The sequence below is a fragment of the Schaedlerella sp. genome, assembly GCF_056796775.1.
Window position 1 is genome coordinate 1 of sequence record NZ_JBQIKP010000023.1, and the last position, 57,671, is coordinate 57,671.

Consider the following 57,671-nt stretch of genomic DNA (forward strand, 5'->3'; position numbering starts at 1 on the left):
ACAGATTGCAGTAAAAGACTTTCCCCGCATACTGTATATAAATTTTTCCAGGCCCTGAATAAATTCTTTATTATCTACCAACTCCTTATCTTGCTTATAATCGGCAATACACGTAACACTTGATATACAACCCGCATTAAGTTTATTCAGGTCTTCCTGCATTTCTTCGTTGAAATAATCCGCAGTATCACTGCCTGGAAACAATCCCAGAAGACTTTGTTCAAGCTGCTGTCTCATGGTTCCCGTTGAGTATCGTATATCTCTGGATCTTACCCCCAGATAAAAATTATTATCCTGTCCATCACTCCGAATCATCAATACCAATGTGCAGGGTTTATTTGATAATGCATTAAAAATCGTTGCTAATTTATGTACAGAAAATTCATTTTCCTGATAAACCAGTTCAGAAATTCTAAAAAATTGAATCTGCTGCAGTTTTTCAAGTTCCGTATCATCCAATAGCATAACATCACAATTCTGAAGTGAAGGTACATAGTTTTTCATCACTTCATTATCTACAATAGCCAGGCAATTCTGAAGATTTTGCTGCAAGGTTCTAAAATTAAATTCACCGGGTGAATCAGCATAAACTGTACTTACTGTACGTGGCAGCTCCATATTATCAAATTCTGTATTCTTTGCTGGCTGTATTTCTATCTTTGATTCATTCGCTTTCCACTTCAAATCTAAGTTAACCGCCCTTCTCTTTCATAGACAAAGTACATCGGCTCTGTATTTCTTCCTTTTTCTACAAGCTTATAAATACGTAATGACTTATCCTCAGGCTTATATATATTATATTTTATACGGCCACGCGTCTTTCCTTCCTCTTTAAGTGTACTTCTCTCATCCCATTCCTTCAATTTGTCATCATCATGCTCTACCCTTTTATAAATATCAATCTTTTTATTATCTGAATTTTTCTTATCTACCGCATTATGCCTTTTTTCTCGATGAAGGCATTCGCATGGTTTCACTATATAGAAATGAAACAAAGCTGATGAAAAAATCCACCTCCGCGTATTGCCTTTACGTTTAGCTCCAGGTTTAGCTATTACTTTCGGTTTTTCTGACTTATTTTCTGTTACCGTCAAACCATCATGCGGCGTAACTCCATTAATACCTCCGTCTCCAGGGGATTGCGCAAGTTCAATACCAGAATTATTACGAGCACGATTACTGCTATTGCCGCCGCAATCGCAATCCCCAACGCTTTTTTTGAAGAATCTTTTGTATCTTTTACTTTATGATCACTTTTCTTCTCCCCTACCAGTTCTTCCCGCTTCTTTTCAATATGATTTATTTGCCCTTCTGCTTCTATCCTTTTATTATGCTCTTCTATCTCCTTCTTTTTTTCACGTATATGTTGCTCCTGCTCTTCTCTGGATTGTCTGGGCATTTGATTCTGAGTATTCCTCAGTATTTCTGCTTTTGGCTGACGAACTATTTTCTGCGGTTCTTCTGATTTTCTCCTTTCCATCCTTTCTCTGTGAATCCGTTGATATTTTTCCGCCAAAAAAACCTTGGCCACTTCTCTCATATGATCCATTCTATCTTCCGAAAAATTTTTTATCAGATCCACCTTTAATCCCGTCCAATAGTTTTCATCCCATTTGGAGCTATCCTTAACAAAAGGAGTCAGCTCAACATGCGGCTCCAGAAGCCCTGGCGTAGATTTACAGTAATTATACTCTTCCTCGTACCTCTCAAATGTAGGATCCACATCTAATGAATCAACAAAAACATATTTTAGGGATTTCAAATCTCCGGTATCTGCATAATTTTTAATCCTGGTATCCATAATTGTCCCTTCCGTTATATTTCAAGAATTCCATTTATTTCTTCAATACTGTTTTCAAGCCATTTAAGAATTTCCTGATTTTCTTTCAGCGTTGCTTCCTTTTCAGTCTGATCATTTGCACAACGCTCAAGCTCACCATATTTTGCGGCAATAATTTCATCTAACTTAGCAAAAAGGCCTGAAAATTGACTTTTCATCTTCTCTATCTGTTCACAAGCAAATTCCAATGCTTTTTCTGTGCCTTCATCCAAAGTGCGGCGCATTTTTGCAATCAGAGTCTGTTGGATTGCGGCAGTAGAGACACTAAATTTCTCAATCTTTTCTCTCTTCTCGTCAAATACATCACGTATAATAGTCTTATAGTCAAGTACAGTCTCGAATACATCTTCATCCTTATAGTCATTAACGGTCACATATACATCTTCACTAACATATTTGGGTGTGAATATTTTCCACCAACGTTTTTCTGAATTATATACCTGACGTGTTCCGGTTTTTTCTTTATGGGATCCTACTTTGACTTTTTTTGTTCCTATCTTTTCTTCATGAGATCCGACGATAATCTCTTCTTCCTCCTCTCCGACTTTTTCATAATAAACTCTTTCTTCATAGGTTGTTTCGCCAATATCTTCAACTGTCTCTGTCGCAAAAGCATCTGATGTCCAAGACTCTGCATTTTTACGCATTGTACTCAATTCTCCTCTAATAAGATCAACAGTCTGAAAATCCAACTGCGCATCAGAAGTGGACTTATCAAATTTTGAAAGCTTTTCCTGATACTCAAAAAGCAGCCGCTTACCGGTCTTAACAATCTCCTCATTAATAATGCTCTCCAATCCAGCAGTCAACTCTGCCATTTCATCAGAACTAGATGTACTGAACTGATTCACAAGTCTCTTTGCTTCCTCTTGGCTTGTCAGAATTTCCCCATAAGGCCTGAAGATCTTGCTTGATTTTGCGGTTGCCTTTTCTTTTAGCTGTTCTACTTTTTCCTCTATTTTAGGTATGGGATCAAGGGCAGCAATTTTCTGTTTAAACGACTCCGCTTCTTTACCATCTGCTATCTTTTTTCTAACAGCATTTGCACGCTCCACGCATTCTTTAGCAGCCTCTGCATCTGTAGCGACTTTTGTTTTTGCTTTTACCAGAATCTCGCTGCTTTCTAAGACCTCCTGAAAAGTCTCAACCAAATCCTTAATTTTCTTTGTCTTGGCATATTTCTTAACATAAGCAGTAATCGCCGCTTCAATCGAATAAATTCCGCAGTGAATCAACGCCTGTTCCTTTGTGTCATTGTTCTCAATAGCCTTGTTTAACCGATAGTTCAAATCCTGCTGCGCGCTGGGAGACAATGTGGAATATTGCTCAAGGTGCATAGAATCATAGTAGACAAACTTATCAATCTTTGATAAGGTCTCCTGTGCGGCTAATGGAAGTTTTCTTTGCTCTATTCTTGTAAGATTGTCAATATTAATATCAGAAAAATATGTTCTGATATTAAGCGCAGTAAATGCCGAACACGGAAATAATTGCGGATCTTCGATTCCATACGAGGCCAAATATCTCTTAGCTGAAAGAATAGATTTTTTTATATCCTCTTCCTCTGGATTGAATTGATCCATTTTGTTGATCACAAACAGGAAACGGTCTCGAACCTGCTTTCCTCCCTTTTTAATCTGATCAGCGACGTATTGAAGCAGTGCCGCGTCATCATTTGTACTTAACTGAGTACCATTTAAAACATATAAGATCAAATTGTTAGAATCATTGTTAATGGCTTTATATGTTGTATTTTTATGAGCCTGGTTTTGCGAATTATTCGGTCCGGGAGTATCAACAAGCATCAACGACGTACTATTGGAATCTAAAAAAGGAATATCCCCTTCTGCCGAAATACGATGTACATTTTCATTCTCATTCAGATTGTTCATCATATCATATGTAAGATCCGAGACTTTCTGAATGGCTTCATGGTTTTCATTATATACAACTGCTGTAAACTGTGGACTATCCACATCTAAAATCTCAGTAATCGTAGCTGTGCAAGCTTCGTTCTTAGAAGGCATAAGCTTTTTTCCCAATAATGCATTGATGAGCGTAGACTTACCAGAGCTCATAGTTGCTATCACATTGATTGGAAATACAGAATTATTAATATTTTCAAATGCTTTCAGCAATTTTGCATCACGGAAGTCCTCTATCGGGCCCTCCTGCAAATCCTGGAATGCGTTTACAATCTTTTCGTTAATATCATCATCACTTTGACCTGAAACATATTTTATGTCAGAAACTTTTACAATCCCCTCTTTTTGCGCCTGCTCAAAAGCATCTTCAAAATCATCCCAATCAAGCGCCATGCCGCAATATTCTAATGAAAAATCTACTGTATTCAATTCTTCACGCAGCATTTCAGGGAAATTTCCAACCCACTCCTGCAGGCGTTTCCCCTTCGTTATTTTGTGGAGTATACTGTCTGTAGATACCTCCCTTCCATTTACTCTTAACGTAGTCTCCAGCCGGTACGGATTGTACTTAACGTATACCTGTGCCATCTGTCTTTCCTCCTTTGTTAAAATATTTTTTATTAGATTTTCCACATACGCAAGACCAGAATTTCTATACAGCTTTTGCGCTTCATCATGAGAAAATGCTATATGTGGGCATTTCAGCTGCTTTTCAAAATAATCTGATAAACTTATCTGTTCAAACTTATATATATAATCATCAAATTCACGCTGTTCTATTCTGCTTAATATCTCCTGTTGGCTCTTTTTTGCCAGATATGCTGCGCGGGCCGATACAGGGCAAACAATTGGATTGTCAAATCCCTTTGATGCCAAAAACTTTTGCTGCCTGTAAATCACATCAGGAATATCGTCATCTTCTGAAATAAGGTGGTCTATTTTATTCAGCACAAACAACACCTTTGTTCTTCCGATTTGTTTTGCTACCATTTCAAGATGCTGCTCTTCGTCCGTTGTCCCAAGCTGAGTAGCATTTAGTACGTATAGCATAAGTCTGTATTTTCTGGCTTTAATCATTCTCTGAGTTATTTCCATATGTTCTATATTTTCACTGGAATTGACACCTGGTGAATCATAGAGAATGATTCTTTCTCCGCCTAGAAATCCATTAAAATATGTCCCAACCGTAATTTTAGACGATTTGTTATTTTCATTGTCTGAAAGCAGTTCCTCTCGTGTCGCATCAATTGACATATCATGATCATGCTCACTCGTAATTCCATCCTCAAATGGTTTAGAAATTATAGTATGAATTTTGCTGGTACATGCCATGTTTTGCATTAAACTTATATTTTTCCCAACAAGCGCATTAATCAAAGTTGATTTACCCGAACTCATAGTTGCAGTAATCAAAATGGAATATGGCTTTTTCTTGATAAAAAATGTATTGATTTTGACTTGTTCAAGATATTTTGTGTATCCTTTCAGCTTTTTGCTGCACATCAGTTCTTCCCATGCTTTTTCATCCCCCAATGCTGCACAAAATTCCACATTTAGAATTTGCTCATCCTTTTTTGCTAAATGGAAATCCGAAACAATTTTATTTAAGATGCATGCAATCTTATGCATATCTTCATTTTGTAATACAAGTGCAAGCATCAGCGTAAGATCAAATGGAAGCAAATAAAGGAACTTTGACTTTAATACAGCCTTTTGTGCGTTTCTTATATTTTTCTTTTCCTGTCCCTCGCATAACTTATCTTTGTAAAACTTAATCTGTGCCTTTGTATACTTCCGTCTATTCCCGTTTACAAGACGAATCATTTTTTTTAGATATCTAAAATATTCTATTCGAGTATCAATTGATTCCTTCATAATTGGATTAAAAATAATAATTTGCGTACTTGAAAAAATATCCTGTTCCTTCAAATTTTTGTATCCTTTCTTTACAGTACTTCTTATTTTTCTGCCATGACTACTATTCTTATACATATAACTGATTATATCATAGCTAAATAAATATTACAATTAAATAAAGTTTATTATAATGAGGTTTTTCTATGAAAGAAATCAATTTTCCCCGAATCGGCACAAAAATCCGAGAAATCCGCCTATCCAAAGGCCTTACCCAGGAATACGTCGCCAACATCGCTGACGTAAACACCAGCCACATCAGCAACATTGAAAACAATCACGTTAAAATCTCTCTCCCCACCCTGGTCCATGTCTGCAATGCCCTGGATACGACCATCGACTACATCCTTGCCGATGAGTACGACCAGACCTCTTCTGTATTGGAGCAGGAGATCTTACATGAGCTTCACTCCTGTACCGACCGCACTAAAAAGCAGATTCTGGAGATTGTCAGGATTCTCCGGGATCGTCCTTCTGAATGAAGCATTCCGCAGTCAATCTGACTCCATACCGAAACCCTTCGGCAAATCCTTTCTCTTTTCCTGCAAATGCCGCCTGATACATCTTGTTCCTGCACTTTTCATACTCTTTGGGCGGCAGATGCTCCTCTTCATGCTGCAGCAGATCCCGGATTTCCTCTTCAATCTCATGATCTGTTCGATTCCATTTACTTTTTTCCATCTTGTTATCGTATATCTCTTTGATCAAATCTTCCATAATTCTACTGTGGGCTTTCCCGCCCTGCGTCCTCCTATTGTATTTAAAACGAAATACGATGCAGAAACTATTCCGATTATACGATTGCAATCTACCAACTCAATTATTTTCTTGCACCGTACCTTCTCCTATTTCGATTTCATATAACCTGCAGATTTTTTACATTGTCCCCCTGCCCTTTTAGCCATCTCTCAATCCTCGGCCCGAACGCTTCCGCTTCGATCAGATATCCGTCCTGATCCTTCTGTATCACAGCTGCCGAAGGCAGACGGTCCAGCACAGACTCCAATGCTTTTCCAACATACTGGAACTCCACCTTTCTCAAAGCCCCGCTCTGCACGAACGGGATCCGTTTTCTGAACTCACTCTCCTCATATCTGCCCGCATACGGAACACGGAAATATTCTTCCATTACCGTATATTCCTGAATCTTGTCCACCCGATAAAATACAGGAAACGCATTTTTCGGATCACTGTTTTTTTCACTGTCTTCCTCTGCGCCGTAAGCTGCCAGATAAAAGTAGAAATCCCGCAGCACAATTCCCACAGGTTTTATTTTCTCTGTCGCTTCCCCGTGATTCTGCTGAGCCTTGTACGTGACTTCTGTATATTTATGCGCTTTCACAGCCCGTTCCAGATCCCAGATCCGATCAAGGAGCTTTTGTCCATGCCGCAATTCCGTATAATTCTGAATTTCATTGCTGAGCATATCCTTTACATCCGCCGCCCCCGAATCGGTATCGCATAACGCAGTCAGACTATATAGGATCGGGAGCATTTCCGTTTTTGCCAGCGCCCTGCTTTCCAGAAGGATCTTGCAGGCCGTCAGAACCGCTTTCCCATTCAGTTCATTGGTCCGCTTAATCTGGAGCCGATATCCGCCCGCCCTTTTATCAAATATAACCTCCTGGATATTTCCCTCTTCCATGAATTGGCTCTGCAGGAATTCCTGAATATCAGTAATATCCCTTTGAATCGTTCTGGCGCTGACTCCATATTTTTCACTCAATGTATCCTTATAAATGATTTTCCCCTGCTTTAACTTCGTGTAAATCATCAAGATCCGTTCTGCCTTATCCTCCGTACCGTTTCCCATCGTATTGCCTCCTCGTATTCTTTTATCAATCTTTGCCATGCAGAAGGTATGCAGCTTGCAGCTTTTTTGCATACTATGGTATACAAGGAACCCTGCCGCCTGCAATCTTTCTGCAGATTATCGTATTCTGGACCGCCGGCACAGGCCGTCTGCTGTGCGGATGTTCCGCCGCAAACCTGCTATTCCGAACAGTCACTATCAATGATTATAAAGGAACACATGGACACATTCTGTCACAGTTGAAATAATTTTCAATTCCATTGTTAATGACATATTACGTCATCCGATTCCATATAATGTCTTTTAACAGGACAATTTTTATTTCCAAATAGTATAGCATTGAAGGTGTCCTATTGCAAGCAAGAAAGGAGTTTTTATGCCGCGAATCATTGACACCAAACAGAAGAATTTAGTTGGAAAAAAAGTGAAGATGCTCCGGAAAGAACGACGTATGAGCCAGCAGCAATTGTCAGACAAACTGGAGACGCTGGCAATCTATGTCTGCCGCGGTTCTGTCTCCCGAATAGAGGACGGGAGCAGGACCGTAACGGATATCGAATTGTATGGACTTTCTCAGGTGTTGTCCGTGCCGATTGAGGAATTTTTTAAGTAGGCCTTCCAGCCACTCTTATAAGATTAAATTTTTATATAATTGGAAAATGAAGAAATGTGATTCCTGCCGACAGGCAAGCTATTTTTTAAGCGCCTGTCGGCAGAGAAAAATTGTATGCTTTATTCGAAATGAATCAGCCAGCTTCCGCGTCTCCTGGATCCTTTCCGGCTTAGCACTCCTTTTGCTTTTAAATTTTTTACCGCATATCGAACCCCATCAACTGACAGGCCTATATGTTTTGCCAGTTCTAATTGTGTAATATTCGGATTATCCTGCACAGCAAAAATAATTTTTTCTTCCGTTTGTGTCAATTTTTTCGGTGGTTTTACGGTAGTTTTTAAATCAGTTTTATAGGTAGTTTCAGTGATTACGCCAGTTTTTCCGGTAGTCTTTAAGTCAATTTTATCGGTAGTCTCACCTTTAACATCAACTTTATGGGTAGTTTTTACAGCAATTTTATCGGTAGTTTCATCTTTAATATCGGCTTTATCGGTAGTTTTACCGTCAGTCTTTACAGCAGTCCCACCGCCAATCATTTCCCCAGCCTCATGATCCAGACCATAATCAAAAGAGTACTCTTCATCCAGCGGAACAATGATCCGAAATACGTCCCCTTCCTGAAACTCTGGATCCTGCCCCGAATAATACTTACTGTATTTGAACAGATTTCTCACGCCGGATCCCAGTCTGTCAGCTCTGCCTATATTCCTGAAAAAGGATGCTATGATCGGATTCTTCGGATCCGGCTCCAGATTATCCGGAGTGATAACGCCTTCCCTGAGAGCCCGGTTCGCATTTTCCGTATACATCCGTTCTTTCTGAATCACAAATTTTGCCGCATAGGAACTGGTAAAGAGCATCCGTTTCATATGCAGGACAGACATTCATAATCACATCATCTTTACCCAATAGAAGAATCGCCGCCAGATTATATCCCTTTTCTCCCGTGGCAATGTCCATACCATACAGACCTGCACTCTTCAGCAGTTCCTGATCACTCATGCTCTCCCATGGATGCCTTCCTCCGGCGTTATTGACTGCCATCTTTCGAATCCGAGGCAAAAGGTCAAGCCGCAGATTTTCTTCCGAAGCATACGGATAAATTCTTTTCTCTGTAAAAATATTCTGCTTTCGGATGTACATAGACGCAATCTGCGCGGTTGCCGTCACTTTCACGTCTGCATCATCTACCCGGTCATAGATTACTTTTTTATAACTGTGAACCTCTGCGCTGGGCGGCACATGTACATGAATCACTGTATGACCTTTATACTTCAGCAGCTCCGGCGCAAGATAGGCCGTCGGTGTAAAGTGAACCGGATTACTGATCACACTGATGAAATTTTTAATCATATCGCCAGCAGCCTTCTCCGGCACACCCGTCACAGTACCATCATCCAATACCCCCATAAACAGATCACCGCCAAATCGGTTCAGGAAAGAGCAAACGCTCTCGTATACATCGTGTTCAATTCCATTTCCACAACGCTTAAATTCCACAGCAACCGTCTCTCCAATTGAAAGCATAGATTCAAATGTATGCAAATTCATTTGCCGGTACCCTCCTGTCTATATACATACTTATATACTCACATCAAATTGATCACGCCCAGTATCATGTTTCCCATTTCTCTCTTCTTTAAACCAATCACACCTGCTCAGAACCGCTCAGCCCCATCCCAACCGCACTCTCAAACAGAATCCCGCCGATCTTTGGATCTCTCCCCTTTGTTTTATCAACCCGGAACAGATCCGCCAGCAGACGCAAATGATCCATCCAGCTAAACAGCCCCGAATGGCAGCATTGATTTCTCCTGTTGGCGCAGTCCTGCAGCCGTGCTTCAAAGGCCCTCCACCAGTTTTCATCGTACTGCGGATTTCCTGCCGCCTGCATCCGCCGTCCAAGTTCCGCCCTGTGATTTCTCAGGATCACGCCAAATGCCCCAAGCGTCAGCTCTTCGTATTTGGCGTCCTTGAGCGCTACGGTGCCTCTGCCCTTTCCCATTCCCCGAATCTTAAATTCGGGAAACAGTTCCTGCAGGCTTTTGAGGAAGCAGTCCTTCATCCGCAGCTCCATTGCCTTGCAGAAAAGGATTGCGCAGCAGGAGGCGTCAAACCCGGGATTGACCCGATAGACCGGCTCCAGAAGAAAGTACAGCTTCATTCCCAGCAGAAGATTATCCCTGACTCTGCCAGACAGCTGATCGAGAGCCTTTCCGGAGTCAAAGCCAAATTTGCCCAGCTGGGACGAGGTCAGCTCCGTGGTCAGAAATTCTTCATTCAATCCCTGGATCAGACCGGAGGTATCAATGCTGTAGTCCACCGCATCCTCTTCATATTCCACCTCAGCCGTGGAAAACGCGGTAACCGAAGGCAATCCCGCAGATGCTTTCAGCAAGGCTTCTCTCCGCTCCTCCTCCGGAAGGTCCTGCTCCAGGATGGATTTGATCTCTTTGATAGCAAAGGTATCTATGATATTCTTTGCGGCGCTGATGCAGGCCGATTCCTTCCAGGCGTCCTCGTCTCCAATCACATACAGCCGGAATTTCGCGCGGGTCGCCGCAACATTTACAATATTCCGGTTCACCCACCGGACGGCCCCTTTTGCCCCTTCGCCTGGATCGCAGCCCAGCAGGAAGATCACCTCATCAGCCTCCTTCCCCTGAAATATGTGGACCGTGCCGATTTTTTTCTGGTCATGATCCAGAATATATCTGCTGTTGATCCTGGTCCGGCCGGCGTTTTCTTTGCAGTATTGATCAATATATTTCCGGATTCCGGCGACCACGGTCGTAAATGGGCTGATGATATAGATACCAGGCTCCGGATTTTTGGAAAACGCAATTTCCAGAAGTTCGCAGACCTTCCGGGCCTGGGCCTCTACAAAGTGATTCTTATTTCCCTTTTCCTCGCCCTTTACATTGATCCACTGCGATTTCTCATAAATAAACCTTGCGGCCTTCTCCGGTTTGGGCGGCCGGGTCTGCTGCTTCATGATCCCGTTATACGAGATTTCGTTGGAAATGTCGTACATTGGGGAAATGCATCGCCTGTGAACCAGCAGCGGACAGCCTACCCACTCCGGGTACTCCGTACCGTTGTCCAGATGTGTACCAAACCGGTTCAGTCCGTCGGCAAATGCCTGCACGGACAGCGTCTTTTTCTTATAAGGCTTGAGCGTCGGATCCTGGTATGCCTTCCGAAGCAGGATCAGGTCATCGGTGACCACCGGCTCCACCTGTTTCGGATCTCCCACAATGACCGCCCGCCGGCTTCTGTAAAGCGCTCCCAGAGCCATCTGCGGCTGTGCCTGCCCCGCTTCATCCACGACCAGCGTACCGATCACCCCGGGCTGTGTGATGTCCTTGAGCAGCCTTCCCACCGAAGCAAACGTGGAAGACAATACGGGCACCAGTAAGAACAGGGTCTGAAAAAGGGCAGGCACCATAAGCTCTTTGTCCTCCTGATGGAACAGGATCCTTTCATTTTCATCCCCCATCCGCAGCCCCCAATAATGAGATAACGTAACGAAATTGTCTCTGCAGTGATTGGAAGAAACCACGAATTCCTTGTTCATGCGCATCGCATACCCAAACAATTTTTCCCGCTCCCGGTTGTATCGCTGGGTAAACCAGGGATTTGCCACCTGGGCATCAGTGGATGTTCGGATATCCTTGGAAAGCATTTTTTCCACAAAGCTTTCATCGATGACCACTCTCTCGTCCATCCTGCCCGCGCCAGTATATTGGGATATCTCCGATTCGTATTCCTTTCGGACCATTTCTGCTTCTCTTTGTGCCTGAAATATCCTCTTTCTGTGATCCGCAGCTTTTTCCTCCTCACTGCTGATCCACTGTGCATACCTCGCAGTCTCTGACCGATGTGACTGGTATTCTCGTTCCGCTTGGCGGCTCAGCGTCAGGGCTTCCTCCGCATTTTGGTTCAAAAGCTCCAGCTCAGATTCCAGATCGGAGATCACGGCTTCCAGCTCTCCGGCCTCCCGGCCGTATTCCTCGGCAAGCGCTCTGCATCTCTCTGACAATCTCCAACTGACGCAAAAACTGTTTCCTTGCCTTTTGGTAGGACGGAAGCCTGTTTGGGGCCGTCTCCTTCTTCCCGTAAAAATCCCACCCCAGGGGATACAGTACCTTCTGATAAAATTGATTCAGATTCGATTTTCTGCCCAACGGAGCAGCCACCAGTCCCCAGACCTCCGTATCGTCCAAAAGCTCCTGTGCATATTTTGTAAAATAAATGTCTCTGTATTGGATCTTCTCACTGCCTTTTCCTCCCTGACATGTGGTCTCAATCACGTCAGATTCCTCTGGTTCGAAGAGCCTGCCCACTTCTGCCAGCGCCCCGCGAAGCTCCTCAGGATCCCCGTCCAGAGGCGACAGATCGCCTGTCATCTTTTTGGGAAGCTCCTTGGAAATATTTTCGACCGCAGCATTATTGCACGATGTCACCAGCATACTATACCGGTTGATCTCGTCATTTTTCAGGCTGTACCAATGGCGTGTGTACTTTGAATAAGCATTTCCCGGCTCCTCGCCGCGAAGAAAATCATGCTCTTCGAAGGCATCCTCCGGATTTTTATATTCCGAAAGCAGGATGGCCCGCTCTATGATGTTGCTGACTACAATTTCTTTGAGCAGAGTCGTTTTTCCCGTTCCGGGAGGTCCGTTGACAGAAAAAATATTCCCATTTTCCGCATACAGTTCGGAACAGCCTTTGCCAATCGCAAGGTTGATGGCCGTCTGCTGCATAAAGGCAGGCATGAATCTGGACGGCCATTTTCCAAGAGGCGCATTTTCCACGGATAAAATCTCCTGGATCTGCTTTTGATATTCCGCTTTCCCCTGCTTTCCGGGATCTACCAGATCGATACCTTCCGTTTCCCGCTCTTTTAAGACCGTCACATAGGCAAGCAGGTCCTTTCCCATATGGCAGTTGTCCTCCAATGCCCCGCTTCTGATCTGTTCCTGGACAAGCATGATATCATTGGAAAAATAATCATGCGTCAGCCCCAGATACTGATCCTCTTCTTTTTTACTTTTAATCCTTCCGTCCGCAAACATCTGAAATTGAACCGCGTAAACCTCTTCATAAGCATCCTTTTCTGTCTCGGAATTCTGTATGTTCCCCTTGAGATACCGCTTCTCGATCTCCTGATAAAGACCGCGGAGCCGGTCAAATGTTACTGCGCCTGCCGAAAAGGACTGCAGGGTATCGTCGTCCTCCTCTTCCTGTCCCTCGGACTGAGCGGCTTCCGGGCCAAAAAACATGGTTTCCAGTTCTTCTACCGCCTCTGCATACAGGGCTGCGTCCAGGGACGCAGACAGATCCCCTTTGGCAGACTTCACCTGCCTGAGCGCCCACAGAATGGCAGACAGGGACAGCGAATACCTGATGTACTCTCCTGAAGGCGAAAGCTGGAGGCTGGCCCATGCGATCTGATCCGTATTTTTTTCCGGCCTGCCCCCGTCCTCCGCTGTAAACGGCAGAACCTCCGCAATCCGGTCGATGCACTTTTCCCGCCTGACCTTCCCGATATAAATGGTCAGGTTTCCCCACTTTTTCATCCCGCAGGCCCGGGCCTCTTTTGCGATCACCTCATACAGCGTCTCCCGGCAGGAGCTGCCCCGGAGCAATAGAAAGTCCTCGATGATCGGAGTGCTTTTTTCTCGGCCTCCGGGCGGATTTTGCTTCCGCTTTTTCACTCTGTTGATCAGCTCCGGATGAGCCGGAAATGGATCCTGAGCCAAAAATTCCATTGTAAACCAGTAATCCAGAACCTTTTCAGCTAATGCCCTGTCCTGCTCCTTCAAATGACCGCCTCCTCTTTTGTACGAATGAACTGTAAAAAAATCAATTGCCTATTTGCGCAGTTCCTGATCATATTCTATTTCTGCGTAATTACACCGTTACCTGTCACACCCCAGCCGATCACCGCGCTGATTGGTCGGTAGGATGCACATGAAAGCTGGTATTCAGACCGTCACGCCCCAAAATCATATACATACAGCTCATGCAGAGCCCGTGTCGCGCAGATATACCGGAACTGCTGAAACAGCGGACTTTCCTTCTCGCCGCCCAGTACAAACACCTGGTCAAATTCCAGTCCCTTCGCCAGATAAAAGGTGGTCACCGTGATCCCCTTCTGGAACAGGCTGCTGTCCCTGTCGATATAATATACATCCTCCCGCCGTTCCCTGAGATAACGGTATGCGTCGATCGCTTCCTCTTCCGTCATCGTCAGGACGGCCGCATTCTCATATTCTATTTCTGATCCACTTTCTGCACTGCTCTTTTCTCTCGTTGGGCCTGCTTTGGAAGCTCCTCTCATTTCCTCTGCCCCAGGCATTTCCCGCCGTTCGTCTGTTCCACGTTCTTCCCCGGCCGCTTCCGCTTCCAGCCTTATCAGCCGTACCTGCCGCAGCACCTCATCCAGCGCTTCTTCCCTGGATGCCAGCCATCTCTCCTCCACAGCCTTCCCATGCCTCTGGAAATACTCTACTCCCTCAATTCCCGTGATCTTTCCTGCATATTCCGCGATCTCCGCCGTGTTCCGATAGCTTTTTTTCATCTCAATGCACCGGATCTTCCTGCCGAATATTTCCGGAAGAAAGGTCAGCACATCCATCGGCTCCTGATCCACCGTCTGTGCGCGGTCGCCCAGGATCGTCATATTGCACGGAAACAAAAGCCCCAGGATCACATACTGCAGATAGGAATAATCCTGCATTTCATCAATGACCAGATGGCGGATGTTCCGGCGCGCCGCCCCGGTCAGAAGCCGGTATTTCAGATACAGCAGGGGATACACATCCTCATATTTCAAAAATCGCTTCTCCTCCGGTACATCCCGCAGCGCCGGATATCCGGAATCCTCCAGCAGCCAGTTATAGATCACATACAGATCCGTGGTCACATAGAGACTCTCAAATCTCTCCCGGATCACCAGCAATTCTTCTTCCGGAAGTGTTTTATCATGGAGCGTCTCATATTCATCCACAAAACACTCCATTACTGCATCCATTCTAGACAGCAGCGGCACTCCGGAGAATTTATAGTAGAACAGCTTCAGGATCTCCTCCGCCTTTTTCTCCATGCCCTTATATTCCACATCTTGGAAATCCACCAGACGATCCTCCAGCTCCACAAGAAATCCTTCCACGCACTGTACAAATTCCTTGGACTGCTTCCAGCGGTAACATGCTTCCGCATTCTGATGGTCTCCGTCCGTTTCTTCCGGCAGTAAACTGCTGTCGCTTTGTTCCTGTATACTTCCTTCGGTTCTCATATTCCGATACGCCGGAGCGCTTCGGCCCGCCCATCCTTCCCGGATCTGACGCTCGATCTGATGGTATCTGTCCTCGCAGTCAGCCACCGTATCCTTCAATTCCCGATACGCAAACAGGTCAAGACTCATTTCCCGGATATTTTCCTCCCCCAGCTCCGGAAGGATATGGGAAATGTAGTCAGAAAATACGCTATTCGGCGACAGCACCAGTATATTCGAGGAACGTAAGTTCTCCCGGTCATGGTACAGCAGATAGGCGATTCGGTGCAGGGCTACAGAGGTTTTTCCGCTTCCCGCCGCCCCCTGGATCACCAGGACCTTATCCTTTGTATTCCGGATAATGGCGTTCTGATCCTTCTGGATCGTGCGCACAATATTTTTCAACTGAGTATCGCTGTTGGTTCCCAACTCCTGTTTCAGGATGTCGTCGTCGATCTTCATATCACTCTCAAATTCATAGATCATCCTGCCGCCCCGGATCTTGTATTGCCATTTTGAGCTGATCTCCCCATGCATCCTCCCGCTCGGCGCCTCATAGGACGCAGGCCCCCTGTCATAATCGTAAAACAAACCGCTGACCGGAGCGCGCCAGTCATAGATCAGAGGAATCCCGCCCCGCTTTTCCGAAAAATTTCCAATCCCAATATGAAAGGTTTCCGCCTCATCATCGCCATCATAGATAAAATCTACCCTTCCGAAAAACGGAGAATCCAGCATCCTTTTCAGCCGCCGTCTCATATTCAGATTCTCCTGATTTGCATTGATCTGTGTCAGAAGGGCCTGGCTGTTATCAAAATTCTCATAGCCGTACTGGTCCATCTCCGTATAATTTTCCCAATAATATTCGTGCATCCCCTCGATATCCTTCTGCACAAATTCTATCGTTTCGTCCAGCTCCCGGATCCTTCCCCGGAGTTTTTCCATAACAACTGCCAAAAATTCTGTTCCTGCGCTCATACTATGAAAGCTCCTTCTATCATCACATTCTGAGGAACTGTATGGAAATAACTGATACAGTTCCTAAATTTCTGAATATACACACGAACATTATTTTACCATTTAATCTGTCCGCATATGCATGTAATCAATGTCCTGAATCGTGTTTATACTAAAGACAACCCCAAAATAATCTGCAAATAGTTTGCGTTTTTTCTTCGGGACAGTTCCGAAACGCCATATAAATCTGCCGCCCCGTTTTACATCAGAAAAGGCCGGTCAGGAATTACCCCGGCCGGCAAATACCTCTCCCACTTCCAGATCCTCCGGAGTGGTGATCTTTATATTTTTGTAGGATCCCTTCACCATCCTCACCGGATGTCCCAGCATGATCTCTACTGCGCCCGCGTCATCTGTCACGGTATATCCTCTGCGGCGGGAGCCGCCGGATTCTCCCCGGGCCTGCTTCTCCTGATCCTGTATCAGCATTTTATACGCCTGTTTTACAAGCTTTGTCTCAAATACCTGGGGTGTCTGCACCATCCACAGCGTGCCGCGGTCCGGTGTGTCCCTTACCTTGCATTCCGGATCCACGATCTTGATCGTATCCTTCGCCGGCATCCCGGCCACGCATGCCTTATCCAGCCGCACGATTTCATACAGCCGTGACAGCATTTCCTCATCTACAAACGGACGCGCGGAATCGTGGATAAACACATATCCGTCCTCCCTGGTCTCCCGAAGTCCGTTCCAGACCGAATGAAAACGCTCTTTTCCGCCTGCCACGATCCTGCTCACCTTGGTGATTCCGTATGTTTCCACAAAATTCTTCCGACAGTAGTCCTCTTCTCCTTCCCCGGTCACCAGGATGATCTCGTCAATGATATCTGATTCCTGGAATACCTGCAGCGAATAGCAGACGATCGGCTTTCCTGCCAGAAGAAGATATTGCTTATGCACTTCCGTTCCCATGCGGTTCCCCCTGCCTGCTGCCAGGACGACCGCGGTGCAATACGATTTTTCCATTGTGCCCCCCTATCTGATCTCCATATGGAATACAATATACCTAGTACATCATTGCACTAATTCTGAAGTAAATAGCGTCTGATGTTTACAGTAGCGCAAGACGGAGGAGGGAGGCGATGCTGGTAGCATCGTTGACTGACTCCAACGCAGCGATGGTGTGAACAGCGGGCACTATTTACTCAGTTATTAATGCAATGATGTACTAAGTGCATCTCGTCATAGCCGATCGACCGCTTCGCAAGGTATACCCAAGGTATCTCGTCACAGCCGATCGACCGAGCCACAACATATAGTATGCAACCCATTTTTATCACAATATATCCTGTTATCCCTGTACAGCCGGTCAACGCTCCCCCAGCTTCAGATTCGGCACCGCATTCAGATCCCATCCGTGCCGGGTTCCGGCCAGGTACTCATAATATCCCGCCGCCCCGATCATAGCCGCGTTGTCCGTGCAGAAGATGGGCGAAGGATGGTAGAATTTCAGATTTCGCTCCTCACACGCCTTTTTCATGGTTTCCCGCAGCGCACTGTTGGAAGCCACGCCCCCGGCGATGGCAAATCTTCCCATCCCGTATTCCTCCGCGGCTTTCATCGAATGCTCCACCAGCACATCAACCACCGCCTTCTGGAAGGATGCCGCCACATCCGCAGGCCGGAAGGTCTCTCCCTTCATCTGACAGCCGTTGATGTAATTGAGGACCGCAGACTTCAATCCGCTGAAGCTGAAATCAAATGGCGCGTCCGCAATATGCGCCCTGGGAAATGGAATTGCGTCCGAATCGCCCTCCTTTGCCAGACGGTCGATCTTGGGCCCGCCGGGGTATCCCAGTCCGATGGCCCGCGCCACCTTGTCATAGGCTTCTCCCGCCGCGTCATCCCGGGTACGCCCCAGAATCTCATACTTCCCATAATCCCGCACGCAGACCAGATGGGTATGTCCTCCGGATACGACCAGACACAAAAAAGGCGGCTCCAGATCCGGATGCTCGATATAATTTGCGGAAATGTGTCCTTTTATATGGTGTACACCGATCAGCGGCAGATGTCGTGCATAGGCAATGGCCTTGGCTTCCGCCACGCCCACCAGCAGTGCGCCCACCAGGCCGGGACCGTAGGTCACGGCCACGGCGTCGATATCATCCAGTGTCACCTGAGCCTCCCGCAGTGCTTCCTCAATGACCTGATTAATCTTTTCAATATGCTTCCGGGACGCGATCTCAGGAACCACGCCGCCGTACAGCTTGTGCAGTTCGATCTGGGAGGAAATGATATTCGAACAGACCTCCCTCCCGTTATGCACCACTGCCGCGGCCGTCTCATCACAGGAGCTTTCAATTGCCAGTATATTCATATCCCTGATTTCTTTCATATTCCCACCTGCTCTTTATTTCACTTTCACTCATTGCATCGGTCCCTGCCTGCAAAGGAATTGCCGCAAGCGCTATTTGGGATCATCGCCAAACTTCATTGTAACCGACATTTTGTCCTTTCCTGCCTTTGCCGCCGGGAAGATCTTGCGCACCTCGTTCATATAGACCTCCGCCCTGGTCATGGACGGGCTGTAATGGGTCAGCCACATTTCCTTCACCTGGGCGTCCTTCGCGAGCTGCGCCGCCTCATAAAATGTCATGTGCTTATATTCCACGGCCTTGGCCGCTTTTTCCTTTTCTCCGTACATTCCCTCGCAGATAAACAGGTCGGAATACTCCGCATGCTCCACGATGGAACGTGTCGGCCTGGTATCCGTCGTGTAGGTCAGCTTGATCCCCTTCCGCGGAGGTCCCAGCACCATGTCAGGGGTCAGAAGCCGCCCCTCCTCGGCCTCCACGGACTCGCCCTTCTGCAGATACCGCCAGTATTTCTGAGGGATTTCCTGAGACAGCGCCCGCTCCGGGTCAAACTTTCCCGCCCGGTCGATTTCCATGGTATATCCATAGCATGGAATATTATGGTTCACCCGAAATGCTTTCAGCCGATAGCCGTTCATCTCAAAGGTCTGCTCCGCTCCTTCGATCTCCTGAAAATGGATGGGAAACGGCAGCTCCGGCGCAATCACACGGAGCGAATTGACCACCCACTCCAAACCTTTCGGGCCTATCATGGTCAGAGGCTCCCGGCGTTCCGCGTTTCCCATCGTAAGAAGCAGCCCCGGAAGGCCGCTGATATGATCTCCATGATAATGTGTAAAACAAAGTACGTCGATGGGTTTAAAGCTCCATCCCTTCTCTTTGATTGCGATCTGCGTACCCTCCCCGCAGTCGATCAGAAGGCTGCTGCCGTTGAATCTGGTCATCAGCGCAGTCAGCCAGCGGTAAGGAAGCGGCATCATCCCACCGCATCCAAGCAAACATACATCTAACATAATCCTCTCCATTCCTCCGTCAAAGCAAATGGTTTGAACAGCATTCACCACTGTTCTTCTATTTCAGCCGGTATGCGAAATCCCTTCAGCAGGGCGTCATAACATTCCTCACACAGCTCGAAGGAATGCTTCTCCCCGTCCTTTTCCGAAAAATATCCCCAGCTGTAGTCCGCGCTGAACACCCCTTCCCGGGCCTGGCCGTTCACAACCGGAATCTCTTTCCCGCATTGGTTGCAGATCATCTTACTGATTTCTTTGATCTCTTCTGTTTTTTTAATATGATGATATTGGCGCATACAACTTCCTCCTCCGTATATTCAAATACTGTGTAAGTTCTGCTACGCCTAAATTATAACGTTTTTTTCTTCTGTTTCCCACTGGGAAACGCTCCCATGACTGGATGCGAAAATCCAATGTAAAGTCTTCCCATATCCGGATCTGCACACCTGTTCCTCTGCTGTCCCGAATACAATTATCCTCTGCATCATGGAACACCGCCCTGCAGTACCGTTACAGCTCCCTGCTCATCAGGACCGCATCCTCCGGTGGATCCTGGTAGAAGCCCCTGCGGATCCCGTCCTCCTGAAAGGCCATTTTTTCATAGAAAGCCCTTGCCTCCCGGTTGCTTTTCCGCACGTCCAGCAGCAGCCTGCGGATCTGCTTCTTTTTACCGATCTCTTCCAGCGTTCTCATAAGGCTTTTTCCCACACCCTGCCGCTTCTGTTCGCCGGCTACGGCAATCCGCGCTATCTCCGCCTCATCCCCCGCCCTATACGCAAACAGATATCCTACGGCTTTTCCCGCTTTTTCCGCCAGCAGGCAGACGGTACTTAGATTCGAAACAGTGTCCAATATCCCGTTCTGGCTCCATGGGTCCGGAAAACTCTGATACTCGATCTCCGCCGCAGCTGCGGCATCCTCGGCTTTCAGTTCCCGTATGACCAGCTTTGCCGTCTTTTCCCGCTGGGCACGTTCCCGTTCTGCCTGGGACTGCCGCAGATATTCCGGCTGATGCTCCATGGCGGTTTCGTATTTTCCCGCCTTATAATAACGGATCCCCAGCGCTCCGACCACAGCGGCTCGCTGCCGGTTCATATAGGACGGCGCAAACGAATAGGGAACCTTCAGCCCGGCAGACAGCATTTCCCGATAGACCGGCACTCCGTCTCCCAAAAAGACAACCGGCCTGTTGTAATTGTTGAGCCGCCGGATCAGATCCTCCACAGCTATGGCCATCTGCATCCGCAGCACCTGGAAAACCGGGTCCACCTCCCGGGTTCCTTCTTTTTTTCCCGCGCTTGCGGAAAATGTATAGATTCCCGTATAGACCTGATTTCTCCGTGCGTCCATGATGGGACAGATGATATCTCTGCAGCCGTATACCTGGTAGGCAAGCCCGTCTACCGTAGGCACATGGATCAGCGGCTTATCCAGCGCAAGCCCCAGCCCCTTTGCCGTGGCAGAGCCAATCCGAAGTCCGGTAAAGGACCCCGGCCCCCCTGACACAGCTATGGCATCAATCTCCGCCAGATCCAGGTCTGTCATCCGTACCACCTCGTCGATCATAGGCAGCAATGTCTGGGAGTGTGTTTTTTTATAATCCACCGTATATTCTGCTACGGTACGGGTCTCCTCCACAACGGCAACCGAGGCCGTCAGCCCGGAGCTCTCTATCGCCAGCACCTTCATGTCCCGCATCCTTTCTATTCCTGTCTTATCTCACTTTCAAATGATACCGGGCGGCAGATCGATCCGGCGTTCCGTATATCCTCCGCCGCATCACTGTCCCGGCATATGACATGCTCAATCCGTCTGCTCTCCTGTCAGCTCCACCGTGATCCGCCGATAATCAAATCCTTTTTCCAGATCCTTCTCGATCAAAACCCGGGTACGCTTCCGGGGCAAAATCTCTTCGATCAGATCCGCCCATTCGATCAGGGACACACCGTCCCCCATGATGTATTCTTCGTATCCGGTCTCTTCCATCTCTTCCACGCTTCCGATGCGGTAAACGTCAAAATGGTACAGCGGCAGCCTGCCGCCCTCGTAAATCTGCAGAATCGTAAAAGTGGGGCTGTTTACGGATTCGTCAATCCCCAGCCCTTTTGCAAATCCCTGTGTAAATACGGTCTTCCCGACTCCCAGATCTCCTGTCAGGGTGTAGACTTCCCCTGCTTCCGCCAGCTTCCCGAGGCGCATCCCGATCTGAAAGGTGTCCTCCGGGCTTTTTGATTCCAATATCATGCCGTCCTCCGATGCATTTTCCACCTGTACGGCTGCAATCCGAAATCTGAGTTTTATGTGATTTGCCACAGTAAAACTCAGATTTTTGATCAGCAGCCTGCTGCCGTACAGGCAGGGATTTTTTAATGATGGAACAGACGCAGTCCTGTAAATGCCATCGCCATGCCATACTTGTCACAGGCCGCGATCACATTGTCGTCCCGCACGGAACCGCCGGGCTGTGCCACGTATTTTACTCCGCTCTTGTGGGCGCGCTCAATATTGTCCCCGAACGGGAAAAATGCGTCGGACCCCAGAGATACATCGGTCATCTTATCCAGCCATGCCCGCTTTTCTTCTCTCGTAAATACATCCGGCTTCACTTTGAAAGTATTCTCCCATACGCCGTCCGCAAGAACGTCCATGTATTCCTCTCCGATATAAAGGTCAATGGCATTGTCCCGGTCCGCCCGGCCGATGCCGTCCTTAAACTGAAGCCCAAGAACCTGCGGTGCCTGCCTTAACCACCAGTTATCCGCCTTCTGTCCTGCCAGACGGGTACAGTGGATCCTGGACTGCTGTCCGGCGCCGATCCCAATGGCCTGTCCGTCCTTCACATAGCATACGGAATTGGACTGGGTATATTTCAGCGTGATCATGGAGATTGCCAGATCCCGCTTTGCATTTTCCGGAATGTCTTTATTCTCGGTTACTACCTTTGCAAAGAACTCATCGTCAATCTTTAATTCATTTCTTCCCTGTTCAAATGTGATCCCGAATACTTCCTTGTGCTCCAACGGCGCCGGCTCATACGCGGGATCGATCCGGATCACGTTGTAATTGCCTTTTTTCTTCTGCTTTAACAACTCCAGCGCCTCCGGCTCATAGCCCGGCGCGATCACACCGTCCGACACCTCCCGCTTGATCAGCCTTGCCGTATCCACGTCGCACACATCGGACAGGGCGATAAAGTCGCCGAAGGAGGACATCCGATCGGCTCCTCTGGCTCTCGCATAGGCGCACGCAAGGGGAGAGAGCTCTCCCAGATCATCCACCCAGTAGATCTTCGCCAATGTTTCCGACAGCGGAAGCCCGACTGCAGCGCCTGCCGGAGACACATGCTTGAAGGATGTAGCGGCCGGAAGCCCGGTAGCCTTCTTCATCTCGCTCACCAGCAGCCAGCCGTTGAACGCGTCCAAAAAGTTGATATATCCCGGACGCCCGCATAATACTTCAATGGGAAGGTCGCTTCCGTCCTGCATATAGATCCTGGACGGCTTCTGATTCGGGTTGCAGCCATATTTTAATTCTAATTCTTTCATGTTACGACTCCTTATTTATTTTTATTCACAATTCTGGTTTCGTATGTTCCGCTCTGGATGTCAATATATCTCACAAAGAGCGACACCTTATTCTCTTCATTCAGGCTGTCCCACAGAAGCTCCGTGAATGCTCCCATGTCGTCCGGTATGGAGATGAGCTTCGGCTCTCCTTCAAAACTGGGCAGCGGATCTCCGTCGTGCATATACGTATGTATAAAATGACCTTCTCCCGCAGACGGATTCTCATACGCAAATGTATACCGATTGCAGCCCGCCGGATTGCCGTGATTGCTCTTTAAGATCGACATGGCATAATTATAGTTTCCATTTTCCACATGCATGATCCCGGAGATGCGGGGTGTATAGTTGGGTACGTCCGGTTCAAATTCCCTGGACCGCAGCGACTGTTCGAACGTCATCTGTCTGTCCATGCCTTCGTAGATCGTATCCGTCTGATCCCCATTGGTCACAATGGTCTTGTTGCCGAGCACGCGCACCGGCGCATAGATCACCAGGCTTGGATCCGTCAGCTTGGCCGGGTCAAACGCCTGAGTGCGGATCCCTTCCCCGTCTTCCACGAAGATGCGGTTCCTGCTGTTCACGCTGCGCCCCATGATAAAATATGCCGCAGCCGCTTTTGTCCCATCCGCGCTTTTTCCAAGGATGATCCCTCTACCCGGATAAGAATTGTTCTTTAACTCCTGCTCAATGGATAACATGTTCATAAGATGCCTCTCCTTTCCTTCGAATATGTCCATTATACCTGTGATATCCTGCAAGTTCAATAATAAAAATATCTTTTTTCATTATTTTGGAGATCATAGGTTAATGTGCGCGCCCGGCCAGGGTGTGAACAGTAACGAACATAGGCAATGCTGTCTCAAACAATCCTATCGTATTTAAAAAGCAGCTTTGAATGCTCTGGAAAAAAATAAACCTATGCACATGAAAAGGGAAACCACAGCACAATATTGCCGCACGTTTCCCTTTTCACATCCAAAGGTTTCATTATAATTCACGCAAATTACATGTTCAATATCGCCACTATTGAATTTCTTTGAAACGGTTCAATGAAGATTTTTTATAAAGTAGAAATAATGATATATAATAGACTTCGTTCTTTCAAAAAAAAGAAAACCCTAAGAGAATCTGTCAACTCATTCTCTCGGGTTTTAGATCTTTAATTTATGTCATCTCTGAAAACAAAAACCCCCGGAAAAGCCTGTCCAATGGCAGGACCTCCCCAGGGCAGCCAACTACGCTTCTTTTTTTCTCTGCTCATTGATAAAGCCTTCGACCTTATTTTCCGGAATGCCGAGGGCATATGAAAACTCACTGTAAAGCGCATGCTCCAAAAGCTGCTGATACTTCTTGTCCATACTTGTCACACCGCCGCGATGCTCTGTACGCTTATAAAGGGTCTTCAACACCCGGATCCAGTTCTCCGGCAAATATCCGGAGATGCAATTCTTGTATTCCTGCTCCCGGGTCTTTTCACTCTGCACCCACAGAATTTCAATATCATCCATCCTCTTGATCAAACCCAGCACCGCTTCCCGTTCAATGGGCTTGCGGATATTGGTATCGTCATCAATGGGGACATAGGCCCGGTCCTTCGCATTTCCCACGGACTGCAGAGTATAATACTTCTTCTTTCTATCCGCAAACATAAAATCCAATGTTCCTACATCTTCAATCCGATATACACCCTTACACTTATAAACTACTGCATCACCTTGATTATGCATACACATCCTCCTTCCTTATCAGATCAGAAACGTTCTCATTTGCACATTTACATTGGATCTTCATGCCCTTACGTCCGGTAGAGTAAACTTCTGCTACACTTTATTGTAGCACTTTTTTTTACCCGAGGTAAGGAGATTTTTTTAAGGAAGGTTCAATTTTGTTAATTATGCACCATAGATACAGGATCTTTTTTGTGAAAAATGCCCTCTGATATTTTCCCGTGTGGTTCTGGCTCTTTGTGATCTCAGACCGAAATACCTTCTGTCTTTTAATTACTCTAAGAACATCTTCAGTTCTTCCATAAATGTATTGACGTCCTTAAACTGCCGGTATACGGATGCAAACCGGACATATGCCACCGGATCCAGAGTTTTCAGCCGCTCCATGACGATCTCTCCGATGAGACTGCTGGGGATCTCCTTCTCCTCCCGGTTGACGATCTGCAGCTCAATCTCATCCACCGCTTCCTTGATGGCGTCTGCCGGTACCGGCCTCTTGTAGCAGGCGCTCAGCACCCCGTTCTCGATCTTGGAGCGTTCATACTGCTCCCGGTTATTATCCTTTTTGATCACAATCAGCGGGATCGTCTCAATCTTTTCATAGGTTGTAAACCGCTTCCCGCATTCATCGCAGCAACGGCGGCGGCGAATGGAATTGTTCTCTTCTGCCGGCCGGGAATCAATGACTCGTGTATCCGAATTTCCGCAATAGGGACATTTCATAATATTATCCGCCTTTCTTCTGTACTCTACATACATGTTTCAAAAGGAACTCGATACTGCTGCCGACAAATACGCCAAGCCGTCGGCACTGCCGCATTCCAAAATACATACGGCATATCTTTATTATACACAATCCGCCCTGTATTTGCATTATATTTTTTTCAAAAATTTTTCTTCCCGTATTTCTACAAGGATAATATCCGGTCCGATCCGTTTTACACAGTGAAATGGAATCACGTATTCACTATCCGTCCCCAAAAAGCCGCAGATCTTCCCCGGTCCCGGCACGATCAGCGCCTCGATCTGCCCGCTGCCGCAGTCAAATTCCAGATCCACCACACAGCCCAGCCTTTTGCAGTCACAACTATTGATTACTTCCTTTTCCCGGAGTTCACACAGCCGCATACCCGTCTCCTGACAACGTATTTCCACTTGCTTTTACCATATGCAAAAAATCCTCAAAAGTTTACTCGTCATCTGGAAAAATTCATTTCTATCAGCATTGAACTGTCAAAGACACTTGTAGATAGCAGCTTTATATATTCTTCGAACAATATTTTTTGCAATACCTTTAATTCCATAAGTCATCTGATCAGCAAAAACAAAAAATGTAAATACTACAATGCGAAAGAATATATCAATTTTAAGCCGACAGCCGTCAATGAAGAATTCGAACAATTATGTGATAATCTTGAAACATTAATCCATAGTATGATTAATGCTACAATCAGTCAAAACCCTGGCTGTGTTTTTATTATGGCCGGGCTAGTTGCCCGTTTCTTTTCTATTATGGAAAATCCTGATCTATATCAGAAAGAAATTATTCAACTTGTGGGGTCAAATGATGAAAATCTCATTCACCAGATCACCAAAATATTTGAAAAAAATAAGGGTAAGATCAGTCGGGCTGAACTAGTATAACCCACGATAATTATCCACACCTTTCACTTGTCTAAATTTTCATCTGCTGCGTCAGCTTCAATCGACGATGCTACCGGCATCGCCTCATTCAGCTTCCTTGCACATAAAAATTTATCCTGCGTGTAAGGTAGCGGTAATTATCGTGAGTTATACTAGAATGCCTCATGCATTATAATGCTGACTATCTAAACAGAGTCGTAAAAAAATCGACAGGTTTAACTCTCGTAGAATATGGGCAGCTTTTTCGGCTGCAGGAGGCAGCCGCGTTACTTATAGAATCAGATCTAAGTATTTATAATATAATGTCGAAATCAGGTTTTTCAAATCGCAGTTATTTTAATAAAATTTTTTTAGGAAAATTTGGAATGCTTCCAAATGAATACAGAAAAAAGCATAAGTCCTCAGAATAACATACAGACACAGAATATTTACTATGATTCCCCTTTTATATGAATATAAAAACGCCGGGATAGTATCGTAAAAATACCATCCCGGCGCGGTTTTCTTTTCAGATTTATAAGAGAAGATTCTTTCGAATGAAAAGCCATATCTACAGCTATTCTGTCACAACACCCTTCTGCAGCATCACATTTGCGTACAGAGCGGATTCCCCGGTCGCAATGATCGCATAAGCTGTCTTTGCCTCATCGTAGAACGCAAAGCGCTCGATATTGCCCACGCAGTCCGCGCCGCGGGAATCATGTTTTGCGATGATCTCCTTGTAGGTATCCCAAATTGGAGTCTCCACATCATCTCCGGGCATCACTTCCATCAGGTTCACCGGCTTCTCCACATAAGTATCCAGCGGGAACACCTGCAGGATGGCATCCAAAAGCTCAGGCACGCCGTGGCCGTCACAGCGGATCACGATCGCGTCCTTTCCCATGGATTCCGCCGGAAAGTTCCCGTCAGAGATCACCAGACGGTCACTGTGCCCCATCTCGCAGAGCACCATCAACAATTCCGGAGACAAAATTTTCGGAATTCCTTTTAACATATTCTATGTCCTCCATAATCTTTCTTCATACGATACTTGATATCACATTACTTGAGCGGCATCCCGCCCGCAAAAACAATCCCGGAATGCCGCCTGCCTCATACTATCTGTTGGATGATAAAATCGTCAAAAGTCCTTTGGCATTTTTATCATTTGATGGTCTTATATAATGGTCCGTAAGCCTGGCATGCTCTGTAGTCAGCGCCTTCCTTGTCCATGCCGAATGCGTTCCAGGATGCAGGACGGAAGATCTTCTCTTCCGGTACGTTGTGCATAGCAACCGGAATCCTCAGGATGGAGCACAAGGTGATCAGGTCTGCTCCGATATGTCCGTAGCTGATCGCGCCGTGGTTAGCGCCCCAGTTGTTCATTACATCGTATGCCGTAGCAAATGCGCCTTCTCCTGTTGTCCTCGGCGCAAACCAGGTACACGGCCATGTATAGTCGGTTCTCTTCCAGAGTACGTCGGTTACTTCGTCCGGAAGATGTACAGTCCAGCCTTCTGCGATCTGCAGCATCGGTCCTAAATTCTTCACCAGATTCAGGCGGATCATGGTCACAGGCATCTCTGCTTCTGTAACGAATCTGGAGGAATATCCGCCGCCCCGGAAATATCCAAGGTCTGCATAGTTCCAGGTAGTCGCCTTCATGATGGCTTCCTGATCTGCCTCTGTTACTTCATACCACGGCTTCATCACGCCGTTTCCATTGGCGTCCTTTGCCTGTCCATTGGCATCCAGACATGCCGCGCCGGAGTTGATCAGATGGATAAATCCGCCGGCTTCCTTTGCCTTTCCTTCCAGCTCATAGCCGCCTGCCGCTTTCTTCACTGCCTCAGGGCTCCAGTATGTACGAACGTCTGCAAAAATCTGCGGGGAATTGGTAAGCAGCTTGTTGAACAGCATTCCAAGGCTGTTGAGTACATCGTTCTCGGTCGCCAGGATATAGGGCTCTCTTGCTCCGTTCCAGTCAAAGGAGGTATTGAGCATCGCTTCCGGATAGTCGCAGTTCGGATAGAAGTCTGTCCACTGTCTCTGTCCCTGGAAGCCGGCAGCGATGGCATTGTGGCCAACCTTTTCTTCTTCGCAGCCCTCCGGCAGATTGTCGTTTCCGTTCATCAGGTCCTTGATGATACACATCATCTTTACAACGAATTCCCAGTCAGAATCCTTTGCATCGCGGCTCTTCTGCAGCTCTTCCGGGTTCTTGTCAAAGCCTTCAATACATTTTTCTTTTGTCCATGCAAGCGCCTTCTGATATTCAGCCTCATCATAGATGCCTTCTGTCATACGGCGGATGATCTCTACCTCATCTACGGATTCCACACGCATGCCAAGGTATTCCTCGATAAATGCAGGATCAATGATAGATCCGCCGATTCCCATGCAGATGGAACCGATCTGCAGATAAGATTTTCCTCTCATGGTCGCGGCAGCCACCGCGGCACGCGCAAATCTCAGCAGCTTTTCTTTTACGTCTTCCGGAATCTCGGTGTCACTCGCTTCACATACATCATGTCCGTAAATACCGAATGCCGGCAGGCCCTTCTGCGCATGAGTAGCCAGGACTGATGCCAGGTAAACCGCGCCCGGTCTTTCTGTTCCATTGAAGCCCCATACCGCTTTGATCGTCATTGGATCCATATCCATGGTCTCTGCGCCGTAGCACCAACAGGGTGTCACGGTCAGAGTAATGTCTACCCCGGCCTTTTTGAACTTATCCGCGCATGCCGCCGCTTCCGCGACACGTCCGATGGTCGTGTCCGCAATGATGACCTTTACCGGTTCCCCGTTGGTATATTTTAAGTTGTCTTCCAACAGCTTTGCAGCGGATTTTGCCATGTTCATGGTCTGGTCTTCCAGAGATTCACGAACCTCGAGCGCCCCTCTTCTTCCGTCGATGGTAGGACGGATTCCAATTACCGGATAGTCTCCAATGAGTCTTGATTTTGCCATAGCAGTATTCCTCCTTTAATGAATAAATGTTTTAAATTTCTCATATGCAGCATCCCATTTCTCAGTATCCTGAGGAAGATACTCATATGTAGTTTCCGATTCCGCAATGATGTGCCTTGCTTCCTTTACATCCCGGATCTCGCCCATTGCCATCATCTGTACCGCGATATTGCCCAGCGCGGTGGCTTCCACCGGTCCAGCGATCACCTTGCGTCCGTTTGCCCCTGCTGCCATCCGGCAGAGCAGCTTGCTCTGGATCCCGCCGCCGATCATATGGATGACCGGATAATGCTTTCCGGTGCAGGATTCGATCTGTTCCAGCGCATAGCGGTATTTTAGTGCCAGGCTCTGGTTGATGCAGCACATGATCTCTCCCACCGTCTCCGGCACCTTCTGTCCGGTCCTGCGGCAGAATTCCCGGATCCTCTCCGGTATGTTGCCTGCCGGAACAAATTCCGGCGCGTCCGGATCAATAAAGCTCTGGAACGGCTCTGCCGTGAGCGCCATTTCTTCCAGCTCTCCGAAGGAATATTCCTTTCCTTCCCTGATCCACTGACGTCGGCTCTCCTGGGCCAGCCAGAGTCCGATGATATTTTTCAGCAGTGTGGTTGTATTGCCGTAACCGCCTTCATTACTTACATCGCATGCCATGGATCTTTCTCCGATCACAGGCCCGTCAAGCTCCGTTCCGAAAAGGCTCCATGTGCCGCAGCTGATAAAGATAAAGTCCTTCTCCTGAGTGGGGACGGATACCACCGCGCTCTGTGTATCATGTCCCGTGATGGCAATGACCTTGGCCGGTTCCACTCCAAGCTCCTCGCAGATATCCGCTTTCAGCGTTCCAACCACCGTACCACTGGGAATGATCTCCGGCAGAAGTGTCTTCGGGATCCGCAGCGCTTCCAGAATCCGGTCGGACCATTCCGTCCTGCCTGCATCAAGGAGCTGCGTGGTCGCTGCCATGGTGTACTCGGCTCTCTTTTCCCCGGTCAGGAAATAGTTGAACAGATCCGGCAAAAGCAGCAGCTTGTCTGCCCTTTCCAGAATCCACGGCCGTTTCTGCACCAGGGAATATAACTGAAAAATGGTATTGAAGTTTTCAAACTGCAGTCCGGTCAAGCTGTAGACCTCTTCCTTCGGTATGGCCTTGAACACCTCTTCCTGCATCCCCACGGTTCTGTCATCCCGGTAATGAACCGCATTTTCCAAAAGATCGCCGTGCTCGTCGATGAGACCGAAGTCCACACCCCAAGTATCAATGCCGATGCTCTCAAAGCCGCCCTTCTGCTTTGCCTTCACGATCCCCTGCTTGATCTCGAAAAGATGTCTCAGTGTGTCCCAGTACATGGTCCCGTTCAGCATCACCGGGTCATTGGAAAAACGGTGTACCTCCTCCATACGGATCTTCCCATCCTCCAGTCTTCCCAGGATAGCCCGGCCGCTCCCCCCACCGAAGTCAAACGCAAGGACCTGCTTCTTGTTTCCGCTCACTGACCTACCTCCTCCCTTCTGATAATTTTGGTATATTTGTAACTATTTAGAACAGATAGCCGCGTTTTCTATGAATTGTGTATCCTCACCGCTGCCAATACAGTCTCCCCCTGATCTATAGGCGATACGCCCAATTTCAGAAATAGAAAAAGCGTTTCGACAAGTAAACTTGCACAGTCATTTTCCTCAAATCCTGCTGTCCCAAATATAAACGGTGATTTTATTTTACCATTGTACAGAGAATTATACTTGTGTTATAATGTAAAAAAGTATAACAATATTCACATATCGTTAGCAAGCGTACGGCACTGTGTGAACAGTAACCACATATTTCTACGTTCCGCATTGAAGTGAAGTAACCGCAAATCGTACAATAACACGCGCAAAGGAGTATTATGCAGTATATTAATTATCAGGAGAGCTGGCAGAGAGGGACCGCCGACTTTCCTATGGAATATCATCATGTATCCCCGTCTCATCCGCAGTATGTCATGTCCCTGCACTGGCATGTAGAGTTTGAACTGATCCGGATTTTAAAGGGCACCCTGCGCCTGACCATTGATGAAGAGGAATTTGACGCTTTGGCCGGCATGTTCATCTTTGTTCCGGCCGGCGTCCTTCATGAGGGGATGCCCGACGACTGTGAATATGACTGTCTGGTATTTGATATGAATATTCTCATGAATAAAAATGATTCCTGCTGCCGGATGATCCGCAGGATTACAGAACATGAGGTCGAGCCGCAGTATCTTTATCCGGAATCCGATCAGGAGCTCCACCGCATCATCTGGGGGATGTTCGGCGCGGTGGCTTCCAGGAGGCCGGGATACCAGATGATCGTCCTTGGATCCCTGTATCAGATGATCGGTACGATCTTTGCGGAAAACCATTATCATCCCGCGCCGGAGGTCTACCCCCGCAACCACCGGCGGATCCTGCAGCTCAAGCAGGTTCTGGAATTTATAGAAAGCTCTTATAAAATGCCGCTGACGCTGGAGGAGATTTCCCACAGCGTCAACATGTCGCCCAAATATTTTTGTAAATTTTTTCAGGAAATGACTCACCGGACCCCCATTGATTACCTGAATTATTACCGGATCGAGAGGGCCTGCTACCAGCTTCTGACTTCCGAGCAGTCCATTACGGAGGTGGCATACAATTCCGGATTCAATGACCTGAGCTATTTTATCAAAACATTTAAAAGATATAAAGGAACCACCCCGAAACGATATCTGAAATCCTGACAGCATCCATCTTTTCTCCGTTCCATGTTATATAACAATCCCCTCATTGAGATTGATCACAGTTCTCCGCTTGAAATCTTAAAACTGCAGAAGAATCTGGTGGAGATTGCAAAAGGCGAAGGGATTCAGAAATTGAAAAATATGAAGGAAAAAAGGAGCCGAAAGTAGCTTAGCCAAAGGAGCGCTTCTCAAAATCCAAACAAGGGGATTTTGCGCCCTAAAATAGATACTGCTAAAAGAAAAAGCAGTCCGGTAAAAATCCAGCGCCTTAAAAAGCCTGAATTTTTACCGGACTGTTTTTTCTTACCTATCAGGGGTATAAATCGTTATTTCCCGACAGCCCCGTATATTTTATTACAGAGTCACGATCACACCGTCTTCATCCCACAGGTCATGCCAGTCGTTTGCGCCTTCCCAAAGAAATACCTGCCCTTTCACGAGCCGGTTATTCTTTTCCAGCGTTGCGATCTTTGCCATTTCCTCCTCGGTCAGCGGATCCTCAGTCATGCTCTTGAGATTGCTCACATATTCCACCTCATGCACAGAGAACGGAATCGGAATCTGTCCCCTCTGGCGCGCCCATTTCAAAGCGATCAGTGCCGGATGCACGCCGTGCGCTTTCGCAATCTCCTGCATTTCCGGCGTCTGCATGTCCGCAACGTCCTCCGGACAGATGTCACGTTCCGGCCTCTGAGGAGAGCCAAGCGGCATAAATCCGATGGGCTGGATCTTGTGGTCACTCAGATAGTCGAACAGCTCCTGCTGCTGGAAACAGGGATGCAGCTCCATCTCACATGCTGCAGGCTGAATTTTCATCAGCGGCAGCACGGCCTCCAGCTTCGGAATGGTCATGTTGGAAATGCCGATATTGCGGATCAGCCCTTTTTCTACCAGTTCCTCGCACTGTCTGTATGTACGGATAAACTCCTCTGTGCTGAAGGGCTTGGAATCCGGATTTCTGGAATCCACGTCACATCCCGGCGCATGATAGTTCGGGAACGGCCAGTGAATGAAAAACAGGTCGATATAACCGCATTTCAGGTCCGCAATGCTCTTCCTGCAGGACTCCTCCACTCTTTCATGCATGTCATTCCATACCTTTGTCATGATGAATAGCTCGCTTCTCTCCACCACGCCTTCATCGAACGCGTCCTGGAACACCTGCCCGATCTGGTCCTCATTTCCATAGCATGCGGCACAGTCAAACATCCGGTAGCCGCAGCGGATCGCGCCTGCCACCGCGCCGGATACCTGCTCCGGGGTAAAGCGGTCGGATCCGAACGTCCCCATACCCACACAGGGTACTTCTACTCCATTGTAAAATGTTACCTTCGGCACACTTGCCGGATTGATAAATTCTCCCATTGCTTCTTCTCCTTTTCTATCATCATGTTTTTACTCACGGCCCATGAAATCTGCCGTCTTACGCCAGCTCGATAATCTCGATCTGCGGCAGGAGCCGTTCCATATCCTCTTTTACAAAAAATCCCGTCTCTTCCCGCATGGCTGCTGCTGCGGAAACAGCGCTTGCCTTACGCAATGTCTCTTTGATGCTTAAGCCCTCGCTCAGGCCCAACGCAAACCCGGCAGTCATGGAATCTCCGCAGCCCACCGTATTCACCGCATGGATCCGGGGTACTCTGGCCCGGTATGCGCCCTCATCCGATACCACAACGGCGCCGTCTCCTCCCAGGGATACGGTAACGATCCTAATCCCACGCCCATGAAGCACCTTTGCCGCTTCTATGATCTCTTCCGGATCGGTGCAGTCCTTCCCGGTCAGCATCCGGATCTCATCCAGGTTGGGCTTGATCATGGTCGGGGCAGCCTTAATCCCCTGCTCCAGCAGCTTCCCGCTGGTATCCAGGATCACCGGCTTTCCCGCTTCCCTGACAAGCTTTACCATCCGCTGATAGGCTGTGCCGTCCAGCCCTTTGGGTACGCTTCCGGATATGGTCACCACATCCGCGTCTGCCGCCAGTCCCTGAAAATGCTCCAGGAACCGTTCAAAATCCGCCTCAGTCACGGTAAATCCCGGTTCCAGAAATTCCGTCTGGAGCTGGTTCTTTTCGTCCCAGATATTGATGCAGGAACGGCTCTCGGCTTCCATATGGTAAAACGCGCTCTTGATCCCAAAGGGCTCCAGCGCATCTTCAATATAATGCCCTGCGTGGCCGCCGACAAATCCGGTGGCCGTCACCTCCGCCCCATAGATGGCTGCAGGCTTGGACACATTCAGCCCCTTGCCGCCCGGCGTATAGACGCATTCCTTCACCCGGTTCACCTCTCCCGTCCGGACCTCCTCTACCACATACCGTTTGTCGATGGCCGCATTCAATGTCACTGTCAGAATCATCTCAAGCCTTCCTCCTAATTACACAGCAGCACCTTGCCCTTTACGAGGCCCGGTGTCTTGAACATCTGAAACGCTTCCTGTGCCTGGCTCATGGGCATCTTTTTGTAAATGAGCCCTTCATCGAACTTTAACTGCCCGGTTGCAAAATAATGGGCCGTCAGTTCCCATTCCTTTCCCGGGAACGGCGAGCTGTAGGACATCCAGGAACCAGTCAGCTTAAATTCCTTCCGGTTCATATTTTCCCACATCCGCGGGGTAAAGGTCAGGTCCACATGGGGGGTTCCGATAAAGCACACATGAGCCTTATTTGCGGCAAGCTCAAACGCCATGTACATGGTCGGCGCCTGTCCGGCGGTCTCATAGACATAGGCAAATCCTTTCCCTCCGGTTAGCTCCATGGCTTTCTCCAAAAAGCCTTCCTCTGTGGTGTTGATGACCTCGTCCGCTCCCAGCCGCTTCGCCAGCTCCAGCCGTTCCTCGCTGATATCAAAGACTACCACTTTTCTGGATCCGAAGATCTTAGCCCACTGCATGGTAAACAGCCCGATGGTGCCGCCGCCCAGTACTGCCACATGCTGCCCGCCCTGATAATCATTCTGAAGCAGGCCGTGAAGCGCTACTGTGGACGGTTCAAACATGGCTCCCTGCTCATAGGAAATGGACGGATCAAATATGACCGCATTCTGTTCCGGAAGGACCACATAGTCCGCATTGCTCCCCTGCTGACGGGATCCGATAAAGCTGTAATGCTTACAGAGAGAAAAATTCCCGTTCTGGCAGTCATCGCATTTCATGCAGGGAAGCAGAGGCGCGCCAGAAACCCGGTCACCGATCTTTACCTTTGTAACCCCTTCCCCGACTTCCACCACGTCTCCGGAAAACTCATGTCCGAGTACGATCGGATAAAAATGGACTCCATTGTAGAGAACCCTGGGGATATCTGAACCGCAGATCCCGGACGCTTTTACCTTTACCTTCACTTCCCCCGGTCCCGGCGTCGGCTCCTCGTAGTCCAGATACTGTACATCTTCATTTGCACATACTACTGCTGCTTTCATCTTTTCTGACTCCTTTTGTATCTGTTTCATCAGACACCTTATTTTTTATGATACTGTCTTACTGCCTCTCAAAACGGCAGGTTATCTTTTCCTGTATTTCTTCATTATGCCCTTGAGCTGCCCATACAGTTCCAGATAGATCTGGTAGTTCCTCTCATAAACCTCCCGATGCTCCGGGTTTGGCTCATGGCGGCGCTTTTCCTTTACTGTCAGTCCTACGGCTTCCTCAAAACTGCCGTACATGCCTACGCCCACGCCGGCCAGGATCGCCGCGCCCAGTGTGGTGGCCGTATCGGATGAGGGCACCACGATCGGCTTTCCGGTAATATCGGACTTGATCTGGGTCCACAGCAGCGAATTGGCCGAGCCCCCCATGGCCCGCAGCACCTCCGCCTCTGCTCCGGCTTCTCTGGCAATCTCCAGATTGTGGCGCAGAGAATAGGCCACACCCTCCATAGCCGCCCGGATAAAATGTCCCTTGGTTTTTCCGAAGTCCATCCCATAATAGACTCCTTTGGCATCCGGATCCCAGATCGGAGAGCGTTCGCCGGACATATAGGGGAGAAATACCATTCCGTCGCAGCCTGGGCCGACTGCCTCCGCCGCTTCGTTGAACAGCTCCAGCGAGCTTTTGCCGCAGCCCTTTCCCGCTTCCCGCTCGTAAGCGCCGAATTCCCGTTCCAGCCAGCGCATCACACCGCCTCCTCCGGTGGTGCCCCCCTGGAGGAGCCACCTGCCCGGCACCACATGGTAGCCCAAGATCAATCTCGGGTCTGCCTGATAGGTGTCGATACAGATGCTCATTCCGCCCGCCTGGCCGCCCTGTTCCTGGGTCTCTCCCGGGTGGACCACACCTGCTCCTAATGTTCCGCAGGCCGCATCCAGCCCTCCTGCCGCCACAGGGGTTCCTGCCGTCAGTCCGCTTTCTTCCGCCGCCTGATCGGTCACTGTCCCGATGACGGCATGGCTCGGATAAATATCCGGAAGCAGCGTCCTGGGAATCTCCAGCGCCTCGCACAGCTCCTCGTCCCATGCTCCGGTACGCATATCGAAGCAGTGCAGGCCATATCCCTGGGAAATATCCTGGGTCATGCTGCCGGTCAGCTGGAACGCAATATAGCTGTTGGACTGCAGGATCTTATATGTACGGCGGTACACCTCCGGCAAATTCCTCCGGTACCAGAGGATCTTCGCCGTGGTATAAGACGGCTGCAGAGAGTTGCCCGCTGTCCGGAAGATCCGGTCCGCTCCAAGCCTTTCATTATATTCATCACAGATATCCTGTGCCCTGGTATCCATCCAGATGGGTGTCCTGGCCAGCACATTTCCCGCCTGGTCCACCGGAATTGCCGACCAGCTCTGCCCGTCGATTCCAACACCCGCGATCTCCGACAGATCCACTCCGTCTGCCGCCATCCTCTTTATGGCAGTGCACACGGCCCGCCACCAGTCCCGCGGATCCTGCTCCGCCCATCCCGGATGGGGATAGTACACCGGATATTCCTCGCTGGCCGAAGCGATCACCTCTCCGTTCCGGTTAAATACCGCAGCCTTGCAGGCGCTTGTTCCAATATCAATTCCTAACAAATATGGTTTCATCACAGCCCCCTTTCTTCCTTCTGTACACGGCTTTCGGATCCTTCGGCAGCCCGTAACGTATCCGGCCGCCGGCAAACGGATCTTCCTTCCACAAAGCTGGTGGCCAGCCTGACCGTCTCAAACTCCGTCTGCTCTTTTTCCTCCAGCCTTTTCAGCATCAGCTCCGCGGCCCGCCTTCCCAGCTCCTTCGTAGGCTGGGTCACGATACTGAGCTTCGGGATGCATGCCCTGGCAAATTCCATATTGTCAAAGCCGATGACCGACATTTCCTCCGGAATCCGGATTCCCAGTTCATTCAGCTCGATCATCGCCCCCAGCGTCATTTCATAGTTGGAAATGAAGACCGCTGTCATGTCGGGATTTTTCCTGGTAAGCTCCTGGATTCCCCGGCTTCCGCCCCGGATGGTATAGTCCCCCCGGACGACCAGGGATTCGCTGGCAGCAATCCCCGCCTGTTCCAGCGCCCGCACATACCCCCGAAAACGTTCCTCCGCCGTGTAGACCTCCTGTTCCCCAGCGATCATGCCGATCCGCCGGTGCCCCGCGGCGATCAGACGCCGGATCGCGTCCTCCGCGGCGCCCTGGTTATCTACCAGCACGGTATCACAATGGACGCTGCGGATCCTTCGGTCGATCATCACAATGGGCTTACCGGTTTTCATCACATTCTGCAGGCAGGCGCCGCTTTTCCCGGTGGGAATGACGATCATCCCGTCCACCCTGCGGCGTTTCAAAAATTCTACTGCTTCCGCTTCCCGCTTTTCATCGGTACGGCAGTCGCAGATCATGGCCGCATAGCCCTGCCCCCGGAGCACATCCTCCAGCTCTGTAATGATCTCCGCAAAGAAAATGTTATTCAGCTCCGGTATGACGATGCCGATCATCCTCGTCCGGTTGGTTTTTAACCCCCGGGCTACCTCATTGACTTCAAAATTCAGTTTTTCAATGGCCTGCTCAATCTTGACCCGGTTCTTCTCCCGGACATTTCCTCCATTCAGATAGGAAGAAATCGTTGCCAGCCCGAGCCCGGTTTCTTTTGCTATGTCTTTCATCGTTGCCGCCATATCCGCCCCCTGCTTTCACTGCTGTTTCAAAATCGATACTCAAGGGCATCCCGTATGGCCATTCGGCCGTTTCACAAGGCATACCACTCTGCCATTCTTCCTCCGTCCATACCCAAGCCGCATCCCACAATGGACATCATATCAATCTGCCTTTCCGTCGCATCCGCACACCTTCATGCGTTCCATCACCAGCTGCTTCACTGCCTCCATACCGACCACGCCCAGCTTCTTTGGGTCAAAAGTGTCCGGCTTCTCTTCGATCAGCTTCTTGCCCGCAGCAGTGTAAGCCGCCCGCAGTTCGGTCGCAAAATTCACCTTGCAGATTCCCCGGCGCACACAGTCCCGTACTTCGTCGTCGCTCAGCCCGGAAGCCCCGTGCAGCACCAGCGGGATGGAAACCACCTTCCGGATCTCGGATACACGCTCCTTGTCCAGCACCGGCGTTCCCTTGTAAAATCCATGGGCCGTTCCGATGGCAACCGCCAAAGAGGTCACTCCGGTTCTTTCCACAAATTCCTTCGCTTCCATGGGATCCGTGTTGGTATCTGCTTCTGCTTCCAGGTCATCCTCCTTGCCGCCTACCTTGCCGAGCTCGGCCTCGACCGGGATGCCGCAGGCTTTTGCCACATCTGCGACCCTTTTGCTGACTGCGATGTTCCCCTCCAGATCTTCATGAGAACCGTCGATCATCACAGAAGTATATCCTGCCTTAAGCGCCTGTACCGCCAATTCAAAGCTGCTGCCGTGATCCAGGTGAAGGCAGACCGGAACTGCCGCTTTTTTCGCCTCCGCAGCGACGATCGCATAATAGGTCTCCAGCGTCCCGTACTTGATCGTGGACGGCGTTGTCTGCAGCATGACCGGGGCATGAAGCTCCTCCGCGGCAGCAATGACCGCTTTCACCATCTCCATGTTCTCCACATTGAACGCGCCTACGGCATAGCCGCCCTTTTGTGCGTCTGCCAGCATTTTTTCTGATGTTACTAATGGCATCTTGTTCTCCTCCTTTATTAAAACCGAAACGTTTCGGTTTTTTATTAAAATTATCGTACTACATTTCCAGGCAAAAGTCAATAAAAAAGTTCTGATTTCTTTTCTTTTTCTATGCAAAACTTATATTTAAAAGTATTCTTCTGCTGCAATTCTTCCGTTTCCTCCGTGGCTGAATGACAAACCGCCGCAGTATGCATCTCTCCTCTGCATGCCGCGGCGGCTGTTAAAACCACTCGTAATATTCAACTTTATCGCTGCAAACGACAGTTTATTGGCTGGCCAGTGAACTGTAATGACAGCGACTCTTTTTTACAGGATCCCAAACTCCAGCATCGCCTTTTTCAGCACTTCCTTATGCTGCGGCTCGAGCTCGGTCAATGGTCCTCTCAACGGTCCGCATTCCTTCCCCATCAGGTTCATTGCCGCCTTCACCGGGATCGGATTCACCTCACAGAACAGGGCGTCACAGAGCGGAAGCGCATCCAGCTGCATCTTACAGCTTCCCTGGATATCACCTTCAAAGAACTTATAGACCATATCATGTACGTACTTCGGCGCCACATTCGACAACACAGAGATCACTCCCAGACCTCCCAGAGACAGCAGCGGAACGATCTGGTCATCGTTGCCGGAATAGAGGTCAATCTTCCCGTCGCACAGGTGCATGATCTTCGCCACATTGCCGATATTGCCGGATGCCTCCTTGATCCCCGCGATGTATTCCACATTTTTTACCAGATGGGCCACAGTCTCCGGCTGGATCGCACATCCGGTACGGCTGGGTACATTATAAAGGATGGCCGGGATCTTTGCCTCATTGGCGATCCTTGTATAGTGGGCGATCAGTCCGTTCTGCGTCGCCTTATTGTAATACGGCGTCACAAGGAGCAGTCCCTCCGCCCCTGCCGCTGCCGCCTCTTTGGAGAGCTGCACTGCCGTAGCGGTACTGTTGGAACCAGTCCCCGCAATAACCGGGATCCGGTGGTTCACGCGCTCAATTGCAAACTTGATCACGTCCATGTGCTCCTGCTCGCTTAAAGTCGCGGACTCTCCTGTCGTTCCGCAGATAATGATAGAATCTGTCTCCCCGGCAATCTGCTCCTCCAGGATCTCATCCAGCTTATCATAGTTCACTTCCAGATTTTCCTTCATTGGTGTAATGATCGCAACACCTGCGCCCTTAAAAATTGCCACTGCTTTTTCCTCCTGCTCTTTTTTGACGAAAAAAGAAACGGCAAGATGCGCCGTCCCCTAAAATATACATCCATGTATATCAGATAGCACTCCATCCTGCGATGACAGTCATGCCGTTATTCACGCCATGCCCAAGCAATATGACCTCAGGAATCATATCCTTTCGGCATCTTTTCCTTTCCGCTGCCTTCCCCTGCCCTGCACATCCGGCAATGTACTGATAAAAAATGCGACCTCTATCTCGTTTCCATTTCTATTTTATTTAGAATAACACCGATACCCGTTCTTGTCAACGAAATTATTCCAATTTCTCAGTTTCATCCGCTTCCTTCTTCACGGTTTCGCTGCCGTCCTGTCCCAGCTTTTCCTGCGAGATCATAGTCTGGTCCAAAGCACGCAGGTCCTCCTCCGGAATTTCGTAAGTACCTTCCTCTGTCCTGTTGATATGTACCGCAATCTTTTTGGGCTTACCGTAGGACAATCCGGAGTCCAATGCTTCTGTCAGAACCTCATAGTAGGTCTGGTATACATGGTCCTGAATCTCATCATCCGAGGGCATTTCTCTTCCGTCCATCACACCGTTGGAAATCTCCGCCGCATACTCCTCGGCCTTCTTTTGGAATTCATCATAGGTACTGTCAAACAGCAGGATCGGTTCCACCGAGATATCGATCGTATACCCGTTCTCTTCTGTTTCCGCTGCCTCTCCTACCGTATATTTTACCTGCTTTATGGTCTTTTCAAATAAGGTTCTGTAGCTTTCCTCCAGTTCTTCCGACAGGTCTGCCGTATGAAATTCATGCATCGTGGCATCCAGATTATTCTGAAAGATCTCATTGGCCTCCTCCTCTGTCGCGCCTGTCAGCTCCATATAATCCTCTGTCTCATTTTTATAAGAAACATCCAGAATTGCCTGCATATAGGCGCATGCGTCGAATGCAGTACAGCCGCCCAGAAGAACTGTCATCACAGTCACCAGGGCAGCTGCCTGCATCCAGTTTTTTTTCAGTCTGCTCATAAGCCTGTCCTCCTTTTTCATGATTCAAGTGTGTTACAGTCTAGCACATTGTAATCGTGAAAAAAGAAGAAAACCGTCAGGCAGTTTCGACATCCAGGGTGAGTCTATTCCCCGGAAGCCTGTTTGACCTTTTCCCGGATCTCCGGACTGATACCGGAAGAATATACAGGAACAAAAATCCCTTCCTCCTGTCCTACCTCTTCCAGCTTCTTCCCGCACAGCTTCCCGTTCTCATATCGGGAAAGGATCCATTCATAGAGCTTCCCAAAGTCAAATTTGATGGACGCCACCACCGTATCCGGATGTTCCCGGGTAGGATTGCTGGAAAAACCGATCACCTTAGTCCCCTGATCTCTGGCAGCTTCAATGCATCCAAGTCCTGCTTCATTGGAATATACGAATAAGATTTCTGCTCCGCTGCCGATCATCTGTTCCGCCATCTTCCTGGCCAGCCCCTGATCTGTCCAGCTGTTGGTATATGCCCGCAGAAATACTATTTTTTCCATCCCCCGCTCCTCCAGGATTTCACGAACCTTCCCTTCATATACGTCCAGAAGATGCTCCATCCCTTCATTCGGGTATCCCGCAACCATTCCGATCGTTCCGGTTTCCGCAATATTTCCCGTGATCACCGCAGCCATCTCGCTGGCTTCGTACTCCCTCGGCCTGACCGATGCCACATTTTCCTGATCGGCCCGGATACCGTTGATGACGCAGAAAAAGGTGTCCGGATAGCGTTCCGCTGTCGTATTCACCGAATCCGTAAATTGCTCTCCAGACGCCAGGATCAGATCATAGTCTTTCTCCGCGCACTCTACCAGAACCTGTTCAAATTCTGTTTCCTGTACATTTTTTCTGCATTCTATTGTAATCCCGAGCTTCTCCTCGCAATAGGAAATTCCTTCCATATTGGTATCATTCCAGCTCAGGTCGCCGCCCTCTCCCGGAAGCAGCACTACGATCCGGCTGTTTTTCAATTCCCTTCGCGGGCTGTGGTTCTGGAGCGCGCAGCCCCACAGCAGCAGCATGAAGATACCTGCCAGCAGGACCCTGCCATATCGTTTTATACTATGTATCATCCCTGCAAAGGCTTCCGATGGATAAAACGTCCGGCGCCCTTTTCTCCGATAAACTGATTCTCTTTTACCAGTACATTTCCTCTCTGCATGACCAGACGGATCTCTCCCCGCAGCTCCATGCCTTCATAAGAGGTATAGTCAACAGCCCCATGCATCCGGCTGTGTGTCAGCACTCCCGATGCATCCGGATCCAGGATTACAAGGTCTGCGTCTGCCCCCGGCAGGATCGCGCCCTTTTCCGGATACAGTCCATAGATCCTGCATGGCTTTGTACAAAGTGTCTCCACCAGGCGCTGCATGGTGATGCGTCCTTTGGCCACGCCCTCGGAATATAAAAGCATCAGTCTCTCCTCCACTCCCGGAGCCCCGTTCGGGCATGCGGTAAAATCCTCCTTGCCCATCTGCTTTTCTTTTCCATAGTTGAACGGGCAGTGATCCGTGGCAATGACCTGGATCTCTCCGGCCGCAAGCCCATCCCACAGCGCATCGCAGTCTTCCTGTGTACGGAGCGGCGGGGACATGATGAATTTCAGGCCGTCCTCCCTTGTATAGCATTCCTCTGTCAAAAGCAGATACTGCGGACAGGTTTCCACGAAAATATTTTTCTGTCCCAGTCTCCTTGCCTCCCGTACAGCCTCCAGGCTTTCCTTGCAGGAGAGATGCACGATATATACCGGCGCGTCGTCCGCCATCTTGGCCAGCTTCAGAACACGGCCTACCGCTTCCGCTTCCGCCAGGTTCGGACGGCTTTTCGCATGCCAGATCGGGGATGTTTTCCCTTCGCTCTTATGCTTTTGCTTCAGGAATTCCACGACGTCATGATTCTCGCAGTGAAATGCGGTGATCCCGTTGATCTCTTTCATTTTCCGCAGGATCTGCAGAACATCCGCGTCATTGAGTTTAAAGCCGTAGGTCAGATACGCCTTTACACTGGGGATCCCGTCCGCCGCCATAGTTTCCAGCTCTGCCAGGATCTCTGCGTCCACATGCTGCGCTGTCCCGTGAAATCCATAATCGATGACTGCCTTTCCCTCTGCCAGCTTCCGGTACACGTCAAACTGATAATGCAGCGGGATTCCCGCCGGCCCAAAAGCCATATGGTCTACAATGGAGGTCGTTCCTCCGCAGACCGCCGCCACGGTTCCGTCATAAAAATCGTCAACCGCCCTGGAAATCCCCACATCCAGATCCATATGGGTATGTACATCCACGGCCCCCGGGAGTACATAACAGCCGGCCGCGTCGATGACTTCTGCGTCCACGTCTGAAATATCGGTTCCAATACACACGATCTTCTCATCCTCGATCAGGATGTCTGCCTGATAATCCTCCGCTTCTGTAAAGATCCTTCCGTTTTTCACTATTTTCTTCATTTTGCTTTACTTCCTTTCCTTATAAAACAAATACGCTTTTCAAAACATACATTCGAACGCCGAATCATTAAGCAATCTTTTTCACCTTCAGGTAAATGTAGTATGCAAGGCCGGCTCCGATGCTTCCGATCACATATGCATTATCAAACAGTACATGCATGGCCGGAACAAATTTTCCAAGGAGGACCAGGATCATGGATGCGACAAAAATCACAATGATCGCCGTATTCCACCCTTTCTTATAGAAATACTTTCCGCCGTCTTCCCTGTACAGGTCTACCATATCCACCTCTGTCTTATGCTCAAACAGATATGCCACCAGATACAGTCCTGAGATTGGTCCCAGCAATGCTCCCAGAAGCCCGCATACATTGTAGATCAGGTCATAGGCACTTGCCAGAGCATTCCAGGGCTGTGCAAACAGTGCAAGGACCGCCGCGATAATGGCCGCATGCCGATAGGTTATCTTCTTCGCAAACAGGGTCGAGATCACATTTGTCGGCGGCACCAGGTTCGCCGCGACGTTCGTAGTCAATACTGCCATGATAATGAATATGGAGAAGATCACCACGATCAGAGGATTTCCAAATTTTCCTACCAGCACAGCCGGTTCCCAGATTGCTTCGTGGAAGGCAAAGGACGCGCCCGCCGTTCCGCAGATCCCAACAAATGCGATAAATGCCGTCATGATCGGCGCGCCTGCTACCTGTCCGAGCACCTGCGCCTTCTGTGTCTTACAGTTCTTTGTAAAGTCTGCCATGGATAATGCGATCCCGCCGTCAAAAGCAATCATGGAAGACAGTGCCGGGAAGAACAGCTTCCAGAAGTCAGCTCCCTCCTGTCCCTGTATGGACGGCTCGGACATCAGCTTCGCAATGCTCCAGTCAGCTGTAGAGATTCCCCATATGATTACGATAAAGCTCAAAATAATCAGCACCGGCGCCGCGAACTTTTCCAGCTTCTGAACGGCTGAAGAACCGGAGCCTGCAATATAAACGTTCATTGCCCAGAACGCAAGGAAGGATATAAACTGCCCGGTAAAGCCGAACCCGCTCCATGCCGGAATAAAGGTGACCAGGATCGTCTGAATCGCCTGCCCGCCGATCCATGCCTGAACGCCGAACCAGAAACAGCCCAGAATCCCGCGTACCAGAGAAGGCACGATCGTTCCCTTAGCTCCAAAGACCATCTTACAGAGCATGGGATAAGACACTCCATACTTCACTCCAAAGTGCCCCAGGATCACGGCAAATATCATAACCAGGGAATGTCCCAGCACGATGGTCACCAATGCCTGCGCCCATGACATCCCGGACACGATCAGCCCGCTTGCCACCTGATATACCGCAATGGAGACCAGCATCCCGATCCAGAGGTTTCCCATATCCCACGCGGACCAGTGTCTGTCGTCCATATTGTTTGGTTTTGTTACTTCCGTATAATTATTTTTGTACTTTCCGATCTCATCAATACCGGCCTGGGTCAGCTCAACAATGTCACCGGTCTGTTTTTGAAACAAGCTCATCGTTGTCCTCCTTTACACATCTCATCTCCATCTGGTTTCTTTGTTATTCTTCGGCCCAAAGTCTAACTTTTTGATAAGAATATTGTAAATGAGGAGCCCGCAGACCACAATGCAGCAAATCTACGATTATGTTTCAAATTCTACTGATCTGTTCCGATATTCGCTGGGTGTCATCCCATACTTTTTCTTAAAAATGTTGCTGAAATACCTGGAATTTCCAATACCAACCCGCTCCGAGATAGACGCCACATTGCATTCCGGTATGGTCAGATATTCCTTCGCCTTTTCCAGACGCACATCCGTGATATATACGGAAATATTTTTCCCGGTATGCCGTTTAAAGAGATCGCTGAGATAATTCGGGGTGACATACAGCTTTTCCGCAATTTCTTTCAGGCTGAGCTTTTCACTGTAATGAGACTCAATATAATCCACCGCCTTCTTCACAAGCAGATTATGGACTGCTGGCGCAGGCTTTTTGACCGTTCCACGTTTTTTCTCCTCCACACTCCTTAAGATCTGCAGCAGTTCCCTCGGATTGGTTGGCTTCACCATATACCGCAGGACGCCCAGCTCGATGGCCTGCTGTGCAAAACGAAAATCTGAATATCCGCTCACGATGATCACGTCTGCGTCCATATCTCTTTCCCGGAGGCGCGCAAGCATTTCCAGACCGTTCAGCTCCGGCATCTTGATATCCGTGATGATCACATCCGTGCAGTGATGTGACAGATACCCCAGCGCATCCACTGCATTTTCAAACGCGCCTGCCACAGTCCAGCCCTCCTGCCGTTCCAGCAGGTGCTTCAATCCGTTTCTGATTTTCGGCTCATCGTCAATGATCACGATCTCCATTTTCTCCTCACCCCTCCCGCCGATCTTCCGTCATCCGGAGTGTAACCGCAGTGCCTCCGTCCTGGTTACTTCGGATCTCTATTGCCTTTTTCTCGCCATAGGTCAATTCGATCCTTCTTCGTATATTCCGCATGCCGATACTGCCGGTATCATTCTTTCCGTCAATCTTTTTCTTCAATTCCGCCAGTTCTTCCCGCGTCATCCCTTTTCCATTGTCTGTGATCTGAAGAATCAGCGTCTCTCCCTCCATCCAGGCTTTGACTGTGATCGTTCCGCCTTCTTTTAACGGCTCAATTCCGTGGATCACCGCATTTTCAACGATTGGCTGTAGGATCAGCCTTGGCACAGAAAAATCCAGGGCGTCCTCGTCCACCTCCCACCGATAGTTAAGCCGTTCCTCGAGTCGATTCTTCTGGATACAGAGATAGCTTTCAATATAGCGCATTTCATCTCGCAGAGGCACCACATGGCTTTCCCCGCCAATCGCATAACGCAGGATTTCCCCCAGTGAGATCACCACATCACTGATATCCTGCTCGTCCCGCTCAATCAGCATCCAGTTGATAGAATCCAGCGTATTGTATAGAAAATGCGGATTGATCTGCGCCTGCAGTGCCCGGATCTCTGCGTTCTTCTGTTCAAGCTTCTTCTGATACACCTCATAAATCAACTGGCGGATCTTTCCGACCATATAGTTAAAGGAGATGATAAGCCGTCCGATCTCATCCCTTCTCTTACTCCGGATTTCGATATCAAAATTCTCTGCTTCCACCTGCTTCATTGCATTGGACAATTCACGAATCGGCGCCGTAATGGAATAAGAGATCGCAGTCACGATCACTAGGGCAACCAGAACGGCTGACAATACGATCATTGCAATCGTTCCCCGAAGCTGTAACGCCTGAGGGAATATCTCCGGTACGGCAACAACGGAATATGTTTTCCAGCCTGTCAGACCGTTATACTGGCCGAATACGTAATACTTCTCTTTTTCCCATTCCAAGATGAAGTTCCGTTCCCCGTTCTGGAAAGTGGTTTCGATCTTTTCCAGCCACATCGGCTGAACCCTTCTGTTGGTGCAGAGGATCTGCCCTTTCTTATCTACGATAAAAGTATACTGGCTGATTGGAAGGCTCTGGTTGTTTAACAGCAGGCTTCTGAATATCTCCGGGTTGATCTCAATGATAACGATCCCCTTCATCGTTTCTCTCGGAGAGTTTCCCTTTCTCAAATGATCTCCTGCCGGAATTGCCTTGACCAGTGTAACCGCTTCTCCCTCCTGATAGAGGGAGTCCTCCATACCAAGCCAGATCTCTTCTTCTGGATTGAGGGACGCCGTCTCGAAGCATTCCTGCAGACGACATCCGTCCCGAAGCGTATCAAGCCCTGTAAGGTAATGATACCGGATATTCCGGTCCATGTCCAGAATAATAATGTCAGAAACCGCCTCGATAATATGTACATAGTCGGAAATCCAGTAATTCAGATAACCATCCTCCCCCGGATTCTGTTCCTCAAATACCTCTTCCGCAATATTGCCGTCTATGATGCGCTGTGCCAGCCGGGTTACTTCCAGTCCCCAGAAATTGATATTGATATCAATCCGGTTGACGGTATCGGCCATCTCACTCTTTTTATTTTCCGTAACCATGTTCAGGGCATATTCATATGAACAGTATCCCACGGATAACCCCAATATAATCACAATACCTGCAAGGATCAACATTAGTTTTTTTCTAACTGAGATGGTATCACCTCCCGCTGCCGAAATATTTACTCTAAAGAATTTCTAGTACGTTTCCATTATTTTCAAAAATACTCTAATCCCATTATATCAAACATTCAGAAATATTATAAAAAGAATCAGAAAATTCGGAGAAGTTTTCTATAGAATATAAAAAAAGTTCCGTCTGCAAAGAACATACGGAACTTTTACACTATTCATATTTAACATATGTACCTTCAAAACTACACACGAAGAATCATTATCCTATCCATACTGCTCTCTTACAGCAACCACCTTCTTGGTTATGCCCTCGACCTATTAGTGACGGTCAGCTACATACATTACTGCACTTCCACCTCCGCCCTATCTACCTCGTCGTCTTCAAGGGGTCTTACTGAATTTCCTTCATGGGATATCTCATCTTGAGGGGGGCTTCACGCTTAGATGCCTTCAGCGTTTATCCCCGCCCGGCTTGGCTACTCTGCCATGCTCCTGGTGGAACAACAGATTCACCAGCGGCCGGTCCATCCCGGTCCTCTCGTACTAAGGACAGCTCCTCTCAAATATCCTACGCCCGCGCCGGATAGGGACCGAACTGTCTCACGACGTTCTGAACCCAGCTCGCGTACCGCTTTAATGGGCGAACAGCCCAACCCTTGGGACCTACTCCAGCCCCAGGATGCGATGAGCCGACATCGAGGTGCCAAACCACTCCGTCGATGTGAACTCTTGGGAGTGATAAGCCTGTTATCCCCAGGGTAGCTTTTATCCGTTGAGCGATGGCAATCCCACTTTATACCACCGGATCACTAAGTCCTACTTTCGTACCTGCCCCACCCGTCGGTGTCGCAGTCAAGCTCCCTTCTGCCTTTGCGCTCTTCGAATGGTTTCCGACCATTCTGAGGGAACCTTTGAGCGCCTCCGATACCCTTTCGGAGGCGACCGCCCCAGTCAAACTCCCCACCTGACATTGTCCCACGGCCGGATCACGGCCGCTGGTTAGAAACCCAGCACTACAAGGGTGGTATCCCAACGGTGGCTCCATCGCAACTGGCGTCGCGACTTCTCTGCCTCCCACCTATCCTGTACATGCAATACCGAGTCCCAGTGTCAAGCTGGAGTAAAGCTCCATGGGGTCTTTCCGTCCTGGCGCGGGTAACCAGCATCTTCACTGGTATTTCAATTTCACCGGGTGCATTGTCGAGACAGTGCCCAAATCATTACGCCTTTCGTGCGGGTCGGAACTTACCCGACAAGGAATTTCGCTACCTTAGGACCGTTATAGTTACGGCCGCCGTTTACTGGGGCTTAAGTTCAAAGCTTCGCTTGCGCTAACCTCTCCCCTTAACCTTCCAGCACCGGGCAGGCGTCAGCCCATATACCTCACCTTTCGGTTTCGCATAGACCTGTGTTTTTGCTAAACAGTTGCTTGGGCCAATTCTCTGCGGCCTATCGCTAGGCACTCCTTCTCCCGAAGTTACGGAGTCATTTTGCCGAGTTCCTTAACAATGCTTCTCCCGTCGGCCTTAGGATCCTCTCCTCATCCACCTGTGTCGGTTTACGGTACGGGTACCATATGAACAATAGCGGCTTTTCTCGGCAGCCAGGCCGCGCGCTTCCCTACTCTGATTCGGTCCGTATCACGGTTTCCCATTGTACACCGGATTTGCCTGATGCACTGGTACTCCGCTTACACCGGTCTTTCCAATCCCGGCTCGCGCTCTCCTTTCCGCGTCCCCACAGTTCTGTCATATGGCAGTACAGGAATTTCAACCTGTTGTCCATCGGCTACGTCTCTCGACCTCGCCTTAGGTCCCGACTTACCCAGGGCAGATCAGCTTTACCCTGGAAACCTTAGATATTCGGCCGGAAGGATTCTCACCTTCCTCTCGCTACTCATTCCGGCATTCTCTCTTCGGTACAGTCCACAGCTCCTTTCGGTACTGCTTCGTCCTATACCCAATGCTCCTCTACCAGCCATCATTCGATGGTTCCTGGGCTTCGGCAGTGTGTTTCAGCCCCGGACATTTTCGGCGCAGGACCTCTCGACTAGTGAGCTATTACGCACTCTTTTAATGTATGGCTGCTTCTGAGCCAACATCCTAGTTGTCTTTGAAATCCCACATCCTTTTCCACTTAACACACATTTTGGGGCCTTAGCCGCAGGTCTGGGCTCTTTCCCTCTCGACTGTCCAACTTATCTCGTACAGTCTGACTCCCATACACCATCTACGCGGCATTCGGAGTTTGATATCCCTTGGTAAGCTTTGACGCCCCCTTAGGAATTCAGTGCTCTACCTCCGCAAGACTTGTATGAGGCTAGCCCTAAAGCTATTTCGAGGAGAACCAGCTATCTCCGGGTTCGATTGGAATTTCTCCCCTATCCACACCTCATCCCCACCCTTTTCAACGGATGTGGGTTCGGCCCTCCATTGCCTTTTACGGCAACTTCAGCCTGGACATGGATAGATCACCCGGTTTCGGGTCTGCTCCGACTGACTCCGGCCCTATTAAGACTCGGTTTCCCTTCGGCTCCGGACCTTATAGTCCTTAACCTTGCCAGCCAGCGCAACTCGCCGGACCGTTCTACAAAAAGTACGCGGTTCCACATCTATCGTGGTCCCACAGCTTGTAAACGTATGGTTTCAGGTTCTCTTTCACTCCCCTCCCGGGGTTCTTTTCACCTTTCCTTCACAGTACTATGCGCTATCGGTCACTAAGGAGTATTTAGCCTTACGGGGTGGTCCCCGCACGTTCCCACAAGGTTCCACGTGTCTCGTGGTACTCTGGATCCCGCCATGTCAACTCGCCTTTCGCTTACGGGGCTTTCACCCTCTCTGGCTGGCTTTCCCAAAACCATTCCGCTAGGCTCATTGAATCACTTCCGCGGTCCGAACCCCGGGATGACTCGCATCCCGGTTTGGGCTCCTTCCATTTCGCTCGCCGCTACTTTGGAAATCACTGTTGTTTTCTCTTCCTCCGGCTACTTAGATGTTTCAGTTCACCGGGTTCCCTTCCCTGACTTATGGATTGGGTCAGGGATGCCTGAGGGCTGCTCAGGCAGGTTTCCCCATTCAGATATCTCCGGATCAATGGGTATTTGCCCCTCCCCGAAGCTTTTCGCAGCTTATCACGTCTTTCATCGGCTCTTAGTGCCAAGGCATCCGCCATACGCTCTTATCAGCATAACCAACTCGCCCTCTTTCGTCCACGGGATGGACAATGGGCTACACATGCATAGCGTTGCACGCGTTGGTGGTTGACGTTTTTAGCCTGGTCGTCTTCCAGCGACCCTTTCGGGTCTGGTCATGTTTGTTAACATTACCTCGGATGTCTTGATTGTCTCATTTCTATTTGATTCAATCTTACTCATTGTTTTCTTTTTCAAAATCAATAAGTATTTCTTTCTTCGTATGCAGTTTTCAAGGTGCATCAGCGCTGTTTCCGCTCTCCCCTTCCACAGCTCTTTCTTTGAATCTGGCGGCCACCTACTCTCCCACACCGTCACCAGTGTAGTACCATCGGCCGCCCGGGCCTTAACCATCGTGTTCGGGATGGGTACGGGTGTTGCCCCCGGGCGCGTCGCCGCCAGAAATGTCTTAGTTATCTTCTGTTATACTCCGTTCATGCCAAGATTGAGTCTTAATCTCTTCAGCCTTCTCCCAGGCAAGCCTGTCATCTGGCCGTATCACTCATCCCACGCACTCACTCATTGATAACTAAACAATAGACAACGCGCTCTACTTCTTTCTTCCTTAGAAAGGAGGTGATCCAGCCGCACCTTCCGATACGGCTACCTTGTTACGACTTCACCCCAGTCATCCGTCCCGCCTTCGACGGCTCCCTCCTGGTTAGGTTGGGTCACCGGCTTCGGGCGTTACTGACTCCCATGGTGTGACGGGCGGTGTGTACAAGACCCGGGAACGTATTCACCGCGGCATTCTGATCCGCGATTACTAGCGATTCCAGCTTCATGTAGTCGAGTTGCAGACTACAATCCGAACTGAGACGTTATTTTTGAGATTCGCTCACACTCACGTGGTCGCTTCTCTTTGTTTACGCCATTGTAGCACGTGTGTAGCCCTGGCCATAAGGGGCATGATGATTTGACGTCATCCCCACCTTCCTCCAGGTTGTCCCTGGCAGTCCCTCCAGAGTGCCCATCTACTATGCTGGCTACTGAAGGTAAGGGTTGCGCTCGTTGCGGGACTTAACCCAACATCTCACGACACGAGCTGACGACAACCATGCACCACCTGTCTCCAGTGTCCCGAAGGAAAACGGACATTACTCCGCTGTCACCGGGATGTCAAGGCCAGGTAAGGTTCTTCGCGTTGCTTCGAATTAAACCACATGCTCCACCGCTTGTGCGGGTCCCCGTCAATTCCTTTGAGTTTCATTCTTGCGAACGTACTCCCCAGGTGGACTACTTATTGCGTTGGCTGCGGCACCGAATGGCTTTGCCACCCGACACCTAGTAGTCATCGTTTACGGCGTGGACTACCAGGGTATCTAATCCTGTTTGCTCCCCACGCTTTCGAGCCTCAACGTCAGTCATCGTCCAGCAAGCCGCCTTCGCCACTGGTGTTCCTCCTGATATCTACGCATTTCACCGCTACACCAGGAATTCCACTTGCCTCTCCGACACTCTAGAAATACAGTTTCCAATGCAGTTCCGGGGTTGGGCCCCGGATTTTCACATCAGACTTGCAATTCCGTCTACGCTCCCTTTACACCCAGTAAATCCGGATAACGCTTGCCCCCTACGTATTACCGCGGCTGCTGGCACGTAGTTAGCCGGGGCTTCTTAGTCAGGTACCGTCATTTTCTTCCCTGCTGATAGAGCTTTACATACCGAAATACTTCCTCACTCACGCGGCGTCGCTGCATCAGGGTTTCCCCCATTGTGCAATATTCCCCACTGCTGCCTCCCGTAGGAGTTTGGGCCGTGTCTCAGTCCCAATGTGGCCGGTCGCCCTCTCAGGTCGGCTACTGATCGTCGGCTTGGTAGGCTTCTACCCCACCAACTACCTAATCAGACGCGGGCCCATCTTACACCACCTCAGTTTTTACCCCTGTACCATGCGGTACCGGGGTCTTATGCGGTATTAGCAATCATTTCTAATTGTTATCCCCCTGTGTAAGGCAGGTTGCCCACGCGTTACTCACCCGTCCGCCGCTAAGTCACCCTCTCTTCCCTCCGAAGAGTTCTAAAAAAGTGCTTCGCTCGACTTGCATGTGTTAAGCACGCCGCCAGCGTTCATCCTGAGCCAGGATCAAACTCTCGTTAAAAGTTTTTTCCGTCAGGATCAACCTTTCTGGCTAATCCATCCTTTTTTACTGTTTTCCGCTTCTTCCGAAGCAGAGGCGCATCAAAAATCTTCTTCTTAATGCTCGTTCTTTGAATTTCTCTCTTTTAAGAAATTTTCAAGGATCGTTGTCTATTGTTTAATTATCAAGGTTCGTCTTTTTTCTCTGTCAAGCGACAGCTCATATATATTATCACATCGCTTTTCGCTTGTCAAGAACTTTTTTTATTTTTTTTGAAGTTTCTTTCGAACTTCTTTTTCTTGGCTGTCTCTCACGAGTCAGCTTGCATATAATATCACTTGCTTTATCAGATGTCAATAGCTTTTTTACATTTTTTTACATTTTTTTCTCTTCCGCCGCTTTTATTTCTTTCTCTACCTATTATATGTGTTTCACCTGCTCCTGTTATATCCGCAATATTGTTACCTGAAAAACAGCTTGATTAATTGATGTATCTGTGGCAAAATGGGTATGGAAGATTGCGTCACACAATCTCGAACGAATGAGATTCATGGAATTTATAAAATATAGAATAGGAAAAGGAGGCTGTAGAAAATGAATAGAAAGATATTTTTCTGGTATATGCTTTTTTTCATTTTTGGAGCGGCCTTTTTTTTAACAGGATGCGGCAAGGATTCCAGGGAATCCGGTCAGAGTCGGAGTTCTTCCGGTTCAAATCAAAAGTCTGAACTGGAGGCAGTACGGCAAACGGTGGAGCAATCCCTGCTGCCACAGGCTTCAGGAGCCGTTGTATATGGAAGCGACACCATTTCCATTGATGCTTCCAATACCAGCGAGGGCTATGTGATGGTAAAGTATGCCGGTGCCTCGGAACAGGTGCGTCTCCGGATCACCATACCGGGAGGAACCTTTTACACTTATGCGCTGGCAATCGGCCAGTATGAGACCTTTCCCCTGACAGGCGGCAGCGGCTCCTATCATATGGAGGTACTGGAGCATGCCTATGATGATATGTATGCGTTGGCATTTTCACAGGATATTGAGGTTGCTTTAAATGATGAGTTCAAACCGTTTTTGTATCCCAACCAATACGCATGGTATACCCAGGAATCTCAGGCCGTCCAATACGGTATTCAATTATCGGAAAAATCATCGGATGACCTGTCCTATGTGGAGAATGTATATCATTACATTATAGAAAATGTAACCTACGATAAGGAAAAGGCAGAGAATGTCCAGCCCAACTATCTTCCGAATATCGACGAGACCATGTCCACCGGGAAGGGCATCTGCTTTGATTATGCGTCTTTGATGACAGCCATGCTCCGCTCCCAGGGAATCCCCACCAGACTGGAGATCGGCTATTCCGGCGAAGCCTATCATGCATGGATCAGTGTCTATCTGAAGGAAGCCGGCTGGGTGGACAACATCATCGAATTCGACGGTACGAACTGGACACTGATGGATCCGACGCTGGGCGCGTCAAACAATAAGAAGTCTGTGGAAAAATATATCGGCGACGGCAGCAATTATGTCGTTAAATATTCTTATTGAATTTTTGTGTTATTTTGAGAGGAAAACGGAGGGCGGTTATGGAGAATAAAGAAATACATGCAAAACCTTTTTCAAATATGGAGATTTCGGCTTTCTGCGGGCAGATTGCCCTGGTCCTGAAATCCGGCATTTCTTCGATAGAAGGAATCACGATCATGGTTGAAGATGCCCCGGAGGGAGAGGAACGCCAGATCCTGGAGCAGATCCTGAAGAGGATGCAGGAGACCGGAAGCTTGTATGATTCCCTGTCTGATACCGGGCTGTTTCCCTCTTATATGCTTCATATGGTCGAGATCGGGGAAGAGACCGGCACGCTGGATGATGTCATGGAGGCCCTGAGCAGCCACTATGACCGTGAGGATGCCATTGGGAAAAGCATCAAAAGCGCCGTTACATATCCGCTGATCATGGCCGGCATGATGATTGCGGTCATTATTGTTCTGCTTGTAAAGGTCATGCCGATCTTCAATCAGGTATTTGTTCAGCTTGGTACAGAGATGACCGGATTTTCCCGAATGCTGATGGATCTCGGCAATGCCATCAACCGTTATTCCATTGCCCTGACCGGACTGCTGGTGGCAGTGGTGCTGCTGATCCTTTACTGCACCCGCACCAGAAGCGGACGAGCCTTCATGCGCAGCCTGGGATATCGCCTGGCCTTTATACGTCCGGTCTATGAGGAGATCGCAGCTTGCCGTTTTGCCAGCGGAATGGCTCTCACACTGAGCAGCGGGCTGAATCCGGAACGGAGTATGGAACTGGTCAGTGCCCTGAATGACGATCCGCTGTATCAGGAAAAGCTGGAAAGCTGCAGAAAGAAAATGGACGAGGGGCAGGATCTGTCCGAGGCCCTGCATGAAACTGGTATGTTCGCCGGAATCTATGCCCGCATGGCTTCCATCGGTTCCAGAACGGGCTCCATGGATCAGGTAATGGACCGGATCGCCGAACTGTATCAGGATGAGATCGATAATCGGATGAATACGGCCCTTGCAGTATTAGAGCCTACGCTTGTTATTGCTTTGTCCCTGATCGTAGGCGTGATCCTGTTGTCTGTCATGCTGCCGCTGATGGGCATCATGTCCAGTCTGTAAGTGGATTTTATAGGAGGAAGAAAATGGCTCGTTTTCAATATCGGAAAGCACCGCATACATACCGGAAAATTGTCCTTTCTGTCTGTGCGTTTACACTGATCACAGGAATCTTCTATCAGGGGATTGAATCCCTGTCCTCCAGCACTCAGAAGCGGCAGAAGGAAAGTCTGGAAAGTGCCCTGATCCGGAATATTACTTATTGCTATGCGGTCGAGGGCTCTTATCCTGAAAGTCTGGATTATCTGAAGGAGCATTACGGCCTGACCTATGATGAGGATCGTTTCTTTGTAGATTACCAGGTAATCGGCGCCAATATCCTGCCGGATGTCACAATCATTGAGAAAGGAGAACCATGATGCGCTTTCGAATCCAACAGAATCATATGATTGATTTTTTGTTTCCGGTGGCATTATTTTTTGTATTCGCAGTTTCTGCTATGACCGTGATCCTGCTGGCTACAGGAGTCTATCGCTCCACCACCGAGCATTCCTCTCTCAACTATACGGCCCGCACTTCCCTGGCCTATATCTGCGAGAAGATCCATCAAAATGATATCAATGGCGATGTGGTTCTCGGCACTTTTGACGGATGTGACGCGCTGATCCTGAAGCAACCTCGCCGAGAGGATACTTATCAGACCTATATCTACGTATATGAAAATGAACTGAAAGAATTATTTATCAAAGTTGGAGTGGACGCCCCTGCAAAAAGCGGTAAAACCATCCTTGCCGTGGAGGATTTTTCCATGGAGACCGTAAAGGACGGCATGTTCCGGTTTACCTGTACGGACGCAGACGGAAACCGGGACAGCATGATCGCAGGGATACGGAGCCGCTAGGGAACTGTCGGAAAATAACTTGTACAGATTGCGCAGGATATTTCTTCGAGTATACAGGTCAAAAAACGCAGGCGATGCAGGCTTTGTCCTAACCCGGATAAACCAGAAAAGCACCATACAAAAATTTTGCCATTTTGTTCAAGAAATTTTTGTTAAGTGTCTAAGGGGGGCCATGCACAGCATGGTGAATTCCTTACGGCTGCGTCGAGGCTTTTTGACCTGTGCAATCGGAGAAATAGAAGGGCTCACTAAATACAGAGGGAGTTTTGACATGAAACACAGAAATCGGGCCAAGTCATCCAGTTTATTTCTTTTGGAGCTGGTACTTGCCATTTTATTTTTCTCACTTGCAAGTGCTGTCTGCGTGCAGTTTTTTGTGAAATCACATATCCTGAGCCGGGATGCTCAGCGGCTGAATCATGCAGTCAGCGAGTGCTCCGGAATGGCAGAGATTGTAAATACTTCCGACGGGATGACGAACGCCATAGAGGTGATCACCGGACTCTATCCGGATGCTTCTCTTACCGACTCCGAAGAAAACGGGGATGTGCCTTCCGTATCCGCATTGATCTTTTATGACAAAGAATTTATCCCCTGTGCGGAAAAGGAGAAAGCTTATGTACTCCAGGCCGTATTGTGGGAACAGGGACAGATGCTGACTGCCGGAATGACAATCGGTGAGGCTGAAACAGAGGACCCGATCTATGAGCTGACT

At 48.8% G+C, this 57,671-nt stretch carries 46 protein-coding genes, 3 rRNA genes, 1 pseudogene and 1 riboswitch (1 of these 51 running past the window's edge); of the genes and pseudogenes, 9 read left to right on the plus strand and 41 right to left on the minus strand.

The features are described 5' to 3' along the window. The 4 genes and pseudogenes from ACTOY7_RS11585 to ACTOY7_RS11600 all read right to left on the minus strand — a co-directional run. A pseudogene (locus tag ACTOY7_RS11585) lies at positions 1-684 on the minus strand (hypothetical protein); the annotation flags it as partial. 2 nt (positions 685-686) lie between these two features. Further along, positions 687-1,094 carry a hypothetical protein gene (locus tag ACTOY7_RS11590; RefSeq protein ID WP_482672518.1) on the minus strand — a complete coding sequence of 136 codons (408 nt, stop codon included), beginning with the start codon at positions 1,092-1,094 and terminating at the stop codon, positions 687-689. Next, a complete protein-coding gene (locus ACTOY7_RS11595) occupies positions 1,091-1,801 on the minus strand; it encodes a cell envelope integrity TolA family protein (protein WP_482672675.1) in 711 nt (236 codons plus the stop codon). Before ACTOY7_RS11595 ends, ACTOY7_RS11590 begins: the two co-directional genes overlap by 4 nt. 14 nt (positions 1,802-1,815) lie before the next feature. Beyond that, complete coding sequence (locus tag ACTOY7_RS11600; protein WP_482672487.1) at positions 1,816-5,694, minus strand: dynamin family protein; 3,879 nt, start codon at positions 5,692-5,694, stop codon at positions 1,816-1,818. 131 nt (positions 5,695-5,825) lie between these two features. Here ACTOY7_RS11600 and ACTOY7_RS11605 point away from each other — a divergent pair, with 131 nt between their 5' ends. Further along, positions 5,826-6,161 carry a helix-turn-helix domain-containing protein gene (locus tag ACTOY7_RS11605; protein WP_482672245.1) on the plus strand — a complete coding sequence of 112 codons (336 nt, stop codon included), beginning with the start codon at positions 5,826-5,828 and terminating at the stop codon, positions 6,159-6,161. Here ACTOY7_RS11605 and ACTOY7_RS11610 read toward each other — a convergent pair. Together ACTOY7_RS11610 and ACTOY7_RS11615 are read right to left on the minus strand one after the other, a co-directional pair. Beyond that, positions 6,130-6,360: a hypothetical protein gene (locus tag ACTOY7_RS11610; protein ID WP_482672244.1), complete on the minus strand. Its 231-nt coding sequence runs from the start codon at positions 6,358-6,360 to the stop codon at positions 6,130-6,132. The genes ACTOY7_RS11605 and ACTOY7_RS11610 overlap by 32 nt on opposite strands. A 175-nt stretch (positions 6,361-6,535) precedes the next feature. Further along, entirely contained in the window at positions 6,536-7,492 is a 957-nt protein-coding gene (locus tag ACTOY7_RS11615; RefSeq protein WP_482670858.1) for a helix-turn-helix transcriptional regulator, read from the minus strand. Positions 7,493-7,868: 376 nt separating this feature from the next. Here ACTOY7_RS11615 and ACTOY7_RS11620 point away from each other — a divergent pair, with 376 nt between their 5' ends. Then, on the plus strand, positions 7,869-8,105 hold the full coding sequence (locus ACTOY7_RS11620; RefSeq protein WP_004077533.1) for a helix-turn-helix domain-containing protein: 237 nt from the start codon (positions 7,869-7,871) through the stop codon (positions 8,103-8,105). A 119-nt stretch (positions 8,106-8,224) separates the two neighbouring features. On the opposite strand, the gene ACTOY7_RS11625 is transcribed toward ACTOY7_RS11620, so the two are convergent. The 16 genes from ACTOY7_RS11625 to ACTOY7_RS11700 form a co-directional block, all read right to left on the minus strand. Beyond that, positions 8,225-8,914 carry a winged helix-turn-helix transcriptional regulator gene (locus ACTOY7_RS11625; RefSeq protein WP_482670859.1) on the minus strand — a complete coding sequence of 230 codons (690 nt, stop codon included), beginning with the start codon at positions 8,912-8,914 and terminating at the stop codon, positions 8,225-8,227. Then, positions 8,859-9,656 (minus strand): AlbA family DNA-binding domain-containing protein, encoded by a 798-nt coding sequence (locus ACTOY7_RS11630; protein WP_482670860.1) that lies wholly within the window; start codon positions 9,654-9,656, stop codon positions 8,859-8,861. The genes ACTOY7_RS11625 and ACTOY7_RS11630 overlap by 56 nt, the downstream gene beginning before the upstream one ends. Positions 9,657-9,753: 97 nt before the next feature. Then, on the minus strand, positions 9,754-12,147 hold the full coding sequence (locus ACTOY7_RS11635; protein ID WP_482670861.1) for a DEAD/DEAH box helicase: 2,394 nt from the start codon (positions 12,145-12,147) through the stop codon (positions 9,754-9,756). Continuing rightward, complete coding sequence (locus tag ACTOY7_RS11640; RefSeq protein ID WP_482670862.1) at positions 12,062-13,933, minus strand: DEAD/DEAH box helicase family protein; 1,872 nt, start codon at positions 13,931-13,933, stop codon at positions 12,062-12,064. The genes ACTOY7_RS11635 and ACTOY7_RS11640 overlap by 86 nt, the downstream gene beginning before the upstream one ends. Before the next feature lie 170 nt (positions 13,934-14,103). Then, entirely contained in the window at positions 14,104-16,365 is a 2,262-nt protein-coding gene (locus ACTOY7_RS11645; RefSeq protein ID WP_482670863.1) for a HelD family protein, read from the minus strand. Between the two features lie 258 nt (positions 16,366-16,623). Next, a complete protein-coding gene (gene ispD / locus ACTOY7_RS11650) occupies positions 16,624-17,370 on the minus strand; it encodes a 2-C-methyl-D-erythritol 4-phosphate cytidylyltransferase (RefSeq protein WP_482670864.1) in 747 nt (248 codons plus the stop codon). A gap of 343 nt (positions 17,371-17,713) precedes the next feature. Continuing rightward, positions 17,714-18,742, minus strand: coding sequence for a tRNA (adenosine(37)-N6)-threonylcarbamoyltransferase complex transferase subunit TsaD (gene tsaD / locus ACTOY7_RS11655; protein ID WP_482670865.1), 1,029 nt, complete (start codon positions 18,740-18,742; stop codon positions 17,714-17,716). Positions 18,743-18,814: 72 nt separating this feature from the next. Further along, positions 18,815-19,735 (minus strand): ribonuclease Z, encoded by a 921-nt coding sequence (locus ACTOY7_RS11660; protein ID WP_300885003.1) that lies wholly within the window; start codon positions 19,733-19,735, stop codon positions 18,815-18,817. A 44-nt stretch (positions 19,736-19,779) separates the two neighbouring features. Next, positions 19,780-20,031 (minus strand): hypothetical protein, encoded by a 252-nt coding sequence (locus tag ACTOY7_RS11665; RefSeq protein ID WP_160282937.1) that lies wholly within the window; start codon positions 20,029-20,031, stop codon positions 19,780-19,782. Between the two features lie 214 nt (positions 20,032-20,245). After that, a complete protein-coding gene (tsaB, locus tag ACTOY7_RS11670; protein ID WP_482670877.1) occupies positions 20,246-21,424 on the minus strand; it encodes a tRNA (adenosine(37)-N6)-threonylcarbamoyltransferase complex dimerization subunit type 1 TsaB in 1,179 nt (392 codons plus the stop codon). 114 nt (positions 21,425-21,538) lie between these two features. Further along, positions 21,539-21,979: a tRNA (adenosine(37)-N6)-threonylcarbamoyltransferase complex ATPase subunit type 1 TsaE gene (tsaE, locus tag ACTOY7_RS11675; protein WP_160282938.1), complete on the minus strand. Its 441-nt coding sequence runs from the start codon at positions 21,977-21,979 to the stop codon at positions 21,539-21,541. 122 nt (positions 21,980-22,101) lie between these two features. After that, a complete protein-coding gene (locus tag ACTOY7_RS11680) occupies positions 22,102-23,280 on the minus strand; it encodes a phosphoribosylaminoimidazolecarboxamide formyltransferase (RefSeq protein WP_160282939.1) in 1,179 nt (392 codons plus the stop codon). An 11-nt stretch (positions 23,281-23,291) separates the two neighbouring features. Beyond that, positions 23,292-24,005, minus strand: coding sequence for an IMP cyclohydrolase (locus ACTOY7_RS11685; protein ID WP_300885005.1), 714 nt, complete (start codon positions 24,003-24,005; stop codon positions 23,292-23,294). Positions 24,006-24,536: 531 nt separating this feature from the next. Beyond that, positions 24,537-25,028, minus strand: a complete 492-nt coding sequence (locus ACTOY7_RS11690) for a CarD family transcriptional regulator (protein ID WP_160282945.1) — start codon at positions 25,026-25,028, stop codon at positions 24,537-24,539. Positions 25,029-25,301: 273 nt separating this feature from the next. Further along, on the minus strand, positions 25,302-25,751 hold the full coding sequence (nrdR, locus tag ACTOY7_RS11695) for a transcriptional regulator NrdR (RefSeq protein ID WP_160282946.1): 450 nt from the start codon (positions 25,749-25,751) through the stop codon (positions 25,302-25,304). Positions 25,752-25,901: 150 nt separating this feature from the next. After that, positions 25,902-26,156 (minus strand): PRC-barrel domain-containing protein, encoded by a 255-nt coding sequence (locus ACTOY7_RS11700; protein ID WP_160282947.1) that lies wholly within the window; start codon positions 26,154-26,156, stop codon positions 25,902-25,904. Between the two features lie 680 nt (positions 26,157-26,836). Between ACTOY7_RS11700 and ACTOY7_RS11705 the strand changes: the two genes are divergently transcribed. After that, positions 26,837-27,082 (plus strand): helix-turn-helix domain-containing protein, encoded by a 246-nt coding sequence (locus ACTOY7_RS11705; RefSeq protein WP_160282948.1) that lies wholly within the window; start codon positions 26,837-26,839, stop codon positions 27,080-27,082. A 146-nt stretch (positions 27,083-27,228) separates the two neighbouring features. On the opposite strand, the gene ACTOY7_RS11710 is transcribed toward ACTOY7_RS11705, so the two are convergent. The 3 genes from ACTOY7_RS11710 to ACTOY7_RS11720 all read right to left on the minus strand — a co-directional run bounded on the left by ACTOY7_RS11710 (position 27,229) and on the right by ACTOY7_RS11720 (position 31,115). Beyond that, positions 27,229-27,669, minus strand: a complete 441-nt coding sequence (locus tag ACTOY7_RS11710; protein ID WP_016296296.1) for an RbsD/FucU family protein — start codon at positions 27,667-27,669, stop codon at positions 27,229-27,231. Positions 27,670-27,818: 149 nt separating this feature from the next. Beyond that, positions 27,819-29,624, minus strand: a complete 1,806-nt coding sequence (locus ACTOY7_RS11715) for an L-fucose isomerase (RefSeq protein WP_482672489.1) — start codon at positions 29,622-29,624, stop codon at positions 27,819-27,821. A 15-nt stretch (positions 29,625-29,639) separates the two neighbouring features. Next, positions 29,640-31,115: a rhamnulokinase gene (locus tag ACTOY7_RS11720; RefSeq protein WP_300885006.1), complete on the minus strand. Its 1,476-nt coding sequence runs from the start codon at positions 31,113-31,115 to the stop codon at positions 29,640-29,642. A gap of 395 nt (positions 31,116-31,510) precedes the next feature. On the opposite strand from ACTOY7_RS11720, the gene ACTOY7_RS11725 reads away from it, so the two are divergent. Beyond that, a complete protein-coding gene (locus ACTOY7_RS11725) occupies positions 31,511-32,359 on the plus strand; it encodes an AraC family transcriptional regulator (protein WP_482670866.1) in 849 nt (282 codons plus the stop codon). Between the two features lie 354 nt (positions 32,360-32,713). On the opposite strand, the gene ACTOY7_RS11730 is transcribed toward ACTOY7_RS11725, so the two are convergent. The 16 genes from ACTOY7_RS11730 to ACTOY7_RS11805 all read right to left on the minus strand — a co-directional run bounded on the left by ACTOY7_RS11730 (position 32,714) and on the right by ACTOY7_RS11805 (position 53,491). Next, positions 32,714-33,724: an aldo/keto reductase gene (locus ACTOY7_RS11730; protein ID WP_482670867.1), complete on the minus strand. Its 1,011-nt coding sequence runs from the start codon at positions 33,722-33,724 to the stop codon at positions 32,714-32,716. A 58-nt stretch (positions 33,725-33,782) separates the two neighbouring features. Further along, positions 33,783-34,715, minus strand: coding sequence for a 1-phosphofructokinase (gene pfkB, locus ACTOY7_RS11735; protein ID WP_482670868.1), 933 nt, complete (start codon positions 34,713-34,715; stop codon positions 33,783-33,785). 14 nt (positions 34,716-34,729) lie between these two features. Next, complete coding sequence (locus ACTOY7_RS11740; RefSeq protein ID WP_482670869.1) at positions 34,730-35,773, minus strand: galactitol-1-phosphate 5-dehydrogenase; 1,044 nt, start codon at positions 35,771-35,773, stop codon at positions 34,730-34,732. Positions 35,774-35,854: 81 nt separating this feature from the next. Continuing rightward, on the minus strand, positions 35,855-37,372 hold the full coding sequence (xylB, locus tag ACTOY7_RS11745) for a xylulokinase (protein WP_482670870.1): 1,518 nt from the start codon (positions 37,370-37,372) through the stop codon (positions 35,855-35,857). Next, entirely contained in the window at positions 37,372-38,436 is a 1,065-nt protein-coding gene (locus ACTOY7_RS11750) for a LacI family DNA-binding transcriptional regulator (protein WP_482670871.1), read from the minus strand. The genes xylB and ACTOY7_RS11750 overlap by 1 nt, the downstream gene beginning before the upstream one ends. Before the next feature lie 141 nt (positions 38,437-38,577). After that, a complete protein-coding gene (locus ACTOY7_RS11755; RefSeq protein WP_300824187.1) occupies positions 38,578-39,429 on the minus strand; it encodes a class II fructose-bisphosphate aldolase in 852 nt (283 codons plus the stop codon). Between the two features lie 309 nt (positions 39,430-39,738). Next, a complete protein-coding gene (gene dapA, locus ACTOY7_RS11760) occupies positions 39,739-40,623 on the minus strand; it encodes a 4-hydroxy-tetrahydrodipicolinate synthase (RefSeq protein ID WP_160282958.1) in 885 nt (294 codons plus the stop codon). Positions 40,624-40,699: 76 nt separating this feature from the next. Then, positions 40,700-40,870: riboswitch (Lysine riboswitch) on the minus strand. Between the two features lie 51 nt (positions 40,871-40,921). Next, positions 40,922-41,641: a hypothetical protein gene (locus ACTOY7_RS11765; RefSeq protein ID WP_482670872.1), complete on the minus strand. Its 720-nt coding sequence runs from the start codon at positions 41,639-41,641 to the stop codon at positions 40,922-40,924. A gap of 104 nt (positions 41,642-41,745) precedes the next feature. Next, positions 41,746-42,720: a BMP family protein gene (locus ACTOY7_RS11770; RefSeq protein ID WP_482670873.1), complete on the minus strand. Its 975-nt coding sequence runs from the start codon at positions 42,718-42,720 to the stop codon at positions 41,746-41,748. Then, positions 42,717-44,093, minus strand: coding sequence for a dihydropyrimidinase (hydA, locus tag ACTOY7_RS11775; RefSeq protein WP_482670874.1), 1,377 nt, complete (start codon positions 44,091-44,093; stop codon positions 42,717-42,719). The genes ACTOY7_RS11770 and hydA overlap by 4 nt, the downstream gene beginning before the upstream one ends. A gap of 67 nt (positions 44,094-44,160) precedes the next feature. Then, complete coding sequence (locus ACTOY7_RS11780; RefSeq protein WP_482670875.1) at positions 44,161-45,618, minus strand: NCS1 family nucleobase:cation symporter-1; 1,458 nt, start codon at positions 45,616-45,618, stop codon at positions 44,161-44,163. Between the two features lie 126 nt (positions 45,619-45,744). Beyond that, positions 45,745-46,473, minus strand: a complete 729-nt coding sequence (locus tag ACTOY7_RS11785) for a response regulator transcription factor (protein WP_482670876.1) — start codon at positions 46,471-46,473, stop codon at positions 45,745-45,747. A 7-nt stretch (positions 46,474-46,480) separates the two neighbouring features. Continuing rightward, positions 46,481-48,157: a sensor histidine kinase gene (locus tag ACTOY7_RS11790; protein WP_300885014.1), complete on the minus strand. Its 1,677-nt coding sequence runs from the start codon at positions 48,155-48,157 to the stop codon at positions 46,481-46,483. Positions 48,158-48,497: 340 nt separating this feature from the next. Beyond that, positions 48,498-51,390: ribosomal RNA gene (locus ACTOY7_RS11795) — 23S ribosomal RNA — on the minus strand. A 284-nt stretch (positions 51,391-51,674) separates the two neighbouring features. Beyond that, positions 51,675-51,792: ribosomal RNA gene (gene rrf / locus ACTOY7_RS11800) — 5S ribosomal RNA — on the minus strand. Positions 51,793-51,958: 166 nt separating this feature from the next. Further along, a 16S ribosomal RNA gene (locus tag ACTOY7_RS11805) occupies positions 51,959-53,491 on the minus strand. Together the 16S, 23S and 5S rRNA genes form the textbook arrangement of a ribosomal RNA operon. Positions 53,492-54,064: 573 nt before the next feature. On the opposite strand from ACTOY7_RS11805, the gene ACTOY7_RS11810 reads away from it, so the two are divergent. From ACTOY7_RS11810 to ACTOY7_RS11830, 5 genes are all read left to right on the plus strand, one after another. Then, on the plus strand, positions 54,065-55,024 hold the full coding sequence (locus tag ACTOY7_RS11810) for a transglutaminase domain-containing protein (RefSeq protein WP_482671581.1): 960 nt from the start codon (positions 54,065-54,067) through the stop codon (positions 55,022-55,024). 38 nt (positions 55,025-55,062) lie between these two features. After that, positions 55,063-56,118: a type II secretion system F family protein gene (locus ACTOY7_RS11815; protein ID WP_300885629.1), complete on the plus strand. Its 1,056-nt coding sequence runs from the start codon at positions 55,063-55,065 to the stop codon at positions 56,116-56,118. Positions 56,119-56,141: 23 nt separating this feature from the next. Further along, positions 56,142-56,474, plus strand: coding sequence for a hypothetical protein (locus tag ACTOY7_RS11820; RefSeq protein WP_160284622.1), 333 nt, complete (start codon positions 56,142-56,144; stop codon positions 56,472-56,474). 26 nt (positions 56,475-56,500) lie between these two features. Beyond that, positions 56,501-56,956 (plus strand): DUF4860 domain-containing protein, encoded by a 456-nt coding sequence (locus tag ACTOY7_RS11825; protein ID WP_394684322.1) that lies wholly within the window; start codon positions 56,501-56,503, stop codon positions 56,954-56,956. Between the two features lie 271 nt (positions 56,957-57,227). Then, a protein-coding gene (locus ACTOY7_RS11830) for a hypothetical protein (RefSeq protein WP_394684323.1) crosses the window boundary here: on the plus strand, positions 57,228-57,671 show its 5' portion. 45 nt of this gene lie beyond the right edge of the window; only the first 444 of its 489 coding nucleotides appear in the window; it begins with the start codon at positions 57,228-57,230; its stop codon lies off the right edge, out of view.

What these genes read in the sequence shown, in the direction of transcription:
- ACTOY7_RS11725 (WP_482670866.1), top strand. Translation starts at nt 31,511, where the DNA reads ATGCAGTATATTAATTATCAGGAGAGCTGGCAGAGAGGGACCGCCGAC.
- ACTOY7_RS11770 (WP_482670873.1), bottom strand. Translation starts at nt 42,720, where the DNA reads ATGATACATAGTATAAAACGATATGGCAGGGTCCTGCTGGCAGGTATC.
- hydA (WP_482670874.1), bottom strand. Translation starts at nt 44,093, where the DNA reads ATGAAGAAAATAGTGAAAAACGGAAGGATCTTTACAGAAGCGGAGGAT.
- ACTOY7_RS11625 (WP_482670859.1), bottom strand. Translation starts at nt 8,914, where the DNA reads ATGTATACGGAAAATGCGAACCGGGCTCTCAGGGAAGGCGTTATCACT.
- ACTOY7_RS11710 (WP_016296296.1), bottom strand. Translation starts at nt 27,669, where the DNA reads ATGTTAAAAGGAATTCCGAAAATTTTGTCTCCGGAATTGTTGATGGTG.
- ACTOY7_RS11615 (WP_482670858.1), bottom strand. Translation starts at nt 7,492, where the DNA reads ATGGGAAACGGTACGGAGGATAAGGCAGAACGGATCTTGATGATTTAC.
- xylB (WP_482670870.1), bottom strand. Translation starts at nt 37,372, where the DNA reads ATGAAACCATATTTGTTAGGAATTGATATTGGAACAAGCGCCTGCAAG.
- tsaB (WP_482670877.1), bottom strand. Translation starts at nt 21,424, where the DNA reads ATGAAGGTGCTGGCGATAGAGAGCTCCGGGCTGACGGCCTCGGTTGCC.
- ACTOY7_RS11820 (WP_160284622.1), top strand. Translation starts at nt 56,142, where the DNA reads ATGGCTCGTTTTCAATATCGGAAAGCACCGCATACATACCGGAAAATT.
- ACTOY7_RS11700 (WP_160282947.1), bottom strand. Translation starts at nt 26,156, where the DNA reads ATGCGGCTGTGTGAACTCCGGGAAAAGGAAGTAATCAATAGTTGTGAC.
- ACTOY7_RS11740 (WP_482670869.1), bottom strand. Translation starts at nt 35,773, where the DNA reads ATGAAAGCAGCAGTAGTATGTGCAAATGAAGATGTACAGTATCTGGAC.
- ACTOY7_RS11680 (WP_160282939.1), bottom strand. Translation starts at nt 23,280, where the DNA reads ATGAAAGAATTAGAATTAAAATATGGCTGCAACCCGAATCAGAAGCCG.
- ACTOY7_RS11620 (WP_004077533.1), top strand. Translation starts at nt 7,869, where the DNA reads ATGCCGCGAATCATTGACACCAAACAGAAGAATTTAGTTGGAAAAAAA.
- ACTOY7_RS11780 (WP_482670875.1), bottom strand. Translation starts at nt 45,618, where the DNA reads ATGAGCTTGTTTCAAAAACAGACCGGTGACATTGTTGAGCTGACCCAG.
- ACTOY7_RS11815 (WP_300885629.1), top strand. Translation starts at nt 55,063, where the DNA reads ATGGAGAATAAAGAAATACATGCAAAACCTTTTTCAAATATGGAGATT.
- ACTOY7_RS11730 (WP_482670867.1), bottom strand. Translation starts at nt 33,724, where the DNA reads ATGGGAGAATTTATCAATCCGGCAAGTGTGCCGAAGGTAACATTTTAC.
- ispD (WP_482670864.1), bottom strand. Translation starts at nt 17,370, where the DNA reads ATGGAAAAATCGTATTGCACCGCGGTCGTCCTGGCAGCAGGCAGGGGG.
- ACTOY7_RS11705 (WP_160282948.1), top strand. Translation starts at nt 26,837, where the DNA reads ATGCATTATAATGCTGACTATCTAAACAGAGTCGTAAAAAAATCGACA.
- pfkB (WP_482670868.1), bottom strand. Translation starts at nt 34,715, where the DNA reads ATGATTCTGACAGTGACATTGAATGCGGCCATCGACAAACGGTATGTG.
- ACTOY7_RS11660 (WP_300885003.1), bottom strand. Translation starts at nt 19,735, where the DNA reads ATGTTAGATGTATGTTTGCTTGGATGCGGTGGGATGATGCCGCTTCCT.
- ACTOY7_RS11690 (WP_160282945.1), bottom strand. Translation starts at nt 25,028, where the DNA reads ATGCATAATCAAGGTGATGCAGTAGTTTATAAGTGTAAGGGTGTATAT.
- ACTOY7_RS11605 (WP_482672245.1), top strand. Translation starts at nt 5,826, where the DNA reads ATGAAAGAAATCAATTTTCCCCGAATCGGCACAAAAATCCGAGAAATC.
- nrdR (WP_160282946.1), bottom strand. Translation starts at nt 25,751, where the DNA reads ATGAAATGTCCCTATTGCGGAAATTCGGATACACGAGTCATTGATTCC.
- ACTOY7_RS11765 (WP_482670872.1), bottom strand. Translation starts at nt 41,641, where the DNA reads ATGAGCAGACTGAAAAAAAACTGGATGCAGGCAGCTGCCCTGGTGACT.
- tsaE (WP_160282938.1), bottom strand. Translation starts at nt 21,979, where the DNA reads ATGATATTGGAATCAAAAAGCCCGGAGGACACCTTTCAGATCGGGATG.
- ACTOY7_RS11715 (WP_482672489.1), bottom strand. Translation starts at nt 29,624, where the DNA reads ATGGCAAAATCAAGACTCATTGGAGACTATCCGGTAATTGGAATCCGT.
- tsaD (WP_482670865.1), bottom strand. Translation starts at nt 18,742, where the DNA reads ATGAAAGAAATCAGGGATATGAATATACTGGCAATTGAAAGCTCCTGT.
- ACTOY7_RS11810 (WP_482671581.1), top strand. Translation starts at nt 54,065, where the DNA reads ATGAATAGAAAGATATTTTTCTGGTATATGCTTTTTTTCATTTTTGGA.
- ACTOY7_RS11825 (WP_394684322.1), top strand. Translation starts at nt 56,501, where the DNA reads ATGATTGATTTTTTGTTTCCGGTGGCATTATTTTTTGTATTCGCAGTT.
- ACTOY7_RS11610 (WP_482672244.1), bottom strand. Translation starts at nt 6,360, where the DNA reads ATGGAAAAAAGTAAATGGAATCGAACAGATCATGAGATTGAAGAGGAA.
- ACTOY7_RS11630 (WP_482670860.1), bottom strand. Translation starts at nt 9,656, where the DNA reads ATGAATTTGCATACATTTGAATCTATGCTTTCAATTGGAGAGACGGTT.
- ACTOY7_RS11750 (WP_482670871.1), bottom strand. Translation starts at nt 38,436, where the DNA reads ATGGCGGCAACGATGAAAGACATAGCAAAAGAAACCGGGCTCGGGCTG.
- ACTOY7_RS11685 (WP_300885005.1), bottom strand. Translation starts at nt 24,005, where the DNA reads ATGAACATGTTATCCATTGAGCAGGAGTTAAAGAACAATTCTTATCCG.
- ACTOY7_RS11785 (WP_482670876.1), bottom strand. Translation starts at nt 46,473, where the DNA reads ATGGAGATCGTGATCATTGACGATGAGCCGAAAATCAGAAACGGATTG.
- ACTOY7_RS11755 (WP_300824187.1), bottom strand. Translation starts at nt 39,429, where the DNA reads ATGCCATTAGTAACATCAGAAAAAATGCTGGCAGACGCACAAAAGGGC.
- ACTOY7_RS11595 (WP_482672675.1), bottom strand. Translation starts at nt 1,801, where the DNA reads ATGGATACCAGGATTAAAAATTATGCAGATACCGGAGATTTGAAATCC.
- ACTOY7_RS11645 (WP_482670863.1), bottom strand. Translation starts at nt 16,365, where the DNA reads ATGAGCGCAGGAACAGAATTTTTGGCAGTTGTTATGGAAAAACTCCGG.
- ACTOY7_RS11665 (WP_160282937.1), bottom strand. Translation starts at nt 20,031, where the DNA reads ATGCGCCAATATCATCATATTAAAAAAACAGAAGAGATCAAAGAAATC.